A 54,785-nucleotide genomic window follows, 5' to 3' on the forward strand; every position below is an offset into this window, starting at 1 on the left:
GGAGTAAATCTTCCAAATCATCTGACGAATCGCCAATCGAACCGGTTAAAGTCAAGCTGGGTAGATAGGCGGCATATGTGGCATCTTTACTTGCGAGCGCAGATTTGAGCTCATAAAGTGACGCTTTGACATCTGGGCGGCGGATCAACACATCAGATGGCACGCCAGCTGCAACTTGCGGCAAAGGCAAACTGACAATGCTTTTATTTTCATCAATATTCGCCATAGTTTGTGGCGCTTGGTTAAATAAAATAGCTAAGGCATTTTGCGCTTGGTTTAAATCATTTTGTACATTTGAGCGATTCGACTGACTTGTGGCAAGATTTTTCTGCGCTTGCACAACCTCAAGGCGTGAGACACTGCCCGCATTATAGCGCGCATTGACTAAATCAAGCGTGGTTTGCGAGTCTTGAACGTCTTGCTTGGCAAGTTTTAAGCTTTCATTTAAATATAGAATTTGCCAATACAAGGTTGCCGTGGTTGCCACTAAACTTTGCGCTGTGGCTTCACGATCTTGCATGCTAGCAATTGCAGACCACTTTGCAGCGTCGACATCTGCGCCAATTTTGCCCCATAAATCAACTTCATAACTCACCGATGCTTGCGCACTAAAGTTTGTGTCAGAGTCCCCTTGATCCAGCACTTGGCTGACTTCGCCAGAACCACTTGCGGAGACTTGTGGGTACCAGTCATCGCGCGCAAGGCCTGTTTCTAGCTGTGCGCGGCGTACAGTCAAGGTCGCCAAGGTTAAATCATTGTTGGTAGCAAGCGCTTGACTGACCAATTGATTGAGGACAGGATCGTTAAACTTTTTCCACCAAGGGTCGATATGCACATCTTGGGTAACGCTCACCGTTTGCCATGCGTCCGGCACATTGACTAAAGGCGCTTCAAAGTCACTGCGCACCAAGGCGCTACAGCCGCTTAAAAGGGCAAGTGATAATATTAGGGCTAAATTTGTTTTTTTCATCGTAAACTCTTTAAATTCTAATCTCTTGCCAGTGCGTCAATTGGATCAAGCTTGGCCGCATTTTTGGCTGGTAGGTAGCCAAATAACACCCCGATCAAGGTCGAACAAACAAAGGCTGCGATAATCGAAGTACTTGAATACACCATCTGGAAACTCGCGCCAGAACTTGCAAATGCCACGCCAATTAAATAAGCAAGCGCAATCCCTGCAAGGCCGCCACATAAACAAACTAAAATCGCTTCAATCAAGAACTGGCGCAAAATATCACTTTGTCTTGCGCCAACCGCCATGCGCACACCAATTTCTTTGGTTCGCTCGGTGACTGAAACCAGCATGATATTCATCACCCCAATGCCGCCCACAATCAAAGAAATTACCGCAATCGCAGAGATCAAAAGTGTCATGGTTTGGGTGGTTTTTTCAATACTTTCGCGAATTGTATCTGTATTAATGGTAAAGAAATCTTGCGTCCCGTGACGCATTTTTAACAGTTCAATAATGCCTTGTTCTGCCGCATCCGATGGCACATCATCAGAAATTCGCACCGTAATACTTTTTAAGTAGTTTTGACCTAGCATACGGCCTGAAACCGTGGTGTAAGGCAGCCACACTGTGAGTGAGTCGCTGTTGCCAAAGGCACTTTCTTTTGGCTTGGTGACACCAATAATGCGCACAGGTAAGGAGCCTAAGAAAATAACTTTGCCTAGTGGATTTTCGTTTTCAAACAGCTCATTTTTGGTGTTGTCATCAATCACAGCATCTTGGCTTAAAGTTTTCACACTGTCTTGGTCGAAGAATTGCCCTTGCGCGATTTCATAGTCGTAAACATTGAAATAATCACTCGCGACACCAGATATACTCGCTGTTACGGCTTGGTTGCCATATTTTACCGTCGTATTGGTATCGACTTTTGGGCTCACATTATCAATATAAGAAATAGTTTTGAGCGCATCGGCATCACTTGAAACTAAGGTTCGAATTCGGCCTGATTTCCTATCCCCAAAGCCAGTACCGGGACGTATATCTATGGTATTAGTCCCCATAGAGGAGATATTGGCTAAGATTTGTTCTTGTGAACCTTTGCCTAGCGCCACCACTGAGACGACAGATGCAATCCCTATGATGATCCCCAGCATGGTTAAAAAGGTGCGCAGTTTATGGCTCGACATTGCCAAAAGCGCCATCTTAAAGGCCTCAACATAGTTGGTCCAAGAGAGCCAATCACGACGTACTTTGGTTGATTTATCTTGTGTTTCGAGCGATTGCTGATCCTTAACTTCACCTTCAACGTCTTTGTTTTGATAATCTTTGATGACCACACCATCTTTAATTTCGATGATGCGATCGGCAAAGTTAGCAACGTGTTTATCATGGGTCACGAGAATGATCGTATGCCCAAGGTGATGTAACTCCTGAAGCAGCGCCATCATCTCTTCGCCGCTTTTACTATCAAGCGCGCCTGTTGGCTCATCGGCTAAGATCACATCGCCGCCATTCATTAAGGCGCGCGCGACACTGACGCGTTGCTGCTGACCGCCTGACAATTGGCTTGGCTTATGATCAAGGCGCTCGCCAAGCCCAAGGCGTGAGAGTAAGTCTTGCGAACGTTGGCTGCGCTTGGTTTTGTTTTCGCCGGCGTAAATTGCAGGCACTTCAACGTTTTCCATTGCATTAAGATCGCCCAGCAGATGATAGCGTTGGAAAATAAAGCCGAAATATTCACGACGTAGGGCTGCGAGTTCATCAGCAGCCATGGTCGAGGTGTCTTGCCCATGGATGAAGTATTGGCCCTTAGAAGGCTTATCTAAGCAGCCAAGAATATTCATCAAGGTTGATTTACCTGAGCCCGAGGTGCCGACAATGGCCACCATCTCACCGCGTTCAATTTTTAAGTTGACGTCTTTTAATACCGTGAGTTCTTGATCACCAGCTGCAAAGCTACGGTAAACATTTTGCACTTCAAGTAAAGGATGTGTCATAAGGTATTCCTTGATTTTCGCGAACTTAGAAAGGTCGTGGGCCGCGGCGGCGATTATTTGTGGTATTGCCCGCATCACTGGCACCAACTATCACAAGATCGCCTTCTTCAAGACCTGACAACACTTCAACTTGAAGTTTATTATTGATACCGGTTTTGATCTCTTTCATCACGCGCTTGCCATCTTCAAGCACTGGCACCATAGTTTTTAGGCCGCGCTTGCGAATAATTTGGGCTGGGATCAAAAGGGCATTTTCTGATTTCTCGAGCACGATAGAAACTTGCGCCGTCATCCCGATACGTAAAATATTATCTGGGTTAGCGATATCAAATAAACCATTGAAATAAATCGCATCTGAGTCCGAAACCGTTAAATTGCTATCATCCCCAGTCATAATTGTTGGGCCAGGCTCAATGGCTCTTAAGGTGGCATTAAACTGGTGATCTGGCTTGCCTAAGATGCTAAAGAAAACGCTTTGATCTGGTTTAACATTAACCACATCGGCTTCTGAAATTTGCGCCTCGACTGTCATGGTATCAAGCTGCGCTAGTTCGACAATGGTAGGTGTGGTTTGATTGGCGTTGACGGTTTGGCCTGCTTCAACTGCTGTATACACAACGGTGCCATCAATCGGCGCACGGATAGTTGTGTAGCCTAAGTCGATTTTTGCCGTATCAAGGGTGATTTCAGCTTGCTCCTTTTGTGCTTGAAGCTGTTTTAATGCGGCTTTATCCACTGCCAAGTCGGCTTCAGCGATATCGAGTTCAGCTTTCGAGGTGGCTTTATCTTTATACATGCGAACTTGACGTGTATATTCAAGAGAAGCTTGTTTGATTTCAGCTTGCTTAGCCGCAATTTGTGCATTGATACTGGCCAGTGATGCTTCAGATTCTTTCAAGGTGTTACGCTGTGATAAATCATCAATTTGTGCAATCAAATCGCCTTTTTTAACTTCTTGGCCAAGATTTACGGCAAGGTTGGTGATTTGGCCTGAAACTTGAGCACCGACATTAACCAGTTTCGAGGCTTGCAACATTCCTGTGGCCAGTACGGTATTTTCTATATTGCCGCGTCGAACAGGCTCAGTGGCAAAGTTTGGTTGTTGTGAGCCTTGCGGAAAAAAATGCTGATAAAGAGCAAAGCCAGCGGCGCCCAACAGTGCAATAATAATGAGAGGTTTTAAAAGTTTTTGCATGTTAAATCCATGTATTGGAAAGACAAAATAGAAAACAATGTACAAATTATACGGGAAACAGATGTAAATTAGCCCACTTGAAGTGTAAAGAATACGTAAAGGCATAATTTTTACATATTTCAGCGCCTTATTTTATAAAATATGTGATTAGCACATATAAAACACACATTTGAATGTAAAGAAGACTATGAATATCTTAATTTTAGGCGCAACAGGTTTGGTTGGAGAAGCTTTAGTTAAAGCATTTGCGGCAACTAAAGCACATCAAGTGATAGCGATTTCACGCCGTGACTTTGATTTTGGCTTAGCTAATGTTCAAACTCAAGTGGTTGATTTTGAAAATCTTGAATCCGAAATAACTAGCATTTGTGAGCGTCATCAAATAGATGTCTTATGTTCAGCTTTGGGCACCACGAAACAAGATGCAGGAAGCATAGCAAAGCAGCGTCTTGTAGATTATAGCTATCAATTCGACGTGGCAAAAATCTGCTCCGAGCAGGGGGTGAAGCATTTTGTGTTAGTTTCTTCGATTGGAAGTGATCCAAAAAATAAGGCGCCATATTTACAAATGAAAGGCGAGTTAGAAGCTGATGTGGAAGCACTTTGTTTTGAGAAAATAGATATTTTTCAGCCTTCGTTATTGCTTGGTGAGCGGGATAGGTTAAGAGTTATGGAAAGCCTTGGCGCTAAGATCATGCCATGGATTGCCAAGATCCCTGGGATGTATCATTACCATCCGATTCATGCGGGCGATCTTGCCAAGGCTATTTGTCGCTGTGTTTTGGATGATTCGCAGCAAGCACTAGAACGACAAAGCAAGCTCAAACGCTATAAATATCCACAAATCGAATCTTTTGTGCTTAAAAGTTGAAATTAGCTAGCATAAATGGATGAAAGTATTTGCATTATTGAAAGAAAATATATTAACTTGCTCACATTTGTAATGTGGCACCAGTCAAGTCATAAATGAAGTGAAAACTATGGTTAAATATCGTCAGATTTATCAGGAAATAAAACGTCGCATTAAAGATCAGGAATACCCTGTGGGCGAAAAGTTACCAGAAGGACATCGTCTGGCACAAGAATTTGCGTGCAGTGAACTGACGATTAAAAAAGCATTGGATATTTTAGTCTCGGATGGGCTTGTTGTACGTAAGCGTGGATCTGGCTCTTACGTTAAAATGCGTGAGCCAATGAATGATTTTGCATCCGATAGCACCCACTTAATGGGAAGCTATGCACATTATGCCAAAGATGGGCAGGAAGTGACCGCCAAGGTACTTCAATTTAATGCGATTCAAGCTGGTGATGAACTAGCTGCCAAAATGCAGTGCGATCCCAATGAGCTTGTCTATCAAATTGAACGTGTGCGCTTGCTTGATGGTGTGCCGCAACATATTGAATATACATTTTTATCCACTCGGCTTATCCCAAATTTAAACCTCGAGCATCTGCATGAGTCCATCTATAAATATATTACGCAAGATCTAAAGCATAATATTCATAGTGCGAATCTGCGCATCTTCACGCAAGATCCAAATGAAATCGAGGCCAAAGAGCTTAATCGCGAGCCAAGAGATAAGCTGATTTGTATTGAGCAGGTTGCCTTTCTCGATAATGGTCAACTGTTCGAATACTCAATCGCCAAACACACTTGCGAAAGTTTTGAGTTTAAAACGACTTTCGTCAAATCAAACGCTTAGAAAACTAAACACCAACAAGGATAGACCATGTCATCTGCATTTTATACTCAGCTTCAAGACGCAATTGAAGATGTTAAAAACCAAGGCCTTTATAAGTCAGAGCGCATTATTACTTCTGCGCAAGAAGCCGAAGTCGCGATTTCAAGCGGTGAATCGGTTTTGAACTTTTGTGCAAACAACTACTTAGGTTTGGCTAATCACCCAGATTTGATTCAAGCTGCAAAAGTTGGTCTCGATGAACATGGCTTTGGAATGGCATCGGTACGCTTTATCTGCGGCACGCAAGATATCCATAAAACCCTTGAAGCCAAGCTGTCTGCATTTTTAGGTAAAGAAGATACGATTTTATACACTTCTTGCTTTGATGCGAATACAGGTTTATTTGAAACCATTTTGGACGCTGAAGATGCCATCATCTCTGATGCGCTGAACCATGCATCGATCATTGATGGCGTGCGTTTATGTAAAGCAAAGCGTTTTCGTTATGCCAACAATGATATGCAAGAGCTTGAAGCGCAACTGATTGCCGCAAATGAAGCGGGCGCACGTCATAAGCTTATCGTGACAGATGGTGTGTTCTCGATGGATGGCGTCGTCGCAAACTTGCCTGCAATTTGTGATTTAGCTGATAAATATGACGCACTTGTGATGGTGGATGACTCGCACGCGGTTGGCTTTATGGGCGCGAAAGGTCGCGGCACTCATGAATATCATGATGTGATTGATCGCATTGATATTATTACTGGTACGCTAGGCAAAGCAATGGGCGGCGCATCGGGCGGTTATACGTCTGGTAAAAAAGAAGTGATTGATTGGCTGCGTCAGCGCTCACGTCCATATTTGTTCTCTAACTCAGTTGCACCTGCAATTGTTAATGCGTCGATTCAAGTGCTCGATTTACTTGAGCAAAGTGATGATTTGCGCGCTAAACTTTGGGAGAATGCAAGTCACTTCAGAACTCGTATGAGCGAAGCCGGCTTTACGCTTGCTGGCGCAGATCACGCGATTATCCCAATCATGCTTGGAGATGCAAAAGTGGCAGCAGAATTTGCGGAGCGCGCACTTGAAAAAGGCATTTATGTGGTTGGTTTCTCTTTCCCTGTCGTGCCAAAAGGCCAAGCGCGCATTCGTACCCAAATGTCAGCAGCGCATAGTACAGATCAACTTGATAAAGCTATCGACGTCTTTATTGAAGTGGGCAAAGATATGGGCATTGTAGGTTAATTGGTCGGAATAAAGAAATGAAAATCAAAGCATTATCTAAGCTTAAAGCAGAAAAAGGCATCTGGATGACAGAGGTTGATAAGCCGCAAATGGGGCATAACGATCTCTTAATCAAAATCAAGAAAACTGCAATTTGTGGCACAGATGTACACATTTACAACTGGGATGAATGGTCACAAAAAACCATCCCTGTGCCTATGGTTGTGGGACATGAATACGTCGGCGAAGTCGTTGATATGGGCCAAGAAGTGCGCGGCTTTAATGTCGGTGATCGCGTTTCTGGCGAAGGGCATATCACTTGTGGGCATTGCCGTAACTGCCGTGGTGGTCGCACCCACTTATGTCGTAATACAACGGGCGTTGGCGTCAACCGCACAGGCGCATTTTCTGAATATTTGGTGATCCCTGCGTTTAACGCATTTAAGATCCCAGATGAAATTTCAGATGATTTAGCTTCTATTTTTGACCCATTTGGCAACGCCGTGCACACTGCGCTGTCTTTTGATTTAGTCGGTGAAGATGTTTTGATCACAGGCGCAGGTCCAATTGGGATCATGGCTGCAGCGGTTGCAAAACATGTTGGTGCGCGTCATGTGGTGATCACTGATGTGAACGAATACCGCCTTGATTTAGCGAAGAAAATGGGTGTGACGCGCGCTGTCAATGTGGCCAAAGAAAGTCTCACGGATGTCATGAAAGAACTCAAAATGACCGAAGGCTTTGATGTTGGCCTTGAAATGAGTGGCGTACCTAGTGCATTTAATGCGCTATTGGAGACCATGAATCACGGCGGCCGTGTTGCATTACTTGGCATTCCACCATCGGATATGGCGGTGGATTGGAACAAGGTGATTTTCAAAGGCTTGGTCATCAAGGGTATCTATGGTCGCGAGATGTTTGAAACTTGGTATAAGATGGCAAGCCTGATTCAGTCTGGCCTAGATCTCACTCCAATTATCACTCATCACTTCGATATTGATGACTTCCAAAAAGGCTTTGACACCATGTGTAGCGGGGCTTCTGGGAAAGTTATCTTAAATTGGGATTAACCTTTCGTTTATATTAAAGGGTTTTATGCCTGCTTTGTTTATACTGTCTAAATAAACAGTAAAGTGGAAAATAAAGCCCTATGTAGCCCTAAAAAAAGCCCTAATTTAGCCCTAATTTACTAAGCCTCGTTTTTGCTTAGATTTTATGGGCTTTTTTCAACTCCTCCCACGCTCTATTTGACTCTTTCTTATTCGCTTCAGTTAGCCATTTCCCATATACCTTTGCGATCATTGTTATATTCGCATGGCCCATTTGCTGAGCTAGATAACTCACATTGACATTTGCATGCGTGATCATCCAACTGGCATAAGTATGCCTTAGTTGGTATTGGTTTCTATGCTCCACACCGGCAGCTTTACAGTGGAATCTCCAAGTTCGCCCAAGTGCATGCTTACAATAATAATCAAAGTCACTTCCTTTCTGTCGACGAACAGCTTTAGGGTTAAACACAAACCTAATTGTATCTTTCCGTAAGGTTTTATCGGGAAGCTCGACATCGTAAACTTTCACTGGGTAAAGGTAAGTCAAAGCCATTTGTGACTTTAAGGCTTCAAAGGCAGGAGGCATTAAATCAATAATCCTTTCTTTATCGGTTTTAGTTGTTTTCAGACCTCGTTTATCATAAGTTGATCGTCTAACTGTGATTGTTTTATTGTCGAAATCCACATCTTCCCAAGCAAGCGCACATAACTCACCCGATCTAAGCCCCGTGTAAGCAAAAAGAGTATATATGTTCTTATGTTGCTGGTGATTAAAGGTGTTTATTACTTGGTTAAACTCAGTAATAGAGAGGGGACGAATATCTGATTCATATTCTTTAACTCTAAGCAAATGTTGTGAGTAGTTTTTATCAACATATTCCATCCTATGAAGCCATGCCAAAAATGATTTAATTGTGACAAGGTAACGATTAACCGTTCTTGCTGAACGACCTACAACAAAATCATTTCTAAACTGCTCTAAAGATCTAGGTGAAATAGTGTTGCAGTGCCGTTTGCTTCCGTAAATTGAAATAAATGTACGTAAGACTGTCGAATACTTTCTAAAAGTTGAAGATCGAATATTATGCTGCTTGTGCTCTAAATACTTTTCAGCAAGTTCGCCTAGTTCTTTAGTCCTAGGCTTACCAGTGGCATGCTTTGAATCAGGGAAGTGATAGGCGTAATTAAATGTACCTATTTTTATCTCGTATAGTATCGATTCACGCTTTTGTTTAGCAAATGTTATATTCTGCTTGGTAGGCGGAAGGCCAAGTGTTTCTCGGTATCGCTTCCCGTCGTAATAAAAAACTATTCTTAAAGAGGCGCCGTTTAATTCGACGCCGGTTGGCAATTTTATTGCTTTCTTCTGTACCATCTATCCCATTCCTCGGTGTCGGTCATCCATTCACCTTTATCTTTTATAAATATCCCAGGTGGGTAATAGCCTTCATAAATGCGATTACGAATAGTCTTAGCACTTATCCCCACTTTATTAGCATGCTCCTTTAATGAGATCACGGAAGCACTAGGCATAACTCCTCCTTATATGTTTATTCGTTGCGAATGTCATCTGCCAATATAAAAAGCAACTGGCAGTTGACAGGGTTTAATCTTGATAAAAGAATGACTTCGGCACGTAAGAAGTGGTTTGCGTGCCGATCTTGAAAGGGTTAAAAACTAGGATTGTCTGGGGTTTTGAGTTGCTGTTTTGTGGTTCGCCGTCCGAATCAAGAAATGCCAGGCGACCACTTATTGAACCTTGGATTTTCGTGCCATCGCTAACAATATTGCGTATCTCGCTGACGCTTTTTAATGCCTCCATGAACCACGTCACGCTGTGATCATAGTTAAGCAGCATTACTACGCCTAAGCCATTGACTTGAGCTTCTACCGATCTTTTTACCCAAGGTAATGGATGAGAATAGGGTGGATTACACCAGACGTATTTAGCACTTGGATGTATCGCTTTAACGTATGAGGCCCAGTCAAATGAAAGGGCATCATCATCTACGGTAAAGTAGGTATCAAACAAGTGGTTTTCGTGTGAGGCTGCCATGTCAGCAGCAAATTCAAACTCTTTATTTAAAGCGCTTACGACTTCAGGCGGCGATCGCCATAGGTCGCCAATCTTTTCTTTTTTATCCATTTTGATATTCCTAAATTTAGGCATTAAAAAAGCCCATCGAATGATGAGCTTTGGTTTAAATAATATGACCGACTCTTGATGTCCGGTGATACGGGTCCATAAAAGGAATATCATCATCAAAGTTCATTGGCGGTTCATTATATTGCTGCTTAGCATATTGTGAACTCGGTGCGTAATCTTGGTTTGCTTGATTGTTTGGCTGCGGTTGTTGGTAGCTTTGCTGCTGACCTTGGTTATTTGCTTGACTGTTGCTTGATGAGAAATCAATATCACGCACAATAACGGTAGGTGATGACTTTTTAGTGCCATCTTGAGCGGTCCACTTCTCAAGAACAAATTCACCCGCCACCGTGACTTTAGTTCCTTTCTTTAAATATTGTGTTAGCTTCTCAGCTGCACCACCAAACAGTTTGCAGTTTACCCAACTGATTTTTTCATTATCTCCAAACCCTTGCTTGATGGGAATAGGGAAGCTCGCAATATTTTTACCGTTTGGCGTGACGCGCAATTCACAATCACGACCTAAATTTCCTGAAGCGGTAAATATGTTAATTGCCATCGGTTGGCTCCTTGTGTTTTTGGATTAGATCGTAAATTGAAATATCACAGGCTGAACCATCGAAACCATGTTCGTCGTAGTATTCATGAAGCATTACATAGACACCCTTTAGATCTTTAATAAACTCGGCCTTCTCAGCTTTTAGTTGGGCACTTTCTTGAGGGAAAGTTTTAACTGGATCTGTGAGATAAACACCTTTTTCTACTGCATCAAAATAGCCAGTGCAATTAAGAGAATCACATAACATATCTTGTAATCTTCTTTGTTCACATTTTAATTGCTCAGCTTGTAATGATAATTCTTCGTTGGTTGAATTACTTACCTTTAACGCATTACGTAATTCTAGGTTTTCATGCTTCAGGTCGTCGTAACTAGGTATTCTATTCATAAATATTCCCTATGATTCGTAATCTAGCAGCAGTGAACGGCACTAGTGATTGTTCGCACTGATTTGAGTCTTCATCTTTCAACCGAAAAGCCCCATCTTCAAATATGACCTCACGACCATCGACACTCTTATTTGCTAAGATGTCACCCTCATAGATGTCTGTACCGTTGATATCTGTGAGGCCAGACCATTGCTGGATATCCAAAATATGCCACTGAATCTGTGCTGTGATTTCAGTGAGTGACTTCAAATCAAAATATTGAAATCGCTTTACGGTGTGGTTCCATGCTCTGAATTTAAGTTCTTTCAATGCTCGCATGCTCAAAATCCTTACACTTAACAACGATAGTGTCATCCTTGTCTTTTCTCATTGGCTGCATGAGCTTAAATCGCTCATGGTCAGGGCAGTTGTTGCTGTGACTTTTCTTACATGCACAACACATTGAGCCGCTAGGGCGGTGGGTTATTTTCAAGTTCATATATACCTCTAAACAGCAAAAGGCGGTTTCTCATGATTTTGTCGCCACACGCAGTTGGATTTATGTTTTATGCCGCGACCGTTTCTAATAGAGTTCCAGCACTTAATCACTGAGTTAACTTTTTGCTTTTTATTTAACTTTCTAGATTTAGCAATGCACTCAATCAATATATTTCGAATATGAGTTTCAGTATCGTTTTCACCTAAGCCAACGCCTTTGAATACTTTTTTGATAAAGTCCTCAGCTTCCTCTCTATTTATTTCAAAAAGAATAGTAATTAAGAACACAATTTCAGCCGCAGGAAGCAATAATCCTCGATTACAAAAATTATCATTGAAATACTTAATTGCTTCATTAATTTTGTCAGTATTTTCATTGTAAAAATTAATAACTTCAGGGTTTGTAGTTCGATATCCTCCTCCAACGGCATAAGATGCATTTTTCTTGTACGGTATGTAAGCTTGAATTGCTCCGTTGATGATGTGGCAGTCGCGCTGGTTTACGTTAGCCTCGATTGATAAGGCATCGCCTCCAGTGCGAGATTTTCCGATATCAATCGTAGCTTTAACTTTTTCGTCAATATTACGGATCACCACACTTTCAATTGAAACACCTGTTCTTAGGATAGCTAGTAATCGGTGCTGACCATCTAGCAAAACGCCAGTGTCTGAAAATCGAATAGGATCCCCGTTAAACATCCAATTACCATTAATCATGTCATTAGAATACTGTGATACACGGTTAGCATTTATTTTACGATTTAGTGTATTGAATCTTTCCAACCAATCGCCGGCAATTTCAGGCGTAATTAATTCAATGGACACAATTATCCCTTTCTCTTTAAATTTATAGTTTTCCATATCAACTCCGAGCTAAATAAACCAAATAAAACGCCCCACATAATAGGGCGTAGAGAATTAATGAATTAAGCATTGATGCTCATGGCCTCTTGAACTTGCTCTTGACTTGGGGCTTTCCAGTTCACGATGCGACCAGTTGCTAGCTCAATATCAAGAATTAGATAATCACCGTAATGGTCTCCGGGAAAGAAGTCTGGAACGTATTCTTCCATTAACTTGACAAGAGAATTACCCTGTGCATCTATGAAGTTATAGATACCAATATCTCTAGCTTTGACTTGAACACATACAATTACTGGCTCACTTGGTAAGGCTTCAAACTTATCAGCAAGTGGTGACTCTTTGATAATTTCAGCAGGTGAGCGATTTACTGGCTCTGGATGTTTGACTTCTGCCGCCTGAGCTTTGGCGCGTTCTTCTTGGCGAATGCGCTCACGTTCAGCTTCTGCTTTGGCTAGTGCCTCGCGCTCTGCCTTTGCTGTTGCTTCAGCTTCCATGCGCTTACGTTCTTCTTCTAAACGCTTAGATTCTGCTTCTTTGTGATCGGCTATGCGTGACTTAACTAAATTTTGGAAGTCACCATGATCCTTGTAAGCAATTTGCTGCCAATCTTTAAATAAGAAAATGTAATCATGAATAGAGCCTAACTCTAAGAATGACTTATTTTTACGAACATTTGCTGCGAGTGAATTTATATCTACTTTCAACTGACTGGCTGCGGTTTGCGCTGCATCTTTGATGGATTCAAGGGTGCGCTTATTTTTGATAGATTCATCAATCGAGTTCGTATCAAAAGGTAAAGCAATTGCCAATTCAGCGTTCAATTCATTCATCATGTTTTGAACGTCTTGCTTCGCTTCAAGTGTGATTTGACGCTTGATTTCTTCTTTACGCGCTTTGACTTGCTTGTTTGTCTCAAGTCTTGCTTGGCGCAATTGCTCACCAATGTATGCTAAGTCCTTAGTGAATTTATCAATGCTTTCGACTTCGCTTAACACCGCAGTGCTAACCTCTTTGATCTTGTCTTCAGCTTTTTTAAACTCTTTTACTCGAACTTCTGCATCGGCAAAGTCTTGATCGGTTTCAAGGGGCTTTTTCGATTCGCTCACCATAATGTCTGCTTGCTCTTTGAATACATCAAGGTTTGATGTAATAGCTAGGCCATTCATTGAGTAAGCAATCTCAGGAAGCGTGGCGACTTCATTTGCCACAACTTTTTCAACTTTTGCGGTCAGCTCGTGCACTTCTAAGTCTTTCGCAAACTGTTTCCAACCTGCGATCAGTTGCTGGCGTCGCTCAGGTACCGACTTGTAAATCATTGATACTCGGTTTTCTTCGGTACCATCTGAGCAGATAAACAATGTTTCACTAGAGTCGCTCACAAGCATTTGGTGCTCAAGTTGCCAGTAGTAAAAAGGTTCTAGAACTTGGTTTGATACGTTTTCAGCTAGTGTTTTATTCCACAACTTGTGCTCGAATACTAGTTCATGTGGCTCGCCATTTCGCAAGCCATCAAATGAAGCAAGAAGCGGTAAGCCGTTAACACCTAAAACACCAACCATGGGCGGAAATTCATCTAAGGTTTCGATTTCAAGAATTTCACGAGCTGCGTCTTCGGCAGCATGGCCCTTATCAAATAGCTTCTGTTTTTGTTCGCTGATAACTTCTTGCACAGCACCTTTTTTCAGGTCTAGCAATTGGCTACGGCTCATGTATTTTGATTCGCCCATCATTGCTGGTGCTTCACTTGCAGTGAAGTGATTCAAGCGTGTGTCTAGCCACTCTTGTGTGCCTTGCTTTAGTTCTAAGATTTTCATTTTTTCGACTCCGCATCGATTAACTGTTGTTGCTCATCTTCTGTTAGAGAAATGTTTTTCATAGCTAAGTTAGAAATAACGTGTTCAGCAGTTTTACTGCCACTTGAAACTAAGGCTATCCATTTAGGCATCATTTTAGAGTTGTCGGTTATGGCAACTCGTTGCGGCGTAATATCTTTTTCATTAGGAACGAAATCTTTCCCTTCCATTTCTTCTGCTGTTGGCGCTTGACCAATATCAGGCCAAGCCTTGCGAAGAGCTTGAGCTTCTGCACACTTAGCTAGCTGTGCGAAAGGTCGTTTTTTCCACATGGCATTTGGTGCTTTCGAATCACGACCTGCTGTAGCATAGTTTTCTACCCAGTACTCTTTAGCAGAAAACGCAACAATATTATTTCCAACTAATTTATAAACGGTGTATTTACACCATTCTGGATAGTTAACTTCAACGCCGTCTAATGTATTGGTAATTGTGGGTCCAAATTGTGGCTCATCTGCCCCTGCATAAGTCTGAGAGCGGTCAGCTTGAATGCGATAAAGACCGATGCCAGGCATTACTACATCACGAAAGTTATATTTACCGGTTGCTGCATCCTTTACGCTCATAGGTACTAGATGAACCGGTTTAAGAAGAATATCTAATCCCCGTGATACACAGTAATCAACGGCCATGATAATTGATTCATCACGTGCACCTGGAAAAACTGAGTTGGTTAATGCGCCCCAAGTCGCTTCATCGATATTTCTGCTTTGCGCTATACTTGGTAAGTTCATCTCATCGCTCCCAATGTTCGTTTAAAAGTGACTGAATACAAAAAAGCGAAGAGCTTTTAAGAACTGAAACCAGGCACTTACCACTGATAAACACATCAATGTAAGCGGGGTTACATACGTTTAGCTTTGTGATCATGCGATACCTCGCGCTTTAAGTTGTGCTTCAAGATCCGCATCGCGCCATGCTTCAATCCAGTCGATGTAAGCTTCTTCTTGAATTCGTCGTGTTTCACCGGCAATCTTTTCAAGTGTTTCTTGGATCATTTCAATCTTGTCGAAAATCGCGGCGGCAAGGTGTGGGTTTTCTCTGGCTTGCTTGGTGTCTATACTGTGAATATAAACGAACAAGTGACGAGGGCTATCTCCATTGAAATTGTCGATTTCTAGGTCTTGCGTATCATCCAAGAAATCAATCAAGGGTGCGTCTTCTGCTTTAAAAACGTCTTTGGATAGCTGCTTAATGCGAGAATCAAGCTCTCCGGCTTCAAGTTGTTCTTCGAGCGATGGCTCGTTAAACAATGGAATAAATTTTGGTTTCATGATAATTTCTCCTTTGCCTTATTCAGTTGACTTGGCGGTTAGTGAATAGGGCGGTTGGGGCCTCCAGTCTTTTTGATTGGAGGCCTTTTAAATAAGTAATAAAAACTGACTTATCACTTTTCTGATTTGAATCGAGCCCAATCAATTTCTTTGATTTGTTCGATAACTCCATCTTTTGCTTGTACGTTATCAACTGCTCGTTGAAAGTTTGAGTCTGTAATCCCTGCCATAGCTGCGCATGCAGAGAAATTAATCCCATCAACAAAGTAATATTTCAGGGCTTCTTTTTGCGCTTCACTGCGAATACTTGTTAGTGAAACCACTAATTCAAGTCGTTCTTTTGTTTCCATGCCTTGTAGCATTTATTCCTCCAAATAACCCAAAACACCCTCGTAAAGATGCTTTGAAATTGGCACTCATTGAATGCCAAGTGCGTGTCTACACTCACGGACGGTTACTAACCTCAATGGCAATGTATGTCTCTTGACTGCCAAACGTGAGTCACGCGTTCGATTCGGATTGTTAAAGAGCGGTGTTTCGTGTTGATGGATTCAATATACACAAAATGTGTTTAATATGTCAAACACAAAATGTGTTTTATTTAATTTGGATTTAGATTTGTGTGTACAACGCCTAAGATTAAAAGGGGTGGAGAATCGAATTTTAGAGGAAGCCAAAACTTAGGCGAAAAAAAACCGCCACAAGGACGGTTTTTTTAATTTGAAGTAGGTATTTATTTCCCTGGCACCATAGCATAGATGATGAATAAACAGATAATTACGAAGATAATGCGTCCTTTTGGCAAGTCTACTTTGCCGCCGTTATGCTTAAATGCCTTACGCTCTTTACGTGGCATTGTCTAAATTCTTTATCTGAAATAATGGTGCCAGTTTGTTTTTTGGTGGTACACCGCCACACTTAGGGCTGCATTGAGCTGTATCACTTAATTTTACAGCACATTCAAAACACTAATACTATGATATTTCCTTACTATTCTGATTCTACATATTGATCTGCGGTATTCAATAAAACATCCGCATGGTTGTATATTTCATCGAGTGAATCAATCGGGTACTTAACTTCCTTGCGGGATTCATCTAATACGGAAATGTATTTTTGCTTTGTATTGAAACGCAGACGACATAAAGGCTTACGATTGTTGTCATCTAATAAGATACCAAAGTAGCTTTGTGTGTCCCTAGCTGCAATGCGTGAAACGTCAAACTTAGCTCGAAGGATAGCTTTAACAATATTATATCCCTCAAGCTCTTCTTCTGTCGTGACAATTAAGCTATCTGATTCGTTTGATTCAACTTCTGATTGGCTATCTGCGCTTAGTTCATTTGTTTTTGCTTGATCGGAGCTTCCTAGGGCAGATTGTAGACGAGCATTAATACTGTCATTTAGGAACTGTTTAAGTGCTTTTTGAGTCAGCTCCATAAATTGACTTTTTACTTTAGGTGTTTGAATGCCATCGTAAACTTTGGATGTGAAGAATTTCACAAACTCTTCATCCGGATCTTTAAATTGAATAGCTAGTTCTTTCTTTATTTCATTTAGGTATTTTAGTTCACCAGCAGAACTAACCACAGAGTCGACATCAAAAGAAGTCTTTGTAAGTTTTTTGATTTCAGGAACTAGATGGTCATCTATTTGGGATAAGTCTAAGGTAAGAAATGGCTTCTCATCCATTTTGTTTGGAGCATCAAGATCAGTAAAAAATTGATATTCCACACCATTTGTTAATATGGCTATACGCGCATTGGTAACAGAAAAATAACGATATAATTGATTCGCGTGGTTCGCTGAAAGCTTCTCACCAAACTTTTTACACTCCATAAGGATTTGAATTTGAGAGTCCTTAACTAAAGCGTAGTCAACTTTTTCGCCTTTCTTGGTGCCTGTATCTGCAGTATATTCTGGAATCACTTCATTTGGATTAAAAACATCATACCCTAGCACAGAATGCAAAAAAGGCATGATCAATGCATTTTTTGTTGCTTCTTCGGTAGTTAGGGTTCCAGATACTTGCTCAATTTTGTTAGCTAAAGCCTGCAATCGTTCTATAAAGTCCATCATATCTCCTACTAGTAGTTATATTAACTTTAACCTCGCATCAACCACCACGCCAATAATCTTACAGTTTCCATTGATCGGTAACATTTGATATGCAGGGTTCAGTGGTTTTAAATAATCTTGACCAGAATCAGAAATAAATTTTTTGAACGTCGCTTCATTAACGTCCGTGAGCTTTGCTACAACCAAAGAGCCATTTTCTTTTTCTTTTTCCGTATCAACAAGTACAAGAGTTCCTTCTGGAATGCTTAATCCTGTTGGGCTTGTCATGGAATCGCCTTGAACACGAAGCCAGAAACTGCGCTTTGATGTACGGACGGTAGTTTCATACCATTCGTCAATTTCATTCAAGGTGTAAGGTTCGCAAGCTTCAGTCCATTGACCTGCTTGAACTGCGCTAAGCACAGGAAATGATCTTTGTTCTTGTGGTTGAATGTCTAATGGCTTCACATTGGCATGTACAGCAATTTCTTCTTCATTGAATAGCAACTGGTAAGGCTGAATACCCAGTCTATCAGCAATAATTCCTGCATCATCAAGATTAATACTACGAACGCCTGCTTCATAGTTACCAATACGAGAAGCCCCCCAGCCGCATTTATCAGCTAAGGCCTTTTGGCTTAAACCTAAATTTTCACGGAAGCGCTTTAAACGCAACCCAACTTCTTTTTTCTTATTCATAAAAATTAAATTAACACGCTCCGTGTTTATTGTATGCACACTTTTTGTGTTTACATGTGAACACGTATTGTGTATTCTTCGTGACAGGAGGATATATATGAATCGTATCGCTGAATATAGAAATAAAGCTCAAGCTAGCCAAGCGACTTTGGCAAAGACTGTTGGCGGAATCGTGACCTCAACAATTGGCAACTATGAATATGGCATCAGAAAGATTGATGTTTTAACCGCTCAAAAAATTGTTCAAGCATTAAATGAGCTAGGTGCGAGTTGTACGTTTGAGGATGTTTTCCCATATCCACAATCAAATACTAGCGCAGAAAAGTAAACATCATAATTACCGAGGTTTTTTAAAAATGGTACATCAATTCGAATCAATCCGAGAAGCGTTGCTATACAGCATTAAGCACGGAAAAGTATCTCGCGCTGAATTATGCAGAGAAATGGGATTAACGAGCGATCAATTTCGTAATCGTTTGGAGAGTACTGGAACAAGAGGTAATTGTAAGCCTTTTGATGCTCAGCAATTAGAAGATATCCAGTTTATTACTGGGACATCTTATATTGCCCAGTATTTTGCCGGAAAGGCTGCTTGTATCGTTGTTGAGGTTGTTTCAAGTGATCTAGATTCTCAAGAGTTATCTGAAATTCAAATCAATGAAGCTGCGGCAATTGGTGCGATGAATATGGAAATTGCTAAGGCTCTGCAAGATGGAAAAATAGATCACAAAGAGCGTAAACGAATACTTGAAGCTGCTTCATTAGCTGTATCAAAGTTGTTGAATCGAACCAACGCAACTATTGAAGTTTATAAGGCTAGTTAACATGAGTATGTCCCTAATGGTTGAGGCCATGAAGATAAAAGTTGGCAACCCAACTAGAAAGTTAGTGCTGATTAAGCTTGCTGATAACGCCAATGACCAAGGTGAATGTTGGCCATCTTACGCAAATATTGCTGATCATTGCGAGGTATCGAAGCGATCCGTTATGTCTCACATTAAGCAATTAGAGATTGATGGCTTGCTATACCGTGAGTATCGAAAAGGTGAGAAAGGTAATTGCTCAAATATTTATCATTTAACGCTTTCTGGTGGTGCAAATAATTCACTAGACCCTAATGAAAATATTTCACCCCCTAGTGCAAATAGTTCACTAGCCCCTAGTGAAAATATTTCACCCAGAACCAGTCACTCTTTAGAACCAGTCAATGAACCTAAAGATCTTATTTGTGCGTTTGAAAAATTTTGGGCTGCTTTCCCTACCAAGCTAAACAAAAAAGGCTCGATGAAGAAATTTGAGACAGCATTGAAAAACTCAAAGTTATCCGCAAGCGAGTTCTCCCAAAAACTAATTCGTGATGTCCAGAAGCGCATCGAGCTAAATCAATTCGGTTTTACCAAGCTTCACGCAAGTACATATTTGAATCAGGAGCGATGGAATGATGAGTATCCAACCAATCAGCAAGCAATTCATGCAGCAGGCAACAAGCCTAGCTCAATCGATGCATACAATGAAATGTTGCTCTCCAAGTACGGACACACTGCCACACAAGACGAACGGGAAATCAATCCAGTTGACCGTAGCGGATTGGTTGAATACGAAGTTCAGGGAAGCGTTTCTGAACCGCTGGACTCACGACCAGTTACCATCGACATGGGAGCAGGGTATAAGCGTTTTGACGATTGAACAAATTCGCCACGGCACCGCCAAGATTTTATTAACCGGTGACAAGTGGCCACCAGTGTTATCTGAGTTCATCAAAACTTGTCGCTTCCACGATGTTGATTTTGATGATCTGTTTGAAAAGTTTATTCATAGAGAGCTAGCGACAAGTCAGCTTGAAAAATTAATTTTCCGTGATGCTGCGCATGCAAATGTTCGATTAAAACCTATTGGTAAGGACAGAGAGGCATTTAACAAAATTGCAGAGCGTTGGGCTACAAGACGCGCAGTAGGGCAAATGCCTCAAGATCTGCCGGCACTGCCACCGCGATCGGTTGTGATGATAACTGACAAGTTACGTGAGAGTCACGGAATATCTAAGCCTTCGGAGTTTCCAAAGGGATCCGCTATGGCGCGTATTGCTGAGAGAGTGGCTCGTCAAAGAGGTGCCTAACATGAGTATTGATAGATCATTTGACGTAGTAGAAGCAGAGCGCCGACGTGTTCGATCAGAAGAGCGCAAAGCAAGTCGTCAGAAATCACTCTGGGATGCGAAAGATGAGGAGCGATTCCAACTTCTAGTCGAACGCCAAGAGCGTCGCATCTTTATTGAGAAAATGGAAGAGTTAGAAAATTTAGTGAAAGGATTGGTTGGAGAGTAAGAATGTTTACAACTGACTTAGTGAAGCTTTTAAGGCGTTTTAGGGGAGGTGTTAAATGAAAGCGCTTGATCTTAGAGCCAACATTCAAACTTTGCCAAGCGTTATTGCAACTATTACCAAATTGCTTGTTGCCGGTAACGAATTAAGGATCACAGTTAAGGAATGGCGCGACCGACGATCCTTAAGTCAGAATGCTTTACAGCATGTGATTTATAAAACAATTAGTGAATATCTTGTCGATCACGGGCGTGACTGGTCAGAAGAGAGAGTTAAAAAATCTCTAAAGTATAAGTTCTTAGGTGAATATATTGAGCAAATTACTGATGTTCAAACTGGACAAATTATTGAGCGCAAGGAACTAAGAAGTACTGCCGATCTAGATAAGGGCGAAGCCTACCACTATACAACTCAGATTATTGAGTGGGCTGAATCCATAGGGTGTGAAATTAAGATACCGGCTAAATGTGAGTATAGGGATCTGATGGAGCAGCAAAATCGATGATAATTAGAGTTAAAAATAATGGTCAAGCTAATGCTTTGGTTCTTTGTAACTCCTGGCATAAGCCATTCTTATTTGATGGCACGGAGTATTTTGTACGTCAAGTTCGCCCTATAGGTAGTGGAAAAACGGCAAGAATTGAGGCCGAGTTAGAGCCGGTTTGGGCTGTCGGTGTTGAGAAAGAGGGTTCTTTTTAATGACGGTACGAAGCAAAAAACTGCTTAAACTGGCGCGAGGTCAAGATTGTACGTTGCGCCTACCTAGCATATGCAACTTTAACCCAGAAACAACAGTAGCTTGTCATGTTGGAAAGCTTAAAGGTATGGGTCATAAATGCGGGGATAACATGGTTATATTTGCTTGTTCATCTTGCCATGACGAAATAGATAGGCGTACTCGAATATATACAAAAAGTGAGCTAGCTACTGAAATTTTAAGAGCGTTAGAAGAAACACAACTAATTTTAATTGAAAAAGAAGTAATGGTGATTGTATGAAAGGTGAAGATTTAATCCGCACTCGAATGATCCTAAAGCGTTGGGGTAGTTGGTCTAGCAACGATACTAAGTGTGATTGGTATCGTGAAATGCCAGGGTTAAAAAACGTTGAGCCGAATATGCGAGATCTTAAAGAGACTCTTTGTGATGAGGATGCGCTTGTCATTGATTCAATGGTTGCCAGCATGATGGATGTAGATAACCCTAGGCCAATGACATTTTTTATACTGCATTATGTTTATGGCTTTAGTAAGTATGAGATTAGCCGTAGAACGGCAAAAAAGGATAAATGTTCGGAGGGTAAAGTTAGATCGACTTTATTGCTGATGGAATCATTTGTATGCGGCATGTTGGTAGCTCGAGAGGATATGGGGCTTATGTTAAAGTTGCGTTAACTATATAGACATATTTTGAGTGCGTGTTAATTTATTTGAAATTAAACAGAGGACTGAATATGAAGTACGCAATCTTATTAGCATCACTCATTTGCTCTTTTTCTGCTCATGCACTTGATGAATCTAAAGTAACTAAAGAATGGCAATTAAATGACAATAATATTCCATTTGTGGTTTCTACAGACTTTACATTTATTGCAGGGCCATATCACAATGGAGAACTGATTGGTTTTGCTGATCCACCTGATACCTGCAAGGTAAATAAACATGTTGTAGGTTCAGCCATATGGCAGATTGATGGAACACCAGTCAAAATGATTAAAGATTGTATTTTTGACGTTGTAACTTATTTACCTGCAACAGATAAAGGAAACTTGTTCATTTTTGAACAATTCAAAACTAAGGAATCAGTCGAAGTCGCCGGGCATGTTTTTAGCGCAAAAAATTTCACAAAAGTCATTAATGAAGCTAGTGAGGCAGAAGATAAGGCTATTTAATACGAAAAAACTAGTTTTTCATTATGAGCCACACGGTCATACAGTGCGTTCTGGGTTGTGATTTTTCTGAAATTTGCTGGATGATTGTGGGCTATTTTATGTAGTATATTGATGTAAAAGTATTTTAACTAGCAATCGATATTAATCTGACTAGTCTAACTCTTCTGATTTGAGTATTATTGCTATGGATTACACGCTATGTATTTGTTGTAATATTATAGATTTTACGATATTAAATCACTGGATAAAGGGATATTAGAAATGTTTTGTAATGGTTGCGGAAAAGAAATTCACGAAACGGCTAGAGCTTGCCCTAGCTGCGGAGCTCAACAAAGGGGCGCTCAAGGCGAAAAAAGTAGAATTGCAGCAGCACTTTTAGCTTTTTTCCTTGGTGGGGTTGGGGCTCATAAGTTCTACCTAGGTAAAATTGGCCAAGGTTTTTTGTACTTATTATTTTGTTGGACGTTTATTCCTGCAGTGATCGCTTTTATAGAGTTTATCATTTACCTCTGTGAATCAGATGAGAAGTTTGAAACAAGATACCAAAGCTAACTTGCCAACTAAGTACTTGCGATTCAATGTGGCTTTCTTATTTCTACTCGAATTTAGCTTAGATTTTTAGTCTAGTTAGCTAACAAATTTTTTATAGTGATTCGAAAAACTTTGTATGTTGTTACTCGTTGCTTTTTTGTGGTTTCGGTTATATGTAAGAGATTCGGCATTGCGTTGCTTAACCCTTTGTTGGGCGTTATTTTAAGTGACTATGGCGAGGTATTATATTGTATATTGCTTTATAAAGAGCGTTAGCAGCTGGAGGAATAATGAGCATTTGTGCGTATTGTGGGGAAGATGGGAAAGTTACTCGTGAACATATCATCCCAGATTTTCTATATAAATATCAGAAACACTATTGTGGTCATGTTGGTTGGAATGATAAAGCAAAGAAAATTGTTCCGAGCGAGGGAAAAATAAAAGATGTATGCGCAACGTGCAATAATGTTGCCTTAGGTGGTTTAGATGGTTTCGCCAAAAAAATGCTGCAAGAATCAGGAGTGCTAACTCAAAACTATATACAACCCAATGTGAACCTAAAATATGATTATAATTTGTTAAAACGATGGTTGTTAAAAATATCGTTTAACTCTGCGAGAGCTGCGGATAATAATCCCTATGCATTTAAGCGATTTATTCAATATATGTTAGGTCATGAACAGGAATGCAATGACGTTATTATTTTAGTTGGTCTTTATAAGCCTGAAATTCTAACAAAAGAAGAAATGGCGCAATATCATGGCAAGTTTGAATTTGGTAGTAATGGGGAGTTCAACCCTTTTCACACAAGAATTGCTTGGACTCCTCAAACTGACGCTGCTTTTAAGGTTAGGATAGTTGTTATGGGAGCATTGCTATTTCATGTGGTTATTTTTGACAAAGGCGTGAAAGTCGGCCACAGAAGAGCAAAGTTGCGCCAATGGCTAAAGACTAATCCAAATATGGCTCAAGTACTTTCAGATCGACAGCTTATAGTTGTTAAACAACTAGGTATTACTTTTATTGACACTCAAGAGTTTCAGTTTGCAAGAATGGAAGCTCTAGGTGCATTTGAATAAACTGCTAACAAACAATTTAAGAGTGATTCAGCACGCGTGGCATTTTTGATATGCGGTAGCTTCGGTGTTGAAGTGAATGCAGCAGCTTGGTCATAGCGTGCTTCACACCTTAATTGGGCGTTGAGGCTGTAGGATAATTCATTATGTTAGGAATTTTATAAGAAATGAATTTTTTAACTACTTGTTTTATCTGGATATTTATTTTGATAATTGCTGTATTTTCTCAAGAATGGAGAAATCCTACAGCCTCGTTATGTAAATCGTGAAAATAAGGATAATTGAGATGGAATTACCGGAAATTAAAGCGAAAATAATCGAGTTATTGAATGTTCAATTTGAACAAAAGTTTGAAGAGTCAGATTTATCAGCGAGACATTACAGTTTTAGTAGCCCTGATTACGACTTTTCTTTTTCAATATCACTTGTAAGGAATGTTAGCGAAACTCAATTAATTAATCGAATAAATCGTTGTATCGATAAAGCGAAAGAGGCTTCAAAATCTAATACACATTTTAAGTTTGACGAAAATGGTGGCTTATATATCGTTTAGCTTCAGATGGTTACATAACAATCAGTTTAAGAGGGTTCGCAACGCGTGGCATTTTCACCATGCGTTGATGTTAGTGTTTAAAGTAGTGTGCGGGAGCTTCGGCATTGCGTTGCTTAACTCTTTGTTGGGCGTTATTTTAAGTGACTATGGCGAGGTATTATATTGCTTTATAAAGAGCGTTATAGCGCAAGTGAATATCGGAGTTTCATTTGAATAAATATATCGAAAAAAAGATTTATGAAATTCGAGAGATTCTATCTCGATTTGAGAAAGATGACTTTCATAGTATGACTAGCTTTTATCTTTCATCAGGCTTTCCTGCGGGCTGCTGTGGAGATGCTACTGATTTACTTGGCTTATACTTATTGAAGTATCATGGGTTAAAAAGTGACTATGTTTGTGGGCACGGGTTAGGGGATAACTCAAACCAGACTCACGCATGGCTAGTATGCCAAGGTCACATTATTGATATCACAGCTGATCAGTTTAACGATGATGGTTATGAACTACCTTCTGTCATCATTGCTAAACAAAGCACATTTCATGAACTGTTCGATGAAACAACCAGTCGGCCAACAAGTATTGAATACCTCAACGGTAGTGGTATTCCAAGTGTGTTAGCAAAAGTACTGACAGTAATGCAAGCGCTGGAAAATGCGCTATAACAAACGCTTCAAAACGGATTCGCCCCGTTGCAGTTGTGGTTTCAATAAGTTAAGTGAATAAGGTCCAGGCTTAGGCTTGGTGATCGGGGCTCACCGTTTAAGCGGGCGTTATATTATTTATTGAGAAGCGATGAAAGAATTAAATAGTTGGTTAATTGAACGTGTGCTGAACCATGTAGTTTCTCTAAATTGCCCTACGAGTATTCCTCGCTCGGGCACAGCTGGCTCGCAAGTAAGATGCTACTCCACTGTTATTAAAATTATGGGTAACGAAGAGTTACTAGCTAAACAAGTAAGAGATGGAAAGGTCATAGGATATTTGTGGGATAAGAATTTACAGCGTTTTGATCAAGAGGCCTCAATTGAGTTGCAGTGGTTAGATCCATATAGTTTAAATATACGTCGCTATATCGGATATTTCGAAGTTACCTATGAAAGTTTGTGGGACTACCTTATCAATGATCAAACGGGCTATATGACATTTAGGGCCTTCCTATACCGCACTCGTAGCCGTGTTGCCCAGAATGTTTTTAATAAGCGTACTCTAGAACTAAAAAAACGGCATGAGCTATTATCTTTTCTTATTCAAAACTATGGCTCAATGCAGTCTGAGTTTTCCCTTGTCACCTTAATGTACAAGGCTTATTCACTTTATTCATTTCATCATCCGGATAAAGAAAAATTAAAACGATTGTTGGAACTGCAGTTAGACTCATTTGTTCAGTCTGGCGAAATAATAAAACAGAATGGTAGCTATAAATTAACGGGCAAAGCAATTCAAACACTGGAAACATTTCAGCTGGAAAGCCGTAGACATAAAATGGCAGTAGTACAACAATGGCTTATGATTACGTTAACATTTTTGTTAGCGCTTATTGGGCTCGTACAAGCCAATATAGTCAAGTTCCCAACAATTTGGGAGCTAAAATAATATACAAAGCATTTAAGAGTGATTCGCAACGCTTGCCGTTTTCGCTTCGCTCAAGTATAGCCAAGCGTCGCTCATACCTTAATGCGGCGTTATGTTGAAATTAAAAATTTAACTAGCAATATCTCAAAATAAGACCTAAAATTGATGCTCATTTAAGTACTAAATTGGAGTTTTTATGAGACAGGTTCTAGCTGATTGCTCGGCGAGTATTTCTGAGTTAAAGAAAAATCCTACTGCATTGTTAAACGAAGCGGACGGCTCTGCTATTGCTATTCTAAATCATAATAAGCCTGCCGCTTATCTAGTTCCGGCTGAAACTTATGAGTTTTTAATGGATATGCTTGATGATTATGAACTATCAAAATTAGTCGAAAGTCGTCGTTCAGACTTATCTGATGCAGTGGAAATCGATATTGATGACTTATAAGTTAAAATTTCTGCCAGCAGCTCATAAAGAGTGGAAAAAACTTGGTGCGCCTATCCAAGCTCAATTCAAAAAGAAGTTAAAGGAACGCTTGGAAAATCCTCATGTTCCTTCAGCTAAATTACGTGGCTATGATTCAGTTTATAAGATCAAATTACGAACGGCTGGTTATCGCTTAGCGTATGAAGTAATTGATGATGAAATTGTTGTATATGTTCTCGCCATCGGTAAGCGGGATAAAGACGCAGTATATAAAAAATTATCATCAAGATTTACATAGAGTGGTAACAACATAACAAACTACTCAAGGGGATTCGCAAGTTTAGCATTTGCAGTTTGCATGAAGTGCAGTGATTATGGTGTTATGCGGTGAGTAGGTTTGTAGTTCACCCCTTAGAATAGCATTATATTTCAACTTTATTCCGTCAATCTGCCGTATAAATTGAATGTTTTTTAGATGTACTCTATAATGACTTTATATTACGGAATTGTTCCGTACAATGGAGGTTTATTATGGCAACCGCGCGTTTAGATATTCGTCTTGATGAAGAGATCAAAGCGAAAGCAGAAAAAGCATCTGCGTTACTCGGACTTAAAAGTCTCACTGAATATGTAGTTAGGTTAGTTGATGAAGATGCCACTCATGTTATTGAAGAGCATGAAAGTATTGTCGTGAAAGACAGTGTATTCGATGAATTTATAGTAGCTTGTGAAAAGGCACAATCTCCTAACAATGCATTGCTTGATGCTGCAAACTATACAGAAGAGAGTGGTATTAAGTGAGTTGGAGTAATGAGTTTGTTGAGCTCAACAAATCAAAACATGATCGCAACTCTTTTGATTGTGGCGAAGATGAATTAAATCAATTTATAAAAACTCAAGCAGCCAAGCATATGCAAGCAGGTATCAGCCGCACAATGGTTTTACCAAGTGAACAACCTTTGCTAAATCAAAAATATGCAATTTGCTCATTTTATAGTGTAGCTCCAAGTTCAATTAGCCGTGCAACCTTACCGACAAAACTAGCAAAAAAACTGCCTCGCTATCCAGTCCCTGTTTTTTTACTCGCTCAATTAGCAGTCCACAGAGAATATCATGGTTCAGGTTTGGGGAAAGTTAGCTTAATTCGTGCGTTGAAGTATTTATGGGAAGTCAATCATCACATGAGGGCTTATGCGATAGTAGTTGATTGTTTGACCGAATCAGCACAAGCCTTTTATGCCAAATATGGCTTTGAAGTTTTATGTGAGCATAATGGACGGATCCGTATGTTTTTGCCGATGAAAACGGTCGAACAACTGTTTAGTAAGTAAAGGAATAAAACAAGCATTTAAGAGTGATTTGCAACGCTTGGCATTTTTACTATGCGTTGCGTTTGTGTTTAAGGTGGTATATGTAAGCTTCGACATTGCCTTACTTCCCCCATAACAGGGCGTTATTTTAAGTGACTATGCGAGGTTTTATATTGTATGTTGCTTTATAAAGAGCGTTATATTTTGAGGTGGATTTATGCCTAGAAAAGTTCCAACTGATCTTCAGATATTACAGAAAATATATGATTTATATTATGATGAGTTTTGTGCTTATGATGATGATAATACAATTCGTGGTTCAAAAATTTTCGTACCAATCGATTGTCAAAAAATAGCAAAACAATTAGGTACAAATGGAGATATAGTTTTTGGGAGGCTTTATTATCATTTAGCAAATAAGCATAAATATACAGATCATGATAGTGGTAAAGCACCTATTGTAAGATTATTTGAGTTTCAAGTTGGCAAGGATATGAAATGCGTTCATTTTCCTTTTATGGCATCTGTCCTAGCTGATTTAAAAATTCAAGATTGTAGATTTAAATTAACTCTATGGGCTTCAATCATAGCATTGCTTATTTCTACTGCTTCACTTGCTATTACAAGTTTTGATAAGTTTACGGGATAGTTTACAAAGGTAAGTGTAGAATAAAAATATAACAAGGCATTTAACCTTGATTCGCCCCGTGGTGACACTGATTTCAGAAAGTTAGGTGATTAAGTAATCAGTCTTGGCTTAGGTGTTGGGGCTCACAGGTTAATGCGGCGTTAAGCAGCAGGAGATATAATGTCAGTAATAGCTGAATTAGCTTTAAAAGATACAGTAGCAGTTATCACAGCAGGGTTGTCGGTTGCTGTCGCTATTACTTCAATAGTCGGTGCTCTAAAGGCGGGTGTATTGAAGAAAGTTCGTTTTGGTGGCTTAGAGTTTGAAGCACCATCAGAAGAGATGAGTCGCTTTAAAGAAGCATACGAAAATAGCCAGAAACAACCTGAAAAAGAAGTACCCTTTGAAATAGAGCAGTTAGCCAGTTATTACTCGCAGATATTGAGCCAATCGAAGGTCAGCTTTTGGTTCAGTATGATTTTTGCCTCTCTTGGCTTTGCAATAATAGTAATTTCAGCGTTCTTACATACAGAAGGAACAACAACTACCACTATTGCTCAGTTTACTGCCGGAATCATTATGGACGCGGTTGCTGGTCTATTTTTTGTACAATCAAGGAACGCTCAAAAATCTATGGGTGAGTTCTTCGACAAACTGCGCAGTGATAGGTTACATGCAGAGTCAAAGCTAATTACTGAAGCTGTAAAATCACAAGACGCGAAGGATTCTTTGAGACTGCATCTTGCTCTGCATTACGCTGGTGTTGAAAATCCAGAATCGGTTGCTAAGCATATCACTGAAAAGTGTTTACGTGGAAAAGCTGCTTAACAAACGCTTCAAATAGGATTCGCCCCGTTGCATCAGTAATTTCAGTAAGTTAAGTGAATAAGGTACAAGCGGATGCTTTGGTGTCGGGGCTCACCATTTAAGCGGGCGTTAGGGCAATCTTTAAATCTTGTGAATATGAATGTATAATCGCGCAATATTATATTTATAATTAAGAGCTTAAAGTGACAGCATATCCAAATCCAACACCGATCTATCATTTCACACATATTGATAACTTACATAGCTTAGTCGCTTCTGGGGGATTGATCTCGAAAAATGCTGTTGATGCTCAGTCTATTCAATACAAAAATTCGGCTTACGCGAGTGTTCAAGGACACCGCGAACAGTTTCCAGTACCAGTTGCACCTTATGGTGTCATTCACGATTACGTTCCATTTTACTTTAATAGTCGCTCCCCAATGTTATACACCGTTAAAATGGGTAACATTCCGGGTGTTGATATGCGTGATGTTGTTTTTTTCCAAAGTACGGCTCAAACAATTGAGAGTGCGGGAAAAGATTTTGTGTTTACTGATGGTCATGGAATCATGTCCCTAACAGATTACTATAACAAATTGTCTGAGATGCATAATGTCCCATGGCAGGTTGTACAAGCGCAATTTTGGGGGGCTTACCCCGATGGTAAGCGTGAGCGTCAAGCTGAGTTTTTGGTTCAAAATTATGTTGAGTGGGCTTTAATCGACACAATTGGCGTCTATAATCAATCTATGAAGATTCGTGTTGAAAATGTTATTCAAAATCTTGCATATAAACCTAAAGTTGAAATTAAACTTGGTTGGTATTTCTAGGGAGGGTATATGATCAAATTTACATCTGGAAATATACTAAAAGATTCCTCGGATGCAATCGTTAACACCGTTAATTGTGTTGGAGTTATGGGCAAAGGCTTGGCTCTTCAATTTAAGAAAGCCTTCCCAGACAACTTTAAACTATACAAGTCGGCATGTGATAGAAAGGAAATGAAAATAGGTGAGGTATTCATTACCGAATCTGGAGATATGTTTAACAAGAAGTTTATTGTTAATTTCCCGACTAAAAATCATTGGCGAGGAAAGTCTCAGTATGAGTATATTGAATCAGGTTTGGATGACCTTGTAACTAAGATACAAAAATACGGTATAAAAAGTATCGCAATTCCACCTTTAGGTGCGGGGTTAGGTGGTTTGGATTGGGGAAAAGTTAAATCGATAATAATTGATAAACTTTCTCCACTTACAGATGTAGAGGTTTGTATATATGAGCCTAACTCGGCTCCTGAATCAAAAAATATGATTGTAAATACTAAAACGCCTAACATGACTAGAGGCAGAGCTTTATTGTTAAAGGCTCTTGGTATCTATTCTGAAAAAGGGTATGAATGTACGAAAATAGAAGTTCAAAAGCTAGCATACTTCCTTCAGGAATCAGGGGTAGACCTTAAACTAAATTATCAAGCCCATAAGTTTGGTCCGTATGCGGAAAATTTGAATCATGTCCTTACTCATATTGATGGACACTTTATATCTGGTTTTGGAGATAGAGTGTCTAAATCTAGTATCGAGATAATTAATGATTCTCTTGCAAGAGCCGACGAATTTTTATCGACCGAACCAGAGTATCAAGATTCGATTGATAGGGTAAAGAAGCTCATCAGTGGGTATGAGACACCATTAAGTATCGAAGTTTTAGCAACAGTACATTGGGTGATTAAACATGAAGGGCGTAGCCCCTCTGATTTTGATTCCATCAAAGGCTTTATTTTTCAATGGAATGACCATAAATCCTCTATCAAAGAAAAGTATTTGAAAAAGGCTCTAGCCCAGCTTCAAACAAATTGTTGGGTATAAATTGCCCTAACAAATGCTCAAGGGGATTCGCAAGTTTGGCATTTGCGGTTTGCATTAAATTCAGTGATTATGGTGCTATGCGGTGAGTGGTTTTGTTGCTCACCCCTTAGCAGAGCGTTAGAAAAAGCGGGAAGATCCCGCTACTTTCCTTGTAGGATATTAATGATTTAAAAATTAACCCTATACGTTACGCTTTTTTCTAACTATTATATCAGTATAGAGCTACGTCAATGACTGACGTATGAGCAATTTAAACCGCTTCCATTAATTTGGACGCGGTTTTTTTATGTCTAAAATATACCGTCCTCAACGGTAACAAGAAACGCTTTAGGAAATTAGCTTGTGTGAAATGCCGGTGCCATGCATAGGGGCTGTTTCGACGGTTATTTCTTGAGGCGCAAGCTAATTTTCTAAGGAAATTCTATGTTTGATATACTGAATACAAAAGATGTTGTTTTTTCTAATGGCAACCAATTAAAAACCGAGTAACGAATTGTTGCGAGGGCGTTTGATCGCCGACATGCTGATGTTTTACGAAAAATTGATTCAATTTTAAAGGATTTACCTAGCGGTTTTGCGTCAGCGCATTTTTGCGTTCACGTTGATTTTATTAAGGCTGGAAGCATTTTTCGTGAATCTAAGTATTACGAAATGACAGAGCAAGGGTTTATGTTTTTGGTCATGGGGTTTACTGGTAAGAAGGCGGCTCAGCTGAAGGTAGATTTCATTAATGCGTTTGAAAAAATGCGGGCTGTATTTATTGAACAGCGTGATACATATAACGACATGCGCAATCAAGTGATGTCTGAATATAAAATGGAAAAAGAAATCGCAAGTCAATCTGGTCGATTATTAAATCGGTGGGGAAGAAGTAAAAAACCAGAGTTACAGCGTCAAATAGAACATCTTGAGCAAACAGGTCAATACACATTATTAAATTAGAAGCCGACTAAATCAGTCGGTTTTTTTGTATCTCAATATTGAGGCTTTTATGCAACATCAACTATCTCGAACCGCATTGATGACACGTATCAATGCGGTTTTTTTTAAAGGTGTAGCTAGTGATGAGCAACTAAATGGCATCGAACGCTATATATGGACTTGGCAATTGTTGCGAGTGAATAAGGTTTACGCACCAACGGCTTATTTGGCTTACATACTAGCAACGGTATATCACGAAACTGCGCAGAAAATGCAACCAATTGAAGAATATGGTAAAGGGGAAGGAAAAGACTATGGCAAACCCGATCCTATTACGGGTCAAGTGTATTATGGCCGTGGTGATGTCCAAGTCACTTGGAAATACAACTATCAAACGTTATCCGAGCTTTTAATTGATCCTATCTCGATGCAAAAGGGTGTTGATCTTGTTAATCATCCTGAAATGCTACTTGAACCGATTTACTCAGCACAAGCCACCATTCTAGGTATGACGCAAGGTATCTTTACGGGCCGTAAGCTTGCGGATTACCTTGATGCTTTAGAACCAGACTATATTGGCGCTCGTAAGATTATTAATGGAACAGACCAAGATGCTTTGATTGCTGGGTATGCGGTTGAGTTCCACAAAGTATTGTTATGTGCCTTCGGTGAACCGATTAGTCGTGATGTCGTTATGGCAGGTGATAATGGTAATGATGTACGAGAGCTTCAAATCTTATTAAACGTTCAACCTGACGGCGTATTTGGCGGGGCAACACAAAATGCACTAGTAGGTTACCAAAAAGCTAAAGGGCTTGATGCTGATGGTATCTGTGGCAGGGATACCTGGCGTGCACTACAAAAAGATAATTATTGGTGAGCTTATGCGATTTTATCTAATTCTAATGGGATTACTGATACTTTCGGGATGTACGGTAACAGCAACGAGTATTAATAGTGGCACGAGTGTCAACAACCCTAATTGTGAAGATAGCGTCACTATTAAAGATAATGAGTTTATCGCGACGTCGGTGTGCTCACATACAATGGAGCCAGTTATAGAATGATGAAGCGTTATTTAACTTATACATTGATTGTATTGGGAAGCACCGCCGTTATTACGGCATGTACAAGTTATCGCATCAATCAAAATAGCAACAATGGTCCAACTTGTGAAAAAGGGGTCGGACATAGGTCAATTTTGGATAAAAGCAAGTGTGCAATTATCCATGGAGACAATAGTAAATAAAAACTAATTTCTAAGGATTGAAAGAGGTGGACTATGGAAAGTAAGCACCAATTCGATGTAAAAAATATCTCAACACTTATTCCTTACATCAACAATGCAAGAACACATTCAGAACAACAAATTAAGCAGATTGCTGCATCAATCAAAGAGTTTGGCTTTACTAACCCAATTCTCATAGATGAGGATAATGGGATAATTGCTGGGCATGGGCGATTACTAGCCGCCCAACGTTTAAATATAGAACGGGTCCCAGTTTATATTCTCAAAGGGTTAACTACGGTACAAAAGAAAGCCTATGTGCTCGCCGATAACCAATTGGCCCTTAATGCGGGTTGGGATGAAGACTTGCTTGCTATGGAAATTGAGTTTTTAAATGAAGCAGACTTTGATATTGACCTGCTAGGTTTCGATGATGACTTTCTTGATATTATCGCTAATGAAGAGCAAATGCCTAGTGAATCCAAAGCTAGTATTGGTTCCTTAACAGAGCAATTTATGATTTCTCCGTTCAGTGTATTTAACTCTAGATCCGGTTGGTGGCAAGATAGGAAGAGAGCTTGGCTGGAACTTGGTATACGAAGTGAGGTAGGCCGTAATGATGATCTTAGTATTAAGTCATTAACATCGAATCAATATACTGAAAAAAATAACATTGAAGAAAAGTTAGGGCGAAAACTGACGATTGATGAATACAAAGAAAAGTATTGTACGTTATCCCAGTTATCGACAACGAGTATCTTTGATCCTGTATTAACTGAGATATGTTACGAGTGGTTTTGCCCGCAAGGGGGCCATATAGTTGATCCATTTGCCGGTGGTTCTGTTCGAGGTGTGGTCGCTTCTAAGGTCCAACGGCAATACACAGGGAATGATTTACGGACTGAGCAAATTGAAGCGAACCGAGCTCAAGCCAAAGCGATATGTACAGATCCTATACCCAATTGGACTATTGGCGATAGCGTTGAGCTTGAGGCACTGATTCAAAGGCCCGCAGATATGATTTTCTCCTGCCCACCTTATGCAGATTTAGAAAAATACAGTGATCACCCTAAGGATCTATCCAATATGGATTATCAAGGTTTTCTCAACGCTTACCGGAAAATAATAAAAAGCTGCTATAACCTTTTAAATAACAACCGTTTCGCAGTGTTTATTGTGGGTGAAGTAAGAAGTAAAAAAGGGGGATACCTGAATTTTGTGTCGGACACTATTCAGGCATTCATTGATGCGGGATTTACGTATTACAATGAAGCAATATTGGTGAATGTAGTGGGTTCATTACCTATCAGAGCGGGTAAGGCATTTTCAAATAGTCGTAAGTTAGGAAAAACGCATCAAAACATACTCGTTTTTGTAAAAGGTGATCCCAAAATAGCTGCAAAAGAATGCGGTGATGTTGAAATACACATAGAAGACGAAATGACCGAAGATTAATCAAGCCCTTTAGGTTTAACCCTTTAGGGCTTTTTTATTTGTCTATTTTCATAATTTTCATAACAGGTATGAGGGGGTATGTAGTTTTAGCGCATACCTGTTGGTGTGATATGGCCGGTAGACCTTCTAAAAGGAGCCATAAAAGAGATAGTGCATATTTTGATGCAATAAGGCAGGGGGCAACGATTAAGAAGGCTGCCGAGGCCGCAGGGTACTCATATGCCTCCGTTATGGATTATAAACGTGATGATCGTAAGTTCGCGCAGTTACATAACGAAGCGATGGATTACCGGTTTGAGCTGTATAAAGAAAAGGCTCATGAAGCCATGATGCTTGGCTTTAAAGAAATGCAGGTTATCGACAAGAAAGGGGTTAAAACAACTATTACAACGCGTAAAGAGAACCCTGCTCATTTTAAATTCATGTTAAAGGCTCATGAAGCCGGCACTTTTAATTATGAACGTAAAAATGCGAGTGATGTTGATGATCTAGATGATGTTCCAATTAATGACTTAGCGGCAGATTTAGGCAATATGCTAATGGCATTTACCGAGGGTTGTGATGAACCAGAATCTAAAACCTGATGATGTTATCAAAATGCTAAGCACCGTTGATGTTGATAGTTTAATTTCGCAGTTGATAAAACGTAACAGTAAGCATGAGGCTTTGCATTTACGCAAGATGATCAAAGCGTTTTCGAAAAAAATGTTGGTGGAGACAAAGCAAAAATTTAGTATTCCTCCGATTTATAGAAAGCTATTTGGTGATGAAGGAGCTAAGTACATTCTATTAAAGGGTGGGCGAGGCTCTGGCAAAACATTTGCGATTATTTGTTACATGTTGGAGCAATCATTTGAAGAAAAGTATCGAGATTCACTTTTTCTTATTTTGCGTGAGATCCAGACATCAATTGAAGACTCTGTCTTCTCGGTCGTGACTGATTTGGTTAAACAGGCAGGGCTAGAGACGTATTTTAAAATCACGAATAACAAAGTTATCAACAAGCTAACCAATGTTGAATTTGCATTTACTGGGTTACGAGCAACGGGTGGTAAAACAGCATTTAGCCAAGTCAATAAAATCAAGGGTAAACATAAAATCCGAATGATCTTTATGGACGAAGCACAAGATGCCTCTGAAGATTCATTAAATGTGTTATTTCCAACGGTGAATCGCTCTGGCCAAGTATCATTTACGCCTGAGTATGAAAGACTATTACGCTTGGCTTTTGGTGAAGAAGAAGTTGATTTAACCGAAGCTCGGTTCTTTTTCGCGATGAATCCTAATTTTGCAGAAGATCCGGTTATTACAAAGGTTCGAACGTTTGTAAATAGCGCACGCATAGAGCATATCAATATTTTCGATTTGCCTAAGCGCTACCAAGATCCGCAGCTTTTAGAGCAAGCTAAATCTGAAAAAGGCGAGGTTTACTATGCACACGTATGGTTAGGTGAGCCGAGTCCTAAAATTTCTGGTTATCCGTTTATGGATACGCCAGTTATCACCGCCGGCGTAGCGGATATCGCGCCACCTTGCACTGTATTTCTTGACCCTTCATATAAAGGGGGTGACTACACGGCATTAACCTTTATTGCTCAAACCAAGGGTTACGTATTCGCCTGGGGGTATTGTTTTCATCAGTCTTGGAATGCTGCGATCGATGATATCGCTGAAAAGATACACCAATTTCCATATATAGAGATGTATTACGAAGATAATGGGGTTGGAACAGCCCCACAGGACTACTTTGCTATTCGTGGCATTGATGCTATCCCGAGAACAACATTGGGTGATAAGCATGATCGCATTTTTAGAGTGGGTGCTTTTTTAGGGTTAATGAATTTACGCTTTGTTGAGAACTGGTCAAATCAAACGTGGGTCACTCACTGCTTGAAGTTTAATAAAGAAGCTGAATTTGATGATGCGCCAGATTCATTGACCAACGCAGCAATTCGCGCCGGTATCGTATCAGATAAAATCAAAATTAGAGGACGTCACTAATGGGCTTATATGATGACCCAGACCATAAAACGGGTAACTCTGAGTCGAAGCCAGATAAAAAGCAAGATTTTGAGGCGTATTATAATTATCTACGCGCAAAGGATCCTCGCCTTTTACCTATCATTACTGAATTCGACCCATTTAGCGTAGCAAAGTCGAGATATGTTGATATTGCTATTCGAGAACTATACGCACGTTGTATGTACATTACGCTCGATATTGTGTCGATACCGGATGAAATTGGTACTTCAGATTTTTCAAAAACACTATATGACACGCATTCGCCGGCATTGCTACGCGGCTTAATGCATTACGTTATTGAGGCAATGGCTGAAGAAACAAAAATCACCTTAAGAAAACGAGTTTTTAAAGGCCGGCATAATGCGTTCTATTTTGAGGAAATAACCAATTCAACGGAGCTCATTAAACAAAATCAACTCGATCTAGTGATTTTAGATTTCGAGGAGTTTTATCGTACCGAATTACTTGAAGCGTATTTTGGCATGGTGTTTGACGCTATTGTTAGTGCGGCAAAACTTATTCGTATTGGCGGTGCAGTCGTATTAAAAATAAATGACTTGAGTGATTTAATTTCTGACCGCGAAGTGTTGTTAGCTGTCGAAACTCAAGTAAATCAAATCAATACCGCATTGAAAGAAAGCAAAGGTGCTTATTTAGACTCTGAATCTTCGCTTGAGATGCCAACAGTAGATATGAAGCCAACCAAAGAGCAATTGGAATACGCATATTCATTGATCTGTAATGTTACGGGTCGGCCAATGTCATTTGTGAATGGTCAGCTTGCTGGTGGGTTAAATACTAGCGGCGAAGGCGATAGAAAGCAGAATCGGCAGGCATCTACTTTCGATTTCAATCAGATATTAAGGGGGGTTTTTGAGTCAGTGTTTGGTGCTGACTTTGAAATTAAGCCTGATACAGAACAGCTGACAGAACTATCTAACTTTATGAACTCACTTGAAATGACGTCACTGTATAGCGACGAAGAGAAACGAAAAATCATGGATTCAGTTATGCCAATAGCTGAACTAGGTGTGACTGATTAGGTAGTGGCCTATGTACTTATACCCATATTCGATGTCTCAAAAATTATTGGATTGGTTCAATATTGATTTTGACCGTATTTATAACGAGCAAGGGGGGATGCATCGAGAGCAATTAAAGCTTATTAACAAATATTCAATTCTTACCGAAGCAAAATCTAACGCTTATATGACGATCAAGCGACTAGAGAAATCAAAAAATAAAGCCAACATAGATTTTGCCGCAAATGTTAGAAATACGATGGTTGGCACCTTAAGTAGTGAGATTACTAAAACACTTGCTAACTCTGAGCATGCCGATGAAATCATTATCGAATGGCAACCTTCTTCAGCTGAAGAAGAACGAGCTACACATGCACTCCATTACGGGCAACGTATGACAATTAAACAAGCTGAGCAATTAGGGCTTGGGGTTGAGTATAACTGCCAATGTGGGATGAAATTTGTAGGTGGACAGAAATATGCTCAACCTATTATTAATAAAATCAAACGAGGTAAATCCGTATGAATCAGCTTTTAATGTTGTTAACACAATTACAGCAATTGACAACTCAACAGAATAATCAGCAGAACCCATTAATGGCTTTATTAGGCAATCAACAACAGCAAGATCCAACACAGCAACTAATTACACTGTTAAGCGGGGTAACCGGTCAACAACAAGGTTCGTTAAACCTTCAGCCGATGCAACAGCTTTTAGGGCTTCAACAGCCACAACAAGGGGGCAATGAAGTACAGCAGTTGATGCAGTTATTAGCAGGTCAATCCCAGGCGCCAAAGCAAGTTAATACAGATTTAACTCAATTAATCCAGTTACTTCAGGGGCAGCCAAGCGAAAAATCAGATTTAGAAAAGCTAGCCGAGCTTTTAGGTAAGGCTTCAATGAACGAAAATGATGATAACGAAGACATTATTTCTCGTATGCAGAGCAAATCGAAGAAGAAGGGGGAACAAGAGTCATCGAATGCTGAAATGTCTGATGCTATCAAATATGTTTTGAGTTGGGATAAATTCATCGAAGATCATGCGGATTTATTGCCAGATTGGTTCGACCCTAAAGAAGTAAAAGAAGATATTGATAAATGGGCTAAGACTGATATTGAGCGAGCTCAAGGCCTAGCTGCAGCGACATCTAAGGCATTTTTTAAAGATGAATCCATGCTTGATTTATTAGAAGAGAAAGATCGACTGGCTGTGAAAGAGCACATTCTCAAAGATGGCCTCAAGTCACATGAGATTGATCGTGGTATTGCTTGGCCAATTGTGAATCGTGCTGTCTTTAATAAATCTAAGCTAGATGAAACTGATGACGGAGCACCACAGCTTGGGCGAGGTGAGGAAGTTATTGCGAACTATGAAGCTCGGTTTAAGACAGGCCAACAAACAGGCAATCAAGCACAAGTTCAATAATTATGCGGCATTAGCCGCTTTTTTTTCGTTAAAAATTTATAAAAAGGTGAAATATGTCTCGTGAATTTCCTTTAGGTAGCCCGCGTTTACGTGGGAATAGTGATGTGGTTTTACCTCGTCAATTCGATGGTTCATTGGTGGCAGGCGTCGCTGTTTCAATTTCAGATGCGAACTCGGGACATCCCGTTGTTAAATTATTTGATGGCAGTTCGTTTGGTGGATTTTCTGTGAGTGATATTGATCAGGTTGCCAAAGTAACGGGTGTGATTAAGACAGGCGAAGCGATTTGTTTACGTGTAAAAGACGGCGCAAGTTTAACCGTTGGTGGTGGCTTTGCGGTAGATAATGCAACCGGTGAAATTGTGGAAGCGGGGGCTGATGGTTCAACTGCAATTAATGGTGATATTGCTGATGTGGGTGTTAATGGTATTGATGAAAACGGTGATCGAGTTCATCAATGTGCATTAGTTAATTTATATGGTGGGGTTGTTCCAACCGCTACAGTGGCTACAGCAACACAATCAGCGACAGTTAAATCAACGGCGCCTAAAAAATAAAAAACATACTGAAACCAAATAACAATTGATATCAAAAGGGCTTTGTCGAAATAAACGGCAAGCCCTTTTTTAATATCCGAATGATAAGGAATACCTAATGCGTACTAATTTAGTTTGCAAATCTAAAGTCGAGCGTCGCTATAACACCCAAGTGATGGGAAGCAATAAAATCACATATAACCCTTATACAGCTAGTCTTGCTGCGAATGAGCAAAACTATTCTGATGGTAAGCTACGTCAAGGGTCGGTGATTCATATTGGTTATGATGTTGCTGGTGATTTTCCAGAGCAAAAGTTTGCGGAAGCATTAACACCGGCAACGACTGAACTAGCTCAAGCTCACGCCAAATCGGTTGAATTTAACTACCAACGTCAACCATCACATATTGAGTTTTCATTATCTAACTTACAAGACGTGAGTGATGTGAATATCAATGCCGGTATTTTGAACCGTATGTTGATGCAGTATGACTATGAGCACTTTCATGGTAAGTACGGCAATGCGGGCATGTTTAATAATGACAAATCTATTCAACTTGATTCAACGGTTTTTGAAATTTCATCGATCGCAGATGTCTTTACAATCATTGAATCCCTATATCAAGAAATGGGTATCTTAGGTATTACTGAAGCTGATTACCCTAATATCACTATGAGTTATTCAAGTGATGTCGCAGCCTTGATTCGTAAACCTATTGCGATTAGTGGCTCGTCAATTACAACCGGTCGTAATGAAATTCAATCAGCTTACAGCGGCATGGTTTTAAAAGAAGTGCCGATGCATATCCAAGCGGGCCAGCATATTTCATTAGCATACCGACCTGCAATTACGAATCATCATGCTTCTTTGCCAGGTATTTATAGTAAAGAAGAAGGCGATCACGGCATGTATATGAAGACGTTATTCACCTATGAGTCGGCATCTAATGAAATTGAGGCCAAAGGCGCCTATGTCTATCAAATGGTGTCAACACCAACATCACGTGCAATTAAATCGGCACAACGTAGCTAATCCTAACGAACAGGGAGCCATGCGCTCCCTTTGTTTTAAGCGGAGCATTTATGATCTCAGAGGATGCGCAAAACAAAACAGATACGATATTAAGGCAATCAGACTCTGACAGCATGACACAAGATGAAATTGATTTCGCTAATGCTCTTGGTGTTACACCAGAGTCTGATTGTGATTGTTATAGGTTGGCTCAATCCGTTCTACTTGAGCGAGTGTCTAAAGATAGCAACTTAAAATATACATTAACTCGACTACGTATGTTGGCTGATGCAAATGATTGTTCGTTAACAGATAAGCAACCGGTCATTAAATCTGCTCGGATTTTGGTGATAGGTGGAGGGCTTTCTTAATGTTTACGCTAGATATCGAATTAGATTTCACTGATTTAGAAAAAGAGATGAAAGCCTTTAATCAGCATCATATTCGCATTGGGATCCTAGACAAATATAAAACGGTTAAGTTAGCAGATCACAACGCGACATTGAAATCATTCCAAGGCAAACAAGCTTCACGTGTGATGAGAGGTAACCAAGGGAAGACTAATTTAAAAGTTTCTAAATTAGCTGAATATCTTGATGGTCGTTACGGTGTTTTCTCAAAGGCTGAGCATAATTTTGCTAATCAAGATGTAGTGCGTGTAACCAATGAACTGATCAAGCTATTTAATACTGGGGAGCAATCGCCGGAGCAAATTAGGCGTATAGAGAGTGCTGCTCGGGCCCTAATTCGTAACCCGATAATGCGTAAAGATTTTGGTAGCAACGCGCGCGCGACGATCCAAGGCGGAATCGGATATAACGGTCATCGAGTTGGCGGGAAACGATTTGATTGGCCTATGGTGGATACCGGCACGTTTTTCACATCAATAAAGGCTCAATATGTTTAGAAAAGAACTGCATAAAGAAATCATGAATATTTTTGGCATGAAAGCGGTTGATTGGGCCGGTGAAATGCATGAAGGCGCCGACATGGTGTATGTAGAGTACTTAAACATCCGCGAGCAATACTTTTCTGAATCTCACATCCGTTTTTTTGGCACTGTCCGGCTTACATTAGCTGCGTCAGGGCGAGATAAGCCAGTGTTTGGTGTACTTGGCAGTAAGTTTGATAAGTACATGAAAAGAAGTTCAGACAATAAGTCGCTCACGGCGGTTAGTAATGAAGCCGAAAGTGATTGGCGAACCCAAGGCATATTATCAGTATCAAAGGATTTCTATTTTGCGTGTGAAATCGAGCACGACAAGACGCGAGAAAAAATCAAATATTTCAAGTGGGTAGATTATGAGTAACACATTAGTTTTTGATTATGCTGTTTCCATTACGGAAGCACAATCAGCCTCAAAAGTTGATTACAGTTTTTTAAGTAATTGTTTGGTTTTAGTTAAAGGGAATTACTCCGTACCTATTGAAAGTGGTTCTGTTGCACTAGATACGACTTCATTATCTACAGATGCTGATGTTGGCACTATCATCACGGCAACTGCAACTATTGTTCCTGAGACTGAATTTCATGTTCATTACGAATGGTTGTTAACCGGTGATGCTACGGGAGGTTTGAGTCTTATTTGGGATAATGAAACTGATGGTTCAATTGCAACGATTGAGGTTCTGGAAGGGTTTGATCAAAATGCAGGTGGGACGGTCACTGTCACTTGCTCTGCAAATGGTACTGAGTTAACTAGCGCGGATTTAACGGTCACACGCGTCGAGCCTCAAGCAGCTAATACGGCTTCAAAAAGTAAAAAAGTAGCACCAAGTATTATTAAAGAATCAAAGTCTACAGCAGTCAAAGTTAAGCGAAATTCGGTTCAACCTCAATTCAAAGAAGCTATAGGTGAGTCTGTTTTTACTGATCCTAGTGAATACAAGGTCATCCCAATTTATGAAGAAACTGACTTCGGCAATTATACCGATAATACAGAAGTGCCATTCTTCATGGTTGGTGGATTAAATACGGTTTATTTACTAATCAAAGCTGATTCAGTGGATCCCGATGATGATGCCGTTATTGACTTTGACCCTACGAATTACTTTACGTTATGTCATTCTAAAGATACGTCTTTAGAGGATGCGCAAGCTATTAAGTTTGCAGACTTTAAAGGCGTCACTGTTTACGCAACAAGTGATCAAGAAACAGCGGCAGATTTAAGCCAGACGGATGTTGTGTTCTATGATGCCGGAGATTCATATGCTGGTGCTTATGAGCAGTTTGGGTATTTTCTAACGCAAGTCTATTGGCGAAACAATCAATATTATGTGCTTAGCGGGGATAATCCAACGAGTACCGTATCAACGTTAGGTGAGGCTGACTCACTGTTTGAAAAGAGAATCTCGTTTTATTTAAATGGTAATGAGGGGCCAACACTAGGTTTCTTTGGCTGTGGAAATGAAGCTATTACTAAAACCTATCTTAATAAATTGATTCAGTTGGAGACCCAACAAGCGATCACTTCATATATTCAAGTGAACGAACCAAATGATACTGCTGTACAGCGCATTAATATCGAAGAAGCGGCTATGAGCGTGATTGAGAAATATGAGCAATACCCATATTTTTACCTTGACTCTGATAAGGACAATTACATCAACATCTTAAAAAGTGATGATATGTATTTTGTCGATGGTGAAGCTGAAATCAAAATTGCAGATCCAATCTGGCGTGCTCAAATCTCAGTGAAGGAGGCTCAATAATGACTACCAGTGCATTTACCATTGGCGAAATGGAAACAACTGTTAATTATGATGATGTGGAATATAGCTATATCTCAGTTGTGGAATTAGGGCGCAACAATCCCAAAGTGGTTCAAATGTTTTGTGATCCGCAGGGGTATGGTGATGGTGAAGTTGTTTCTTCAGCATTAACGCAACCTATTGAAACGAATGTAAAGCTTCGCAATGTCAGCAAGGAGCATTTAGAACTATACACTAAGATTTTTGAATCGGGTGGGCGCTTTAGTTTTACTTCTTATAGTAAGAAGAATGGGCGAACACTGACCACAAAGCAGAGCATTTTAAAGAGTGATCCGCGTAATGGTACGGCTAATGAAAGTGAATCCACTCTAGATGTAACTTTGGTGATTCAAACAGCGCCTAAAAACTTTAAAGATGAATTTAAGGCGGTGGCCTCATGATCACAAAGTTTAAAGGTGCCCGCTCTTGGAATGCTTATAGTGCCTATGTGGGCTTTATTTTTCATTTACATAGGGCGATGACTTTTAGAACGCTTGGTTTTTCGACCGTAGAAGAATGCCAAGCATATTTTAGTCAAGCCGACATAGAAACTAAGCGCAAAATTATTATCGAATTAATGAGCGTGGTGCGAATAGATACAACAGACATGATGGCTTTACTTGCTATCCATGAAACTAAGCATGGGATGTCAATAGATGCAGCTTCTATTGATAATTTTGATCTAAAAGAAATTGGAGAAATGGTTATCGAGTCCTTGTTGCGCTGCGCCGCTGAAAAGGATGCAGGGCTTTTTTTTTAAGTTATCAAGAACTCGATAAATTATCAGAATACCGCTTTTCTGGTGATAGCTTTGCGGCTGAGTTAATTGAGCGAAACCCTGAAATCGATGGCAGTACCTTAATCGCATTGATTTTGAAAAAAGCCCATACCAATATCAAAAGTTATGAAGAGGCAATAAATAATGGCAAGTTCTGAATTTATTTTAGCCCCCCGTATCGATGAAAACAAAGCCCGGCAAGAAATGCAAAAAATGGATGATGTTGCCAGGCGATCGGCACAACAAATGGCAATGGAATTTGATAAAGCTTGGAATGATATTGGTCGTTCAGGTAAATCAACGTTCAGCAAGTTGGGAGGGTGGCTAAAAGATGCGAGTGCATCAATGGTTGGTAATTTAGCCGCTAATGTCACAATGAAGTTAGGTGAGATTGCTTGGGATGCCGCAACTAAGGTTTTTGATGACCCAACGGGAACAGCAGCCTTAGCCCGTGAACGTTATGAACAAAATCGCGATATTAATAGTGATGCGGATGCGCTAGGAATTGATCGCGGTAAATATGCAGCCCTAATGGAAGCTGGTATCGGTTCTGGTCTTGATCAATCAGATATGAGGGGGCTTATATCTGGTTTTGTTGGTGCATTAGAAAAACCTGAAATGGCCAACTTTCAAGATGATGCTAAGCAAAACGGGATTGATAAAGCTTTTCTAGATTTTATTGGTTCAACATCACAACTTAAGCCAGAAGATGCAGCTCAACGTATGAATGATGTCTTTGGTGATGATGATGCATTGAAAGCATCCAAGTTTATGAGCCCGATTCAAGACTTATTGGCCAAAGGTAAAGAGCTTAACTTTCAAAATATCGTTAACTCAATGGCAGGTCGGCAGGTCGATATAGATGGATTAGCAAAAGCTCTGAATGTTTCAGAAGATCAAATGAAATCGTTATTTGCGAATGACGCCAAACTATATGAACAGCATATAAAGGGTGTTGCTCAACGAAATAACGCGAAAGATATTGTGACCTCTGAAAACTCAACAAATAGTGTTCAAGAAGCAAACTTAAAGAACCTACATATAAAAGTTGAAGGGCAACTAATTGCTGATGGCATTGAAAAAGCTGAAATTACTACGGGCGCGACGGTGTATACATCGGCATCGACTTTTTTTGATACTAAATCGAAGCAATGGGATGAATTGAGTAAGGCTAGCGAGCATGCTTATGATGATAAGGAGCATCTTGAAAGTTATTTTGAAAAATGGATTAAGCTTATTTCTATATTCGATTTTCCTGATAGGAAAAAAGGAGAAAGTTTTGGTGATTACTATGACAGAAGAGCTAAAGAAGGAACTCTTTTAGGTCCAACATCTTCGTTGATGGCAGAGCAAGTTGAAAAACATGCGCAAGATAACAAAACCCGAAATGATACTGGGCCATTGAAGTGAGGACGTATGATTTCTGAAAAAGCACCACCTATATTTCTGTTTTATCTGGATGAACTGCTAACTGCCGATGAACAAGAAGAGTTATATCGTATTAACGCAGAAGGAAGCCCTAGTGCAGAAGATCTAGTGAAGATGCAAACCTTGATTGAAAAGAGCCAAAATCTGAGTAAAGGCAATCCGATCCCTGTTCCACTAATAGGCGATTTAATCGGGATGATCCCTGATGGGTATAAGCAAAGTGTATTAAAAAGTGTTGATATGGTTAAGGGGACACCTGTTTTAAAGGGTAATGTTAATTCAGTGACCATTACCTTAAAAAGCAGTAGTTCCGATTTTGTGAATGTCTTGATGGGCATTGGTAACTATTTATTTTCACAAGATGATGCTTTACCAAGGGTTTGCTTTTTTAGCCCAGAAGTCGTTGTGATTGGCGGTGTCATGCTTAATATGACAAAGGCCACCAAGATTGACTCTAGTGAGCAAGTGATTTCAATTGAACTTCAACGGGGTGATAAGCAATTTTTTACACGTTTTCATACGATATCTAAAAAGGCAGCTGAAGTTTGGGATAATACAGTCAATATCATTACCTAGGATAAATCGAATAATATGAACGCTTTGGACTTACTGGGATTAACTCAGAATGATTTCACTTGGTTTAACGTTGGTGCTGTCGATGATCTAGTCGCAAGGAATATTCCTCAGATCGTTGATGAATATACCGTAGATGGCGAGGATATTACTCTTATGATCATAAATGAAGTTGAAGTTCCTAATTTTAATTCATTTCAAATAGCATTTTGGTTTCGTGATGCTTTCCTACCTCTTTATGAAAACGGAAACTTTTATATCAAAGCAGATGGAAGTCTCGCGGCAAAAAAACAATCAGATGGCTATGCGCTGTTAGGGATACGTAATGAGAGTTAGGGCCACAACTCAAGCGGGTTACTTATTTTCTATGGATTATTGGGAAAGGCCTCATTGGTATGTATCTGGTTTGGCGGCAATGAAGCCAACTATCGATGGTTATACCTTTGCAAGTTATGAAAATGTGCCAAAGCAAATGATAGAAGGTGCAGTCTTTCTTGATACCTTGCAGCCTAGGACAAGAGCAATTTTAAACCCGACAGATTTTCTAGAAGAATTGGGCTATACGCTAAATGTGTATTCGGGAGAGTTTATCAAGATTGAGGATATTGTTAGTTTGCCGGTACGTACGATTGAGGCAACGGCACAATATCGCTATGTGGCCAATCATTTGCCGCAACTTCATTATCCATTAGGGGATTCAAAAATAGTTGCGATAGACGGCGATTATGATCTAAGGGAGCGTATATTCAAAGGTGCCTTGTCTGTTGCGGTTACTAATACGGATGGAACTTAGATTTAATCTTTAATATGAGAGTTGCTATGGAACTGCTAAAAGCAAGAATTCGAGATGCTCAAATTGAGGTTGATATTGATGATCAGACATTTAAACCAACAGATGTGATCAACGTATCAGCAGGGCAAGAAGATAGTGATGGCTTTTTGCTTATGGGTGATGATTTCTCGGTGTATTTAACCAACACTCAACTTGATGCCCAGATCATCATTGATAAGGCGATAGGTATAGCTGAACAAGCAATAGATATAGCAGGTAAAACAGTGATAACCGCTGTTAGTGGTGGTTCTGGTTCTCCCGCTGTGGGCACTGCAGAAATATTAGCACCTGATGCAAAGTCAGAGCTCGAATCAATTAAACAAGACTTAAGTGACTTAAAATTGAGGTGAATAATGGGGTCATTGACAGGCTATCTTGGCAAGGCACGAAGTGTTGCTCGGTTTGAAAATGAATTTAAGACACAAGCGGCCAGTTTATATTATGCCCCAGGTATAGGGTTTGATTTTTCATACTGGCAAATGCCGAGCGTTAACTTTAGTGCTGATGCTTTTAATACTTGGATCATCGATGAATCAGTTAAAAAAGCTATTATTGTTTTAAATAGTGCTGTATCGGTGGATAATTTTACATTAAAGCTAGATTACACCTTGGCCGGTGTCCAAGGCTCTCAATCATTACAAAGTATGTATGGTGGATTTAGTTAATGAAATGGGATAGTGAAAAAGGGGTGATCCCCGAAGATTTTGATACACATATGGGGCGCTATTATAGCGCCTTTGTTAATTCTAGTGCGGAATACAATCAAATTGCTTACAACACCTTTTTAGCAAGTGATGAGTATAAAGTGTATTACCCTGCCGTACAGGTTGATATGTATGCCGATAATATAATCGCAGAGACATTTATTCAGATGTCGGAGTTCATACAAACAACCAACCTAAAAATATCAAACCCCACAACCACTCCAAATGCTCTGATAGCAGGGCTACGCGATAATTTTGGCTTACGATCATCAGTACAAGAAATGACAGAAGAAAATGCCGGGAAAATGCATGTCGCTATTGATTATACGCCTAATGATGATCTTAACTTTCAAATTGCCTCGTATATGGAAAGTACGTGTGTTGTCGCAAGTACCTATATGGTTGGTGATATTGAACAACCAATCGTATTGAGTGAAGGTGGAATTGAAACCTACCGTTGGGTCGCACAGACTGAACAAAACATGATCTTCAAAATTACGATGAAGGTATCAAGGAATTCAACGGCTGCGACAGATACACCCGAAGAAGTATTAAATAAGTTTATGGCGAATTGGGATGAATTTTATTGGATCGGGATGGATGTTGAGCCTGAAAAGTATTTTGAAATTAACCGTGATGCACCATATGCATCTGAAATAATAACTGAATACTCTATCGATGATGGTGTGACATGGGAAACTTCACCTTATGAATCACCGTATAACATCAAATTTATCCCAACACTTGATGTAGCAAATATCATTTTCATATAGGAATCATCTATGAGTGAGTTATTTAAAAATGATGATATGAGCCAACTGTTTTACGGGATTACATTAACGGCTAAGCAAGAGTCGACGCTCAATGAATTGGTAAAAATGAACCAAGAGGTTATTGGTTCAAAAATTTTTGGCTACGTGCTTTATGATAACGGCACTTTTCCTGTAATGACCAATATTGATCGTGACTTCTTTGCTGAAAACTACATCGTGATATTAACAGCCATGAGCCAAGCAGGGGTATATGACTCATATACCTTTTTGATTAAGCAAATTTTAGGCCCTGGAGTTGAGATTGATTATAAAACGCCAAAACCAAGGCATCTCAATATTAATATTGCAAACCTTGAACAAACTGATGCAAAGATTGTGACTGACAGCGGCCTATGGATCGCCACTAATACTAATCTAGGGTTAATTGCAACGCAGTCCAATTCAGCTTTTACTATTAACCAATTAAATAAAGTATTGCAGATCTTAGCTAACCCATCAGGAACATATTTAGATATACGGTTTGGCCAAACGATATATATGTTGAAAACACAAGATGATAAATGGTTGACGACTAATGATGGTTTAGGTGTCGTCGCAACAACAGAGATTCCAGAGTAAAAATAGGTGAGCTTATGAACGAAGAGATAACACAACAAATCGAAGAACTTGAACAAAAAATTACTGCTTTGACTATGGACTTATCTATTACAAAACAACTATTAGTCCGTTCAACAAAATCAGATCCAACGGGTTCAGTAGCTATCGCAGATTTGCCCGCTATTTCAGATGATGAGATAGGGGATAATCCTCAAGTTATTCTTGAACATGCAACAGGAACAAAACGAGGTTACCTAAGCCAGTTGCTAGCACAGACTCCAAGTTTAGATGCGACAGATATACCACCCGCGGTAAATAGTGCTGATGCGGGATCTGGCTTTGGTGGCTTTCGATACACAATTGACGGCACAACTTTAAACCTATTCACTTCTTAAGGGCTGAACATGAGTTTTGGATTAGATAACCAGAATATTATGAGAATTACCCTTGATGGGGTAAATATCACCGAGGTTAACTTAGATGGAACAAAGGTCGCAGGCAAACCGGTGATAACTACACAACCTACGGGTGGCACATATGAAGAAGGTGTATCTGTTTCCCTGACGGTTGTTGCTAACGGCTTTGGCTCATCTCTATCCTATCAATGGTTTAAAAATGATACTGCTATTGAGGGCGCAACATCAGCAACTTATACATTTACGACAAGCACAGAGGGAACAGTTTCATATTTTTGCCGAGTAAGCGGTTTTGGTGGCAGCACGGATAGCAGTAAAGTAAATGTAATAACGGAAACATCTTATCCGTGTTCAGTCGTCGTAGGACATAGTTCATCCGGATACTTGGGATATAATAAATCGGTAAGTACGGGTTCTGTTTCTGGCGAGCTTATTCTTGGAGGATCAAGTTATCCAACAACAAACTTTAGCGAGTTCTATAATGGCGATGAAAATTCATCGGATAGTTCTAAATACTTTAAGATGAAGATTTGGGATGAAAGTAATACTTTCAATAACCTCAGTTCCGGCACTATTGTTTTTAAAACAGCTTTAAGTTCTGGTGTCACTAGCATTCATGGTACGCTTAGTAAAAGTAGTAGTCAGAATATTGAGTTTCGTTCTGATGAGATGACAGGATTTAATCTTAGTGACATTAATTTAACATATGCTTTCAAATGGGAAGATGATTAGGTGCTTATTAGCTAATGATGAATTTTTATATACCTTCCTTATAAGATATTTCAGTATAGCCATGCAACCTTAAGTGACAACGTCACTCTCTATGGAAAGGGAGTATTTGATAAGGTGGTAGAGGATTTCGCTTTAGAGGATAAAAAATCACACAGATGACAACTTAAAAACAGTCATTTGTGTGGTTTCTTGTTTATTTAGCCCTAAATATGCCCTAAAATATTTAGCATTATTTTTAAGTTATTGTTTTAATAAGGTTTAAAGGCTATCTTACTAAACTTGTTCGAAACTTGGTATAAGATGGCAAGCCTGATTCAATCTGGCCTAGATCTGACGCCAATTATCACTCATCACTTCGATATTGATGACTTCCAAAAAGGCTTTGACACCATGTGTAGCGGGGCTTCAGGGAAAGTTATCTTGGATTGGACAAAATAAGTCTCCTAGGTTTATAAATTGATAAATCCCCTTCAGCATTCTACCGGCTGAAGGGGATTTTTTATTTATAAGACTAAGCTAGTTTTAACGAGCCTAACTACTTACTCATACTCGGAAGAGTAAGTTTGCGCATAGGGGTGAGAATAAAGCTCAAACAAATTACCAAACGGGTCTTCAAGATAAACCATTTTGTATGGACGGCTGTCATCTTCAGGGTGATAACGCATAATATCCATACGCGCTTTGCCTCCAAACTTAGTAACGCGCTCAATTGTGCCTTCAAAGTCATTGGATTCTAAACAAAAATGGAATAAACCAATACGTGAGAAGTCAACATTGTGGCGGTCTTGCTTGTCTTTCATTTCAAAAAGTTCAAAGCCAATCCCATCGGTTGTCACAAGGTGCGCGATATTAAAACCTTTAAAGCCTTCACCGAACACTGCAATACACATGCGACCAATCGCACTTTCACGTTCTTCCATTACTGGCGTTTTATTCATGATGACTTCAAGGCCAAGAGCTTGGGTATAAAATTCAATTGCTTTGTCCATGTCAGGAACCATGATACCAAGGTGATTCATTTTCATTGGTTGTTCTCCATTATCGTGTTGGTGTGTTTTGTTGCGATGAGGAGAGTATAGGGGGAGGATGTTGTTAATGAAAATTATTAGTTTTTATGAAATTGATAATTATTTGTTATACATTTTTGGCGATTAGGCTTTAAATATTGTTGTATATCAAAATCAGCGAGAAACAATGTATAAAAAATGGCTTGCAGCATTTCGCATAACAAGCCATTAACGATATTATTGTGTGGGGAGAGAAGAGGGTTACAGCTCGCTACCGTTCGATTCAATCACTTTTTTATACCAATAGAAGCTGTCTTTCTTATAGCGTTTGAGCTCTTTTTCACTTTCTTCATCACGGTCAACATAAATAAAGCCGTAACGTTTTGCATAGCCGTTTAACCAGCTAAACAAGTCTTGGCATGACCAAGTACAGTAAGAGATCACTTCACAACCTTCTTCAATGGCAGCGTCAATTGCCTGAATGTGCGCCTTGAGATAATCGATACGATAATCATCATGCACTTTGCCATCTTCCGTTAAGGTATCAAAAGCGCCAAGGCCATTTTCACTGATAAGGATTGGCAAATTATAACGTGAAGTAATGCGACGTAGTGACACGCGCAGACCATCCGGGTCAATTGCCCAGTTCCAATCCGTTAGTTTCACATAGTCGTTGTCAGCGCGAGCGAAGAGTTTATCTGTTGGAATGTTCGTCACATCAGAAACAACCGAAACGTCAGCCGCTTTGCCAGCTTTAGCTTCTTCACGTACTGCATTTGGATCCGCGTAAGTTGCAGACTGATAATAGTTCACGCCCATAAAGTCACAGGTGCCAGCTTTTAATAGCTCAGCATCCCCATTTTCAAATGGGATAGAAAGACCAAGGTTTTCAAGCAATTTGACTGCAATTTTTGGATATTTACCAAAGGCATAGACATCCATCCATAAGAAGTTGTCAATCTCTTGCGCATTTTCCATCGCTAACACATCTTCTGGCTTTTCAGATTTTGCATAGGTTGGCGAATAGGCAAAACTAGCGCCGATTTTGCCATCGATTTGCATTTCTTTAAATAGCTTAATAGCGCTCGCATTCGCAAGGCTTGCAATATGGTTTGCATTTAAAAAGCGTTGATAATCAGAAACTTTTGGCGGGTGAATCTTTTGAACATAACCAAGACCAGTAAAGATATTTTGCTCATTTAAGCTCACCCAATAGCGAACTTTTGAGCCAAACTCTTCGAATAAAACTTTTGCATAATTGGTAAAGTCTTCAATAATCTGGCGACCTTCCCAGCCGGCATATTCATCTTGCAGAGTTTGCGGTAGATCCCAGTGGTACATAGTTAAAATTGGCTCAATATTGTGCGCAATTAACTTGTCGATCATACGATGATAAAATGCAATGCCTTCTGGGTTGATGGTGCGGCCATCTGGCATAATACGTGGCCAAGATACAGAAAAACGATAAGCTTGTAGGCCCATTTCTGCCATTAACTCAATATCTTCTTCATACTTATGATAGAAATCAATCGCCACTTCACCCGTGGTATTTTTGAATGTATTGCCTGGAATATTTGAATAGGTATCCCAAATCGATGGGCCTTTGCCATCTAAACTTGCTGCACCTTCGATCTGATATGCAGCGGTTGCGCTACCCCAAAGAAAATCTTTTTGAAATGCCATTGCGTGTTCCTTAAGTATAAAACTATATGGTTTTAAAATTACAATACCTAGTTTTTTGGACATTGCCAAGCCTTTCCCTAGATTTTTATGCCTAGATCACAAAATTAATTCATCTTGGGTTTCACTTGATTAAGCTTTACACTGAGTATTCAGTCGGACTCTAAATAGAGGTGCTATGTTTTTATTTGCTAAGTTTTATCAACTCGCAAGAAGCTCTAAACTTTTGTTTGCACTTGCGTTATTTATCATTTGTATCCCATTTAGCCTAGTTTTAGCCTTTGGCTTCTATGCTTTATTTTATTTTGATTATGCCATTGAATTTGCATGCTTGAGTGCAGGCTTAAGTTTATGTTTATTCGCAATCTTTTATTGGTTGAGGGGGCAAGCTGAACGTTCGCTGCAAGTGCTTGAAAGTGATATCAAAGCAGATGATGATATTAAAGCTCTTGCTGAGCAGACCTTAGTCAAGCCAGATAAAGATTGGAATCAAAAGGACAGACAGGTGTGGCACGCGCTTGTGCAACAGATCAACCAAGACTTAAGCCATGCAAGTGAGTGGAAAGACTTAGAAGCGCACAGTTTAAAATTAATTGAAACAGCCTCAATGCATTATTCTAAACAATCCTTTGAATTCAGTTTGTTAGAAGGCTTAGCGTTTGTCGAAGAAGTGAGTTATAGATATCGCGGGATGCTTGAAACCTATTTGCCTGGCGCTGAGTATGTGACTGTGTCACAAATCAAGGCAAGCTATTTATTTGCCCAAAAGCACGGTGAAAAAAGTGTCAATCTTGCTAAAAATGCAGTCTTACTTTACCGCTTATTACGCTTAACTAACCCTGTATCAGCGCTTGTCGGAGAAATTCGCGGTAAGTTTGTGGATGAACTCACGCAAGATATGCTTGATAAAATTCAATTCAATCTTAAAAAAGCCTTGTTACAAGAAGTCGCCAGCTTAAGTATTGACCTCTATTCAGGCCGTTTTGTAGTGAGACCCACTCAGGTTCAAACGAGCAACATTCATCAGCAAGATAAAGCGAACTTAGCGCCAAAACTCGAACCGATTCGTATTGCCATTGTTGGGCAAATCAGCGCCGGTAAATCATCGTTGGTGAATTATTTAAAACAAGAAATTGCGGCAGAAGTTGATATTCTACCGGCGACATCGCACGCCAAGACTTATCAATATCATCTGGCAGAAGGACAAGATCTTTACCTTTTAGACATGGCTGGTTTAGAGCAAGCGAATTTAGCTGACAAAGCGTATTTAAATTCGATTTTTCAAGCAGATCTTATTCTTTGGGTACTGAAGGCCAATCAAAGTGCGCGAGCCCAAGATAAAGCGCTAAAAGATGCGTTAGATAACTATTTTGCCCAAGCAGAAAATAAACATAAACAGCGTCCGCAAATATTGGGCATTTTAAATCAAATCGATTTGCTTGCCCCGGAACATGTTGACGGTGCTGTTACCTATAACCAAGAC

At 39.8% G+C, this 54,785-nt stretch carries 73 protein-coding genes and 1 pseudogene (2 of these 74 running past the window's edge); 55 read left to right on the forward strand and 19 right to left on the reverse strand.

Annotated elements, in window-relative coordinates; all coding sequences use genetic code 11:
- The 3 genes in view from AC2VOY_RS14800 to AC2VOY_RS14810 are tightly spaced (at most 25 nt apart) and all read right to left on the reverse strand, a layout consistent with a single transcriptional unit that may run on beyond the window.
- A protein-coding gene (locus AC2VOY_RS14800) for a TolC family protein (RefSeq protein WP_491833338.1) crosses the window boundary here: on the reverse strand, positions 1–970 show its 5' portion. It extends 437 nt beyond the left edge of the window; the window shows 970 of its 1,407 coding nt (coding positions 1–970); the start codon lies at positions 968–970; its stop codon lies off the left edge, out of view.
- A 17-nt stretch (positions 971–987) separates the two neighbouring features.
- Positions 988–2,949 (reverse strand): MacB family efflux pump subunit, encoded by a 1,962-nt coding sequence (locus tag AC2VOY_RS14805; RefSeq protein WP_491833339.1) that lies wholly within the window; start codon positions 2,947–2,949, stop codon positions 988–990.
- A 25-nt stretch (positions 2,950–2,974) separates the two neighbouring features.
- Entirely contained in the window at positions 2,975–4,144 is a 1,170-nt protein-coding gene (locus tag AC2VOY_RS14810; RefSeq protein WP_491833340.1) for an efflux RND transporter periplasmic adaptor subunit, read from the reverse strand.
- A gap of 187 nt (positions 4,145–4,331) precedes the next feature.
- Here AC2VOY_RS14810 and AC2VOY_RS14815 point away from each other — a divergent pair, with 187 nt between their 5' ends.
- The 4 genes from AC2VOY_RS14815 to tdh (AC2VOY_RS14830) all read left to right on the forward strand — a co-directional run bounded on the left by AC2VOY_RS14815 (position 4,332) and on the right by tdh (AC2VOY_RS14830) (position 8,120).
- Positions 4,332–5,015, forward strand: a complete 684-nt coding sequence (locus AC2VOY_RS14815; protein WP_491833341.1) for an NAD(P)H-binding protein — start codon at positions 4,332–4,334, stop codon at positions 5,013–5,015.
- A 109-nt stretch (positions 5,016–5,124) separates the two neighbouring features.
- Positions 5,125–5,847, forward strand: a complete 723-nt coding sequence (locus AC2VOY_RS14820) for a GntR family transcriptional regulator (protein ID WP_491833342.1) — start codon at positions 5,125–5,127, stop codon at positions 5,845–5,847.
- Positions 5,848–5,874: 27 nt separating this feature from the next.
- The gene (locus tag AC2VOY_RS14825; RefSeq protein WP_491833343.1) at positions 5,875–7,071 is read left to right on the forward strand and encodes a glycine C-acetyltransferase; all 1,197 of its coding nucleotides are present in this window, start codon (positions 5,875–5,877) and stop codon (positions 7,069–7,071) included.
- A 17-nt stretch (positions 7,072–7,088) separates the two neighbouring features.
- On the forward strand, positions 7,089–8,120 hold the full coding sequence (tdh, locus tag AC2VOY_RS14830) for an L-threonine 3-dehydrogenase (RefSeq protein WP_491833344.1): 1,032 nt from the start codon (positions 7,089–7,091) through the stop codon (positions 8,118–8,120).
- Between the two features lie 136 nt (positions 8,121–8,256).
- Here the strand turns inward: tdh (AC2VOY_RS14830) and AC2VOY_RS14835 are convergent, their stop codons facing one another.
- From AC2VOY_RS14835 to AC2VOY_RS14900, 14 genes are all read right to left on the reverse strand, one after another.
- A complete protein-coding gene (locus AC2VOY_RS14835) occupies positions 8,257–9,477 on the reverse strand; it encodes an Arm DNA-binding domain-containing protein (protein ID WP_491833345.1) in 1,221 nt (406 codons plus the stop codon).
- Entirely contained in the window at positions 9,456–9,635 is a 180-nt protein-coding gene (locus AC2VOY_RS14840; RefSeq protein ID WP_491833346.1) for a hypothetical protein, read from the reverse strand. Before AC2VOY_RS14840 ends, AC2VOY_RS14835 begins: the two co-directional genes overlap by 22 nt.
- A gap of 73 nt (positions 9,636–9,708) precedes the next feature.
- A complete protein-coding gene (locus AC2VOY_RS14845; protein WP_491833347.1) occupies positions 9,709–10,248 on the reverse strand; it encodes a DNA N-6-adenine-methyltransferase in 540 nt (179 codons plus the stop codon).
- 55 nt (positions 10,249–10,303) lie between these two features.
- Positions 10,304–10,807 (reverse strand): single-stranded DNA-binding protein, encoded by a 504-nt coding sequence (locus tag AC2VOY_RS14850; RefSeq protein ID WP_491833348.1) that lies wholly within the window; start codon positions 10,805–10,807, stop codon positions 10,304–10,306.
- The gene (locus AC2VOY_RS14855; protein ID WP_491833349.1) at positions 10,797–11,195 is read right to left on the reverse strand and encodes a hypothetical protein; all 399 of its coding nucleotides are present in this window, start codon (positions 11,193–11,195) and stop codon (positions 10,797–10,799) included. The genes AC2VOY_RS14850 and AC2VOY_RS14855 overlap by 11 nt, the downstream gene beginning before the upstream one ends.
- A complete protein-coding gene (locus AC2VOY_RS14860) occupies positions 11,188–11,514 on the reverse strand; it encodes a YopX family protein (RefSeq protein ID WP_491833350.1) in 327 nt (108 codons plus the stop codon). The genes AC2VOY_RS14855 and AC2VOY_RS14860 overlap by 8 nt, the downstream gene beginning before the upstream one ends.
- 168 nt (positions 11,515–11,682) lie before the next feature.
- The gene (locus tag AC2VOY_RS14865; protein ID WP_491833351.1) at positions 11,683–12,534 is read right to left on the reverse strand and encodes a hypothetical protein; all 852 of its coding nucleotides are present in this window, start codon (positions 12,532–12,534) and stop codon (positions 11,683–11,685) included.
- A 65-nt stretch (positions 12,535–12,599) separates the two neighbouring features.
- On the reverse strand, positions 12,600–14,351 hold the full coding sequence (locus tag AC2VOY_RS14870) for a YqaJ viral recombinase family protein (RefSeq protein WP_491833352.1): 1,752 nt from the start codon (positions 14,349–14,351) through the stop codon (positions 12,600–12,602).
- Positions 14,348–15,124 carry a phage recombination protein Bet gene (bet, locus tag AC2VOY_RS14875; protein WP_491833353.1) on the reverse strand — a complete coding sequence of 259 codons (777 nt, stop codon included), beginning with the start codon at positions 15,122–15,124 and terminating at the stop codon, positions 14,348–14,350. Before bet ends, AC2VOY_RS14870 begins: the two co-directional genes overlap by 4 nt.
- Before the next feature lie 132 nt (positions 15,125–15,256).
- A complete protein-coding gene (locus AC2VOY_RS14880; protein WP_491833354.1) occupies positions 15,257–15,664 on the reverse strand; it encodes a hypothetical protein in 408 nt (135 codons plus the stop codon).
- 113 nt (positions 15,665–15,777) lie between these two features.
- Complete coding sequence (locus tag AC2VOY_RS14885; protein ID WP_491833355.1) at positions 15,778–16,026, reverse strand: hypothetical protein; 249 nt, start codon at positions 16,024–16,026, stop codon at positions 15,778–15,780.
- Between the two features lie 371 nt (positions 16,027–16,397).
- On the reverse strand, positions 16,398–16,520 hold the full coding sequence (locus AC2VOY_RS14890) for a hypothetical protein (protein ID WP_491833356.1): 123 nt from the start codon (positions 16,518–16,520) through the stop codon (positions 16,398–16,400).
- 134 nt (positions 16,521–16,654) lie between these two features.
- Positions 16,655–17,740, reverse strand: coding sequence for a type I restriction endonuclease (locus AC2VOY_RS14895; RefSeq protein ID WP_491833357.1), 1,086 nt, complete (start codon positions 17,738–17,740; stop codon positions 16,655–16,657).
- A gap of 18 nt (positions 17,741–17,758) precedes the next feature.
- A complete protein-coding gene (locus AC2VOY_RS14900) occupies positions 17,759–18,421 on the reverse strand; it encodes a LexA family protein (RefSeq protein ID WP_491833358.1) in 663 nt (220 codons plus the stop codon).
- Between the two features lie 97 nt (positions 18,422–18,518).
- On the opposite strand from AC2VOY_RS14900, the gene AC2VOY_RS14905 reads away from it, so the two are divergent.
- From AC2VOY_RS14905 to tdh (AC2VOY_RS15150), 50 genes and pseudogenes are all read left to right on the forward strand, one after another.
- Entirely contained in the window at positions 18,519–18,749 is a 231-nt protein-coding gene (locus AC2VOY_RS14905) for a helix-turn-helix transcriptional regulator (protein ID WP_491833359.1), read from the forward strand.
- A gap of 28 nt (positions 18,750–18,777) precedes the next feature.
- On the forward strand, positions 18,778–19,245 hold the full coding sequence (locus tag AC2VOY_RS14910; RefSeq protein ID WP_491833360.1) for a phage regulatory CII family protein: 468 nt from the start codon (positions 18,778–18,780) through the stop codon (positions 19,243–19,245).
- Between the two features lie 28 nt (positions 19,246–19,273).
- Positions 19,274–20,107, forward strand: coding sequence for a helix-turn-helix domain-containing protein (locus AC2VOY_RS14915; RefSeq protein ID WP_491833361.1), 834 nt, complete (start codon positions 19,274–19,276; stop codon positions 20,105–20,107).
- Positions 20,097–20,537, forward strand: a complete 441-nt coding sequence (locus AC2VOY_RS14920) for a hypothetical protein (RefSeq protein WP_491833362.1) — start codon at positions 20,097–20,099, stop codon at positions 20,535–20,537. The genes AC2VOY_RS14915 and AC2VOY_RS14920 overlap by 11 nt, the downstream gene beginning before the upstream one ends.
- A gap of 1 nt (position 20,538) precedes the next feature.
- Complete coding sequence (locus AC2VOY_RS14925; RefSeq protein WP_491833363.1) at positions 20,539–20,745, forward strand: hypothetical protein; 207 nt, start codon at positions 20,539–20,541, stop codon at positions 20,743–20,745.
- 55 nt (positions 20,746–20,800) lie between these two features.
- A complete protein-coding gene (locus tag AC2VOY_RS14930) occupies positions 20,801–21,247 on the forward strand; it encodes a NinB/YbcN family protein (protein ID WP_491833364.1) in 447 nt (148 codons plus the stop codon).
- Positions 21,244–21,441, forward strand: coding sequence for a hypothetical protein (locus AC2VOY_RS14935; protein ID WP_491833365.1), 198 nt, complete (start codon positions 21,244–21,246; stop codon positions 21,439–21,441). Before AC2VOY_RS14930 ends, AC2VOY_RS14935 begins: the two co-directional genes overlap by 4 nt.
- Positions 21,441–21,740 carry a nuclease domain-containing protein gene (locus AC2VOY_RS14940; protein ID WP_491833366.1) on the forward strand — a complete coding sequence of 100 codons (300 nt, stop codon included), beginning with the start codon at positions 21,441–21,443 and terminating at the stop codon, positions 21,738–21,740. Before AC2VOY_RS14935 ends, AC2VOY_RS14940 begins: the two co-directional genes overlap by 1 nt.
- On the forward strand, positions 21,737–22,135 hold the full coding sequence (locus AC2VOY_RS14945) for an antiterminator Q family protein (RefSeq protein ID WP_491833367.1): 399 nt from the start codon (positions 21,737–21,739) through the stop codon (positions 22,133–22,135). Before AC2VOY_RS14940 ends, AC2VOY_RS14945 begins: the two co-directional genes overlap by 4 nt.
- A 59-nt stretch (positions 22,136–22,194) precedes the next feature.
- Complete coding sequence (locus AC2VOY_RS14950) at positions 22,195–22,632, forward strand: hypothetical protein (protein ID WP_491833368.1); 438 nt, start codon at positions 22,195–22,197, stop codon at positions 22,630–22,632.
- 261 nt (positions 22,633–22,893) lie between these two features.
- A complete protein-coding gene (locus AC2VOY_RS14955) occupies positions 22,894–23,184 on the forward strand; it encodes a TM2 domain-containing protein (protein ID WP_491833369.1) in 291 nt (96 codons plus the stop codon).
- 269 nt (positions 23,185–23,453) lie between these two features.
- Positions 23,454–24,242, forward strand: a complete 789-nt coding sequence (locus tag AC2VOY_RS14960; protein ID WP_491833370.1) for a hypothetical protein — start codon at positions 23,454–23,456, stop codon at positions 24,240–24,242.
- Between the two features lie 283 nt (positions 24,243–24,525).
- Positions 24,526–24,792, forward strand: a complete 267-nt coding sequence (locus AC2VOY_RS14965; protein ID WP_491833371.1) for a hypothetical protein — start codon at positions 24,526–24,528, stop codon at positions 24,790–24,792.
- A gap of 209 nt (positions 24,793–25,001) precedes the next feature.
- Positions 25,002–25,457 carry a hypothetical protein gene (locus AC2VOY_RS14970; protein ID WP_491833372.1) on the forward strand — a complete coding sequence of 152 codons (456 nt, stop codon included), beginning with the start codon at positions 25,002–25,004 and terminating at the stop codon, positions 25,455–25,457.
- Positions 25,458–25,587: 130 nt separating this feature from the next.
- Entirely contained in the window at positions 25,588–26,388 is an 801-nt protein-coding gene (locus tag AC2VOY_RS14975) for a hypothetical protein (RefSeq protein WP_491833373.1), read from the forward strand.
- A 175-nt stretch (positions 26,389–26,563) separates the two neighbouring features.
- Positions 26,564–26,815 (forward strand): type II toxin-antitoxin system Phd/YefM family antitoxin, encoded by a 252-nt coding sequence (locus AC2VOY_RS14980; protein ID WP_491833374.1) that lies wholly within the window; start codon positions 26,564–26,566, stop codon positions 26,813–26,815.
- Positions 26,805–27,092, forward strand: a complete 288-nt coding sequence (locus AC2VOY_RS14985; RefSeq protein ID WP_491833375.1) for a type II toxin-antitoxin system RelE family toxin — start codon at positions 26,805–26,807, stop codon at positions 27,090–27,092. Before AC2VOY_RS14980 ends, AC2VOY_RS14985 begins: the two co-directional genes overlap by 11 nt.
- 233 nt (positions 27,093–27,325) lie before the next feature.
- Positions 27,326–27,595: a type II toxin-antitoxin system TacA family antitoxin gene (locus AC2VOY_RS14990; RefSeq protein WP_491833376.1), complete on the forward strand. Its 270-nt coding sequence runs from the start codon at positions 27,326–27,328 to the stop codon at positions 27,593–27,595.
- Positions 27,592–28,125 (forward strand): GNAT family N-acetyltransferase, encoded by a 534-nt coding sequence (locus tag AC2VOY_RS14995; protein ID WP_491833377.1) that lies wholly within the window; start codon positions 27,592–27,594, stop codon positions 28,123–28,125. The genes AC2VOY_RS14990 and AC2VOY_RS14995 overlap by 4 nt, the downstream gene beginning before the upstream one ends.
- 196 nt (positions 28,126–28,321) lie before the next feature.
- Complete coding sequence (locus AC2VOY_RS15000) at positions 28,322–28,753, forward strand: hypothetical protein (protein WP_491833378.1); 432 nt, start codon at positions 28,322–28,324, stop codon at positions 28,751–28,753.
- Positions 28,754–28,912: 159 nt separating this feature from the next.
- Positions 28,913–29,560 carry a TRADD-N-associated membrane domain-containing protein gene (locus AC2VOY_RS15005; protein WP_491833379.1) on the forward strand — a complete coding sequence of 216 codons (648 nt, stop codon included), beginning with the start codon at positions 28,913–28,915 and terminating at the stop codon, positions 29,558–29,560.
- Between the two features lie 182 nt (positions 29,561–29,742).
- On the forward strand, positions 29,743–30,369 hold the full coding sequence (gene darT, locus AC2VOY_RS15010; protein WP_491833380.1) for a type II toxin-antitoxin system toxin DNA ADP-ribosyl transferase DarT: 627 nt from the start codon (positions 29,743–29,745) through the stop codon (positions 30,367–30,369).
- Between the two features lie 9 nt (positions 30,370–30,378).
- On the forward strand, positions 30,379–31,407 hold the full coding sequence (darG, locus tag AC2VOY_RS15015; protein WP_491833381.1) for a type II toxin-antitoxin system antitoxin DNA ADP-ribosyl glycohydrolase DarG: 1,029 nt from the start codon (positions 30,379–30,381) through the stop codon (positions 31,405–31,407).
- 492 nt (positions 31,408–31,899) lie between these two features.
- On the forward strand, positions 31,900–32,349 hold the full coding sequence (locus AC2VOY_RS15020) for a Rha family transcriptional regulator (protein WP_491834155.1): 450 nt from the start codon (positions 31,900–31,902) through the stop codon (positions 32,347–32,349).
- Between the two features lie 49 nt (positions 32,350–32,398).
- On the forward strand, positions 32,399–33,208 hold the full coding sequence (locus tag AC2VOY_RS15025) for a peptidoglycan-binding protein (protein ID WP_491833382.1): 810 nt from the start codon (positions 32,399–32,401) through the stop codon (positions 33,206–33,208).
- Positions 33,209–33,610: 402 nt separating this feature from the next.
- Entirely contained in the window at positions 33,611–35,011 is a 1,401-nt protein-coding gene (locus tag AC2VOY_RS15030) for a DNA methyltransferase (protein WP_491833383.1), read from the forward strand.
- A 110-nt stretch (positions 35,012–35,121) separates the two neighbouring features.
- Positions 35,122–35,595, forward strand: a complete 474-nt coding sequence (locus AC2VOY_RS15035; RefSeq protein WP_491833384.1) for a hypothetical protein — start codon at positions 35,122–35,124, stop codon at positions 35,593–35,595.
- Positions 35,573–37,012 (forward strand): phage terminase large subunit, encoded by a 1,440-nt coding sequence (locus tag AC2VOY_RS15040; protein ID WP_491833385.1) that lies wholly within the window; start codon positions 35,573–35,575, stop codon positions 37,010–37,012. Before AC2VOY_RS15035 ends, AC2VOY_RS15040 begins: the two co-directional genes overlap by 23 nt.
- Complete coding sequence (locus tag AC2VOY_RS15045) at positions 37,012–38,076, forward strand: hypothetical protein (protein ID WP_491833386.1); 1,065 nt, start codon at positions 37,012–37,014, stop codon at positions 38,074–38,076. Before AC2VOY_RS15040 ends, AC2VOY_RS15045 begins: the two co-directional genes overlap by 1 nt.
- Positions 38,077–38,086: 10 nt before the next feature.
- Complete coding sequence (locus AC2VOY_RS15050) at positions 38,087–38,581, forward strand: hypothetical protein (protein WP_491833387.1); 495 nt, start codon at positions 38,087–38,089, stop codon at positions 38,579–38,581.
- A complete protein-coding gene (locus tag AC2VOY_RS15055) occupies positions 38,578–39,483 on the forward strand; it encodes a hypothetical protein (protein WP_491833388.1) in 906 nt (301 codons plus the stop codon). The genes AC2VOY_RS15050 and AC2VOY_RS15055 overlap by 4 nt, the downstream gene beginning before the upstream one ends.
- Positions 39,484–39,536: 53 nt before the next feature.
- Positions 39,537–40,040 carry a hypothetical protein gene (locus AC2VOY_RS15060; RefSeq protein ID WP_491833389.1) on the forward strand — a complete coding sequence of 168 codons (504 nt, stop codon included), beginning with the start codon at positions 39,537–39,539 and terminating at the stop codon, positions 40,038–40,040.
- A gap of 97 nt (positions 40,041–40,137) precedes the next feature.
- Complete coding sequence (locus tag AC2VOY_RS15065) at positions 40,138–41,052, forward strand: hypothetical protein (RefSeq protein WP_491833390.1); 915 nt, start codon at positions 40,138–40,140, stop codon at positions 41,050–41,052.
- A 50-nt stretch (positions 41,053–41,102) separates the two neighbouring features.
- Positions 41,103–41,402, forward strand: a complete 300-nt coding sequence (locus AC2VOY_RS15070) for a hypothetical protein (protein WP_491833391.1) — start codon at positions 41,103–41,105, stop codon at positions 41,400–41,402.
- On the forward strand, positions 41,402–41,938 hold the full coding sequence (locus tag AC2VOY_RS15075; RefSeq protein WP_491833392.1) for a hypothetical protein: 537 nt from the start codon (positions 41,402–41,404) through the stop codon (positions 41,936–41,938). Before AC2VOY_RS15070 ends, AC2VOY_RS15075 begins: the two co-directional genes overlap by 1 nt.
- Positions 41,931–42,341, forward strand: coding sequence for a hypothetical protein (locus tag AC2VOY_RS15080; RefSeq protein ID WP_491833393.1), 411 nt, complete (start codon positions 41,931–41,933; stop codon positions 42,339–42,341). The genes AC2VOY_RS15075 and AC2VOY_RS15080 overlap by 8 nt, the downstream gene beginning before the upstream one ends.
- Complete coding sequence (locus AC2VOY_RS15085; protein WP_491833394.1) at positions 42,334–43,743, forward strand: hypothetical protein; 1,410 nt, start codon at positions 42,334–42,336, stop codon at positions 43,741–43,743. The genes AC2VOY_RS15080 and AC2VOY_RS15085 overlap by 8 nt, the downstream gene beginning before the upstream one ends.
- On the forward strand, positions 43,743–44,183 hold the full coding sequence (locus AC2VOY_RS15090; protein ID WP_491833395.1) for a hypothetical protein: 441 nt from the start codon (positions 43,743–43,745) through the stop codon (positions 44,181–44,183). The genes AC2VOY_RS15085 and AC2VOY_RS15090 overlap by 1 nt, the downstream gene beginning before the upstream one ends.
- Entirely contained in the window at positions 44,180–44,542 is a 363-nt protein-coding gene (locus AC2VOY_RS15095) for a hypothetical protein (RefSeq protein ID WP_491833396.1), read from the forward strand. The genes AC2VOY_RS15090 and AC2VOY_RS15095 overlap by 4 nt, the downstream gene beginning before the upstream one ends.
- A gap of 162 nt (positions 44,543–44,704) precedes the next feature.
- Complete coding sequence (locus tag AC2VOY_RS15100) at positions 44,705–45,970, forward strand: hypothetical protein (RefSeq protein WP_491833397.1); 1,266 nt, start codon at positions 44,705–44,707, stop codon at positions 45,968–45,970.
- Positions 45,971–45,976: 6 nt separating this feature from the next.
- A complete protein-coding gene (locus AC2VOY_RS15105) occupies positions 45,977–46,564 on the forward strand; it encodes a hypothetical protein (RefSeq protein WP_491833398.1) in 588 nt (195 codons plus the stop codon).
- Between the two features lie 15 nt (positions 46,565–46,579).
- Positions 46,580–46,897 carry a hypothetical protein gene (locus AC2VOY_RS15110; protein ID WP_491833399.1) on the forward strand — a complete coding sequence of 106 codons (318 nt, stop codon included), beginning with the start codon at positions 46,580–46,582 and terminating at the stop codon, positions 46,895–46,897.
- 31 nt (positions 46,898–46,928) lie between these two features.
- On the forward strand, positions 46,929–47,354 hold the full coding sequence (locus AC2VOY_RS15115) for a hypothetical protein (protein WP_491833400.1): 426 nt from the start codon (positions 46,929–46,931) through the stop codon (positions 47,352–47,354).
- Between the two features lie 26 nt (positions 47,355–47,380).
- Positions 47,381–47,743, forward strand: coding sequence for a hypothetical protein (locus AC2VOY_RS15120; RefSeq protein WP_491833401.1), 363 nt, complete (start codon positions 47,381–47,383; stop codon positions 47,741–47,743).
- A 3-nt stretch (positions 47,744–47,746) separates the two neighbouring features.
- Positions 47,747–48,058 (forward strand): hypothetical protein, encoded by a 312-nt coding sequence (locus AC2VOY_RS15125; RefSeq protein ID WP_491833403.1) that lies wholly within the window; start codon positions 47,747–47,749, stop codon positions 48,056–48,058.
- Entirely contained in the window at positions 48,058–48,870 is an 813-nt protein-coding gene (locus AC2VOY_RS15130) for a hypothetical protein (RefSeq protein WP_491833404.1), read from the forward strand. Before AC2VOY_RS15125 ends, AC2VOY_RS15130 begins: the two co-directional genes overlap by 1 nt.
- A 9-nt stretch (positions 48,871–48,879) precedes the next feature.
- Positions 48,880–49,488, forward strand: a complete 609-nt coding sequence (locus AC2VOY_RS15135) for a hypothetical protein (protein WP_491833406.1) — start codon at positions 48,880–48,882, stop codon at positions 49,486–49,488.
- 14 nt (positions 49,489–49,502) lie between these two features.
- Positions 49,503–49,862: a hypothetical protein gene (locus AC2VOY_RS15140; protein WP_491833407.1), complete on the forward strand. Its 360-nt coding sequence runs from the start codon at positions 49,503–49,505 to the stop codon at positions 49,860–49,862.
- 9 nt (positions 49,863–49,871) lie between these two features.
- On the forward strand, positions 49,872–50,615 hold the full coding sequence (locus AC2VOY_RS15145; RefSeq protein WP_491833409.1) for an immunoglobulin domain-containing protein: 744 nt from the start codon (positions 49,872–49,874) through the stop codon (positions 50,613–50,615).
- A gap of 279 nt (positions 50,616–50,894) precedes the next feature.
- Positions 50,895–51,053: pseudogene (tdh, locus tag AC2VOY_RS15150) on the forward strand (L-threonine 3-dehydrogenase); the annotation flags it as partial.
- A gap of 101 nt (positions 51,054–51,154) precedes the next feature.
- Here the strand turns inward: tdh (AC2VOY_RS15150) and AC2VOY_RS15155 are convergent.
- Together AC2VOY_RS15155 and AC2VOY_RS15160 are read right to left on the reverse strand one after the other, a co-directional pair.
- A complete protein-coding gene (locus AC2VOY_RS15155) occupies positions 51,155–51,640 on the reverse strand; it encodes a VOC family protein (protein ID WP_491833411.1) in 486 nt (161 codons plus the stop codon).
- A 243-nt stretch (positions 51,641–51,883) separates the two neighbouring features.
- The gene (locus AC2VOY_RS15160; protein ID WP_491833413.1) at positions 51,884–53,305 is read right to left on the reverse strand and encodes a glycoside hydrolase family 1 protein; all 1,422 of its coding nucleotides are present in this window, start codon (positions 53,303–53,305) and stop codon (positions 51,884–51,886) included.
- Positions 53,306–53,480: 175 nt separating this feature from the next.
- Between AC2VOY_RS15160 and AC2VOY_RS15165 the strand changes: the two genes are divergently transcribed.
- Positions 53,481–54,785: the 5' portion of a GTPase family protein gene (locus AC2VOY_RS15165; protein WP_491833415.1), read on the forward strand. 234 nt of this gene lie beyond the right edge of the window; only the first 1,305 of its 1,539 coding nucleotides appear in the window; its start codon is at positions 53,481–53,483; its stop codon lies off the right edge, out of view.

It is taken from the genome of Vibrio sp. KMM 9700, from assembly GCF_058545285.1.

Coding starts and splice junctions, on each gene's coding strand:
- AC2VOY_RS14815 (WP_491833341.1), top strand. CDS start 4,332: ATGAATATCTTAATTTTAGGCGCAACAGGTTTGGTTGGAGAAGCTTTA.
- AC2VOY_RS14915 (WP_491833361.1), top strand. CDS start 19,274: ATGAAGATAAAAGTTGGCAACCCAACTAGAAAGTTAGTGCTGATTAAG.
- AC2VOY_RS15115 (WP_491833400.1), top strand. CDS start 46,929: ATGGATTATTGGGAAAGGCCTCATTGGTATGTATCTGGTTTGGCGGCA.
- AC2VOY_RS14900 (WP_491833358.1), bottom strand. CDS start 18,421: ATGAATAAGAAAAAAGAAGTTGGGTTGCGTTTAAAGCGCTTCCGTGAA.
- AC2VOY_RS15145 (WP_491833409.1), top strand. CDS start 49,872: ATGAGTTTTGGATTAGATAACCAGAATATTATGAGAATTACCCTTGAT.
- AC2VOY_RS15065 (WP_491833390.1), top strand. CDS start 40,138: ATGCGTACTAATTTAGTTTGCAAATCTAAAGTCGAGCGTCGCTATAAC.
- AC2VOY_RS15120 (WP_491833401.1), top strand. CDS start 47,381: ATGGAACTGCTAAAAGCAAGAATTCGAGATGCTCAAATTGAGGTTGAT.
- AC2VOY_RS15080 (WP_491833393.1), top strand. CDS start 41,931: ATGTTTAGAAAAGAACTGCATAAAGAAATCATGAATATTTTTGGCATG.
- AC2VOY_RS14950 (WP_491833368.1), top strand. CDS start 22,195: ATGAAGTACGCAATCTTATTAGCATCACTCATTTGCTCTTTTTCTGCT.
- AC2VOY_RS15045 (WP_491833386.1), top strand. CDS start 37,012: ATGGGCTTATATGATGACCCAGACCATAAAACGGGTAACTCTGAGTCG.
- bet (WP_491833353.1), bottom strand. CDS start 15,124: ATGAACTTACCAAGTATAGCGCAAAGCAGAAATATCGATGAAGCGACT.
- AC2VOY_RS14870 (WP_491833352.1), bottom strand. CDS start 14,351: ATGAAAATCTTAGAACTAAAGCAAGGCACACAAGAGTGGCTAGACACA.
- AC2VOY_RS15095 (WP_491833396.1), top strand. CDS start 44,180: ATGATCACAAAGTTTAAAGGTGCCCGCTCTTGGAATGCTTATAGTGCC.
- AC2VOY_RS15035 (WP_491833384.1), top strand. CDS start 35,122: ATGGCCGGTAGACCTTCTAAAAGGAGCCATAAAAGAGATAGTGCATAT.
- AC2VOY_RS15125 (WP_491833403.1), top strand. CDS start 47,747: ATGGGGTCATTGACAGGCTATCTTGGCAAGGCACGAAGTGTTGCTCGG.
- AC2VOY_RS14975 (WP_491833373.1), top strand. CDS start 25,588: ATGAAAGAATTAAATAGTTGGTTAATTGAACGTGTGCTGAACCATGTA.
- AC2VOY_RS15070 (WP_491833391.1), top strand. CDS start 41,103: ATGATCTCAGAGGATGCGCAAAACAAAACAGATACGATATTAAGGCAA.
- AC2VOY_RS15040 (WP_491833385.1), top strand. CDS start 35,573: ATGAACCAGAATCTAAAACCTGATGATGTTATCAAAATGCTAAGCACC.
- AC2VOY_RS14860 (WP_491833350.1), bottom strand. CDS start 11,514: ATGCGAGCATTGAAAGAACTTAAATTCAGAGCATGGAACCACACCGTA.
- AC2VOY_RS14960 (WP_491833370.1), top strand. CDS start 23,454: ATGAGCATTTGTGCGTATTGTGGGGAAGATGGGAAAGTTACTCGTGAA.
- AC2VOY_RS15060 (WP_491833389.1), top strand. CDS start 39,537: ATGTCTCGTGAATTTCCTTTAGGTAGCCCGCGTTTACGTGGGAATAGT.
- AC2VOY_RS14880 (WP_491833354.1), bottom strand. CDS start 15,664: ATGAAACCAAAATTTATTCCATTGTTTAACGAGCCATCGCTCGAAGAA.
- darG (WP_491833381.1), top strand. CDS start 30,379: ATGATCAAATTTACATCTGGAAATATACTAAAAGATTCCTCGGATGCA.
- AC2VOY_RS15105 (WP_491833398.1), top strand. CDS start 45,977: ATGATTTCTGAAAAAGCACCACCTATATTTCTGTTTTATCTGGATGAA.
- AC2VOY_RS14805 (WP_491833339.1), bottom strand. CDS start 2,949: ATGACACATCCTTTACTTGAAGTGCAAAATGTTTACCGTAGCTTTGCA.
- AC2VOY_RS14810 (WP_491833340.1), bottom strand. CDS start 4,144: ATGCAAAAACTTTTAAAACCTCTCATTATTATTGCACTGTTGGGCGCC.
- tdh (WP_491833344.1), top strand. CDS start 7,089: ATGAAAATCAAAGCATTATCTAAGCTTAAAGCAGAAAAAGGCATCTGG.
- AC2VOY_RS14980 (WP_491833374.1), top strand. CDS start 26,564: ATGAGACAGGTTCTAGCTGATTGCTCGGCGAGTATTTCTGAGTTAAAG.
- AC2VOY_RS14935 (WP_491833365.1), top strand. CDS start 21,244: ATGATAATTAGAGTTAAAAATAATGGTCAAGCTAATGCTTTGGTTCTT.
- AC2VOY_RS14845 (WP_491833347.1), bottom strand. CDS start 10,248: ATGGATAAAAAAGAAAAGATTGGCGACCTATGGCGATCGCCGCCTGAA.
- AC2VOY_RS14820 (WP_491833342.1), top strand. CDS start 5,125: ATGGTTAAATATCGTCAGATTTATCAGGAAATAAAACGTCGCATTAAA.
- AC2VOY_RS15090 (WP_491833395.1), top strand. CDS start 43,743: ATGACTACCAGTGCATTTACCATTGGCGAAATGGAAACAACTGTTAAT.
- AC2VOY_RS14825 (WP_491833343.1), top strand. CDS start 5,875: ATGTCATCTGCATTTTATACTCAGCTTCAAGACGCAATTGAAGATGTT.
- AC2VOY_RS15160 (WP_491833413.1), bottom strand. CDS start 53,305: ATGGCATTTCAAAAAGATTTTCTTTGGGGTAGCGCAACCGCTGCATAT.
- AC2VOY_RS14985 (WP_491833375.1), top strand. CDS start 26,805: ATGACTTATAAGTTAAAATTTCTGCCAGCAGCTCATAAAGAGTGGAAA.
- AC2VOY_RS15130 (WP_491833404.1), top strand. CDS start 48,058: ATGAAATGGGATAGTGAAAAAGGGGTGATCCCCGAAGATTTTGATACA.
- AC2VOY_RS14905 (WP_491833359.1), top strand. CDS start 18,519: ATGAATCGTATCGCTGAATATAGAAATAAAGCTCAAGCTAGCCAAGCG.
- AC2VOY_RS15030 (WP_491833383.1), top strand. CDS start 33,611: ATGGAAAGTAAGCACCAATTCGATGTAAAAAATATCTCAACACTTATT.
- AC2VOY_RS14865 (WP_491833351.1), bottom strand. CDS start 12,534: ATGGAAAACTATAAATTTAAAGAGAAAGGGATAATTGTGTCCATTGAA.
- AC2VOY_RS14890 (WP_491833356.1), bottom strand. CDS start 16,520: ATGCCACGTAAAGAGCGTAAGGCATTTAAGCATAACGGCGGCAAAGTA.
- AC2VOY_RS15110 (WP_491833399.1), top strand. CDS start 46,580: ATGAACGCTTTGGACTTACTGGGATTAACTCAGAATGATTTCACTTGG.
- AC2VOY_RS14885 (WP_491833355.1), bottom strand. CDS start 16,026: ATGCTACAAGGCATGGAAACAAAAGAACGACTTGAATTAGTGGTTTCA.
- AC2VOY_RS15000 (WP_491833378.1), top strand. CDS start 28,322: ATGCCTAGAAAAGTTCCAACTGATCTTCAGATATTACAGAAAATATAT.
- AC2VOY_RS14945 (WP_491833367.1), top strand. CDS start 21,737: ATGAAAGGTGAAGATTTAATCCGCACTCGAATGATCCTAAAGCGTTGG.
- AC2VOY_RS14910 (WP_491833360.1), top strand. CDS start 18,778: ATGGTACATCAATTCGAATCAATCCGAGAAGCGTTGCTATACAGCATT.
- AC2VOY_RS15155 (WP_491833411.1), bottom strand. CDS start 51,640: ATGAAAATGAATCACCTTGGTATCATGGTTCCTGACATGGACAAAGCA.
- AC2VOY_RS15135 (WP_491833406.1), top strand. CDS start 48,880: ATGAGTGAGTTATTTAAAAATGATGATATGAGCCAACTGTTTTACGGG.
- AC2VOY_RS14840 (WP_491833346.1), bottom strand. CDS start 9,635: ATGCCTAGTGCTTCCGTGATCTCATTAAAGGAGCATGCTAATAAAGTG.
- AC2VOY_RS15085 (WP_491833394.1), top strand. CDS start 42,334: ATGAGTAACACATTAGTTTTTGATTATGCTGTTTCCATTACGGAAGCA.
- AC2VOY_RS15025 (WP_491833382.1), top strand. CDS start 32,399: ATGCAACATCAACTATCTCGAACCGCATTGATGACACGTATCAATGCG.
- AC2VOY_RS14930 (WP_491833364.1), top strand. CDS start 20,801: ATGAAAGCGCTTGATCTTAGAGCCAACATTCAAACTTTGCCAAGCGTT.
- AC2VOY_RS14925 (WP_491833363.1), top strand. CDS start 20,539: ATGAGTATTGATAGATCATTTGACGTAGTAGAAGCAGAGCGCCGACGT.
- AC2VOY_RS14855 (WP_491833349.1), bottom strand. CDS start 11,195: ATGAATAGAATACCTAGTTACGACGACCTGAAGCATGAAAACCTAGAA.
- AC2VOY_RS14895 (WP_491833357.1), bottom strand. CDS start 17,740: ATGGACTTTATAGAACGATTGCAGGCTTTAGCTAACAAAATTGAGCAA.
- AC2VOY_RS14835 (WP_491833345.1), bottom strand. CDS start 9,477: ATGGTACAGAAGAAAGCAATAAAATTGCCAACCGGCGTCGAATTAAAC.
- AC2VOY_RS15005 (WP_491833379.1), top strand. CDS start 28,913: ATGTCAGTAATAGCTGAATTAGCTTTAAAAGATACAGTAGCAGTTATC.
- AC2VOY_RS14990 (WP_491833376.1), top strand. CDS start 27,326: ATGGCAACCGCGCGTTTAGATATTCGTCTTGATGAAGAGATCAAAGCG.
- AC2VOY_RS15140 (WP_491833407.1), top strand. CDS start 49,503: ATGAACGAAGAGATAACACAACAAATCGAAGAACTTGAACAAAAAATT.
- AC2VOY_RS15050 (WP_491833387.1), top strand. CDS start 38,087: ATGTACTTATACCCATATTCGATGTCTCAAAAATTATTGGATTGGTTC.
- AC2VOY_RS14850 (WP_491833348.1), bottom strand. CDS start 10,807: ATGGCAATTAACATATTTACCGCTTCAGGAAATTTAGGTCGTGATTGT.
- AC2VOY_RS14965 (WP_491833371.1), top strand. CDS start 24,526: ATGGAATTACCGGAAATTAAAGCGAAAATAATCGAGTTATTGAATGTT.
- AC2VOY_RS14940 (WP_491833366.1), top strand. CDS start 21,441: ATGACGGTACGAAGCAAAAAACTGCTTAAACTGGCGCGAGGTCAAGAT.
- AC2VOY_RS15100 (WP_491833397.1), top strand. CDS start 44,705: ATGGCAAGTTCTGAATTTATTTTAGCCCCCCGTATCGATGAAAACAAA.
- AC2VOY_RS14955 (WP_491833369.1), top strand. CDS start 22,894: ATGTTTTGTAATGGTTGCGGAAAAGAAATTCACGAAACGGCTAGAGCT.
- AC2VOY_RS15075 (WP_491833392.1), top strand. CDS start 41,402: ATGTTTACGCTAGATATCGAATTAGATTTCACTGATTTAGAAAAAGAG.
- AC2VOY_RS15055 (WP_491833388.1), top strand. CDS start 38,578: ATGAATCAGCTTTTAATGTTGTTAACACAATTACAGCAATTGACAACT.